General features: G+C 33.5%; 41 protein-coding genes, 1 tRNA gene and 4 pseudogenes (1 of these 46 cut by a window edge). 23 read left to right on the forward strand and 23 right to left on the reverse strand.

Features of this window, described 5'->3' with window-relative positions:
* Positions 1-230: 230 nt before the first annotated feature.
* The 3 genes and pseudogenes from CHB81_RS27125 to CHB81_RS26680 all read right to left on the reverse strand — a co-directional run.
* A pseudogene (locus CHB81_RS27125) lies at positions 231-966 on the reverse strand (beta-galactosidase).
* 139 nt (positions 967-1,105) lie between these two features.
* Complete coding sequence (locus CHB81_RS07935) at positions 1,106-3,973, reverse strand: TIM-barrel domain-containing protein (protein ID WP_089351355.1); 2,868 nt, start codon at positions 3,971-3,973, stop codon at positions 1,106-1,108.
* A 766-nt stretch (positions 3,974-4,739) separates the two neighbouring features.
* Positions 4,740-4,823, reverse strand: a pseudogene (locus tag CHB81_RS26680) (IS6 family transposase); the annotation flags it as partial.
* Positions 4,824-5,107: 284 nt separating this feature from the next.
* Between CHB81_RS26680 and CHB81_RS07940 the strand changes: the two are divergent.
* Positions 5,108-5,521, forward strand: a complete 414-nt coding sequence (locus CHB81_RS07940; RefSeq protein ID WP_089351356.1) for a response regulator — start codon at positions 5,108-5,110, stop codon at positions 5,519-5,521.
* Here CHB81_RS07940 and CHB81_RS07945 read toward each other — a convergent pair.
* A pseudogene (locus CHB81_RS07945) lies at positions 5,483-5,956 on the reverse strand (DUF3570 domain-containing protein); the annotation flags it as partial. The gene CHB81_RS07940 and the pseudogene CHB81_RS07945 overlap by 39 nt on opposite strands.
* A gap of 621 nt (positions 5,957-6,577) precedes the next feature.
* Positions 6,578-7,606: a LacI family DNA-binding transcriptional regulator gene (locus CHB81_RS07950; protein ID WP_089351357.1), complete on the reverse strand. Its 1,029-nt coding sequence runs from the start codon at positions 7,604-7,606 to the stop codon at positions 6,578-6,580.
* A 157-nt stretch (positions 7,607-7,763) separates the two neighbouring features.
* On the opposite strand from CHB81_RS07950, the gene CHB81_RS07955 reads away from it, so the two are divergent.
* The 7 genes from CHB81_RS07955 (at position 7,764) to CHB81_RS07985 (ending at position 16,646) form a co-directional block, all read left to right on the forward strand.
* On the forward strand, positions 7,764-10,184 hold the full coding sequence (locus CHB81_RS07955) for a TonB-dependent receptor (protein ID WP_089351358.1): 2,421 nt from the start codon (positions 7,764-7,766) through the stop codon (positions 10,182-10,184).
* 85 nt (positions 10,185-10,269) lie between these two features.
* Positions 10,270-11,577 (forward strand): MFS transporter, encoded by a 1,308-nt coding sequence (locus CHB81_RS07960; RefSeq protein WP_089351359.1) that lies wholly within the window; start codon positions 10,270-10,272, stop codon positions 11,575-11,577.
* On the forward strand, positions 11,574-12,752 hold the full coding sequence (locus tag CHB81_RS07965) for a glycoside hydrolase 100 family protein (protein WP_176427502.1): 1,179 nt from the start codon (positions 11,574-11,576) through the stop codon (positions 12,750-12,752). The genes CHB81_RS07960 and CHB81_RS07965 overlap by 4 nt, the downstream gene beginning before the upstream one ends.
* Before the next feature lies 1 nt (position 12,753).
* Entirely contained in the window at positions 12,754-13,683 is a 930-nt protein-coding gene (locus CHB81_RS07970) for a carbohydrate kinase family protein (protein WP_089351360.1), read from the forward strand.
* 358 nt (positions 13,684-14,041) lie between these two features.
* The gene (locus CHB81_RS07975; RefSeq protein WP_089351361.1) at positions 14,042-14,287 is read left to right on the forward strand and encodes a hypothetical protein; all 246 of its coding nucleotides are present in this window, start codon (positions 14,042-14,044) and stop codon (positions 14,285-14,287) included.
* Positions 14,288-14,840: 553 nt separating this feature from the next.
* Positions 14,841-15,314, forward strand: a complete 474-nt coding sequence (locus CHB81_RS07980; protein ID WP_089351362.1) for a hypothetical protein — start codon at positions 14,841-14,843, stop codon at positions 15,312-15,314.
* A 408-nt stretch (positions 15,315-15,722) separates the two neighbouring features.
* On the forward strand, positions 15,723-16,646 hold the full coding sequence (locus tag CHB81_RS07985) for a helix-turn-helix domain-containing GNAT family N-acetyltransferase (RefSeq protein ID WP_089351363.1): 924 nt from the start codon (positions 15,723-15,725) through the stop codon (positions 16,644-16,646).
* Positions 16,647-16,701: 55 nt separating this feature from the next.
* Here CHB81_RS07985 and CHB81_RS07990 read toward each other — a convergent pair whose 3' ends face one another.
* Entirely contained in the window at positions 16,702-17,937 is a 1,236-nt protein-coding gene (locus tag CHB81_RS07990; protein WP_089351364.1) for a cystathionine gamma-synthase family protein, read from the reverse strand.
* Positions 17,938-18,992: 1,055 nt separating this feature from the next.
* The gene (locus CHB81_RS07995) at positions 18,993-19,622 is read right to left on the reverse strand and encodes a nitroreductase family protein (RefSeq protein WP_089351365.1); all 630 of its coding nucleotides are present in this window, start codon (positions 19,620-19,622) and stop codon (positions 18,993-18,995) included.
* A gap of 267 nt (positions 19,623-19,889) precedes the next feature.
* On the opposite strand from CHB81_RS07995, the gene CHB81_RS08000 reads away from it, so the two are divergent.
* From CHB81_RS08000 to CHB81_RS08015, 4 genes are all read left to right on the forward strand, one after another.
* The gene (locus tag CHB81_RS08000; RefSeq protein WP_176427503.1) at positions 19,890-20,942 is read left to right on the forward strand and encodes a DUF1852 domain-containing protein; all 1,053 of its coding nucleotides are present in this window, start codon (positions 19,890-19,892) and stop codon (positions 20,940-20,942) included.
* Between the two features lie 30 nt (positions 20,943-20,972).
* Positions 20,973-22,004: a methionine synthase gene (locus CHB81_RS08005; protein ID WP_089351366.1), complete on the forward strand. Its 1,032-nt coding sequence runs from the start codon at positions 20,973-20,975 to the stop codon at positions 22,002-22,004.
* 58 nt (positions 22,005-22,062) lie between these two features.
* Positions 22,063-23,055, forward strand: coding sequence for a bile acid:sodium symporter family protein (locus tag CHB81_RS08010; protein WP_089351475.1), 993 nt, complete (start codon positions 22,063-22,065; stop codon positions 23,053-23,055).
* A gap of 226 nt (positions 23,056-23,281) precedes the next feature.
* Positions 23,282-23,734, forward strand: a complete 453-nt coding sequence (locus CHB81_RS08015) for an Lrp/AsnC family transcriptional regulator (RefSeq protein ID WP_035644147.1) — start codon at positions 23,282-23,284, stop codon at positions 23,732-23,734.
* 572 nt (positions 23,735-24,306) lie between these two features.
* Here the strand turns inward: CHB81_RS08015 and CHB81_RS08025 are convergent.
* Positions 24,307-25,728, reverse strand: coding sequence for a PLP-dependent aminotransferase family protein (locus CHB81_RS08025; protein WP_176427504.1), 1,422 nt, complete (start codon positions 25,726-25,728; stop codon positions 24,307-24,309).
* Between the two features lie 125 nt (positions 25,729-25,853).
* Between CHB81_RS08025 and CHB81_RS08035 the strand changes: the two genes are divergently transcribed.
* Entirely contained in the window at positions 25,854-26,885 is a 1,032-nt protein-coding gene (locus CHB81_RS08035; protein WP_199232464.1) for an NAD(P)-dependent alcohol dehydrogenase, read from the forward strand.
* Between the two features lie 307 nt (positions 26,886-27,192).
* Here CHB81_RS08035 and CHB81_RS08040 read toward each other — a convergent pair.
* Positions 27,193-27,266, reverse strand: a tRNA-Arg gene (locus CHB81_RS08040).
* 115 nt (positions 27,267-27,381) lie between these two features.
* Between CHB81_RS08040 and CHB81_RS08045 the strand changes: the two genes are divergently transcribed.
* Positions 27,382-27,894, forward strand: a complete 513-nt coding sequence (locus CHB81_RS08045; protein ID WP_089351368.1) for an adenine phosphoribosyltransferase — start codon at positions 27,382-27,384, stop codon at positions 27,892-27,894.
* 1 nt (position 27,895) lies between these two features.
* On the opposite strand, the gene CHB81_RS08050 is transcribed toward CHB81_RS08045, so the two are convergent.
* From CHB81_RS08050 to CHB81_RS08065, 3 genes are all read right to left on the reverse strand, one after another.
* The gene (locus CHB81_RS08050; protein ID WP_089351369.1) at positions 27,896-28,540 is read right to left on the reverse strand and encodes a response regulator transcription factor; all 645 of its coding nucleotides are present in this window, start codon (positions 28,538-28,540) and stop codon (positions 27,896-27,898) included.
* Complete coding sequence (locus CHB81_RS08055; RefSeq protein WP_089351370.1) at positions 28,530-29,315, reverse strand: sensor histidine kinase; 786 nt, start codon at positions 29,313-29,315, stop codon at positions 28,530-28,532. The genes CHB81_RS08050 and CHB81_RS08055 overlap by 11 nt, the downstream gene beginning before the upstream one ends.
* 627 nt (positions 29,316-29,942) lie before the next feature.
* Complete coding sequence (locus CHB81_RS08065; protein WP_089351372.1) at positions 29,943-30,386, reverse strand: hypothetical protein; 444 nt, start codon at positions 30,384-30,386, stop codon at positions 29,943-29,945.
* A 263-nt stretch (positions 30,387-30,649) separates the two neighbouring features.
* Between CHB81_RS08065 and CHB81_RS08070 the strand changes: the two genes are divergently transcribed.
* The 3 genes from CHB81_RS08070 (at position 30,650) to CHB81_RS08080 (ending at position 35,731) form a co-directional block, all read left to right on the forward strand.
* Complete coding sequence (locus tag CHB81_RS08070; protein WP_089351373.1) at positions 30,650-32,665, forward strand: hypothetical protein; 2,016 nt, start codon at positions 30,650-30,652, stop codon at positions 32,663-32,665.
* Positions 32,666-32,744: 79 nt separating this feature from the next.
* Complete coding sequence (locus tag CHB81_RS08075; RefSeq protein ID WP_089351374.1) at positions 32,745-34,910, forward strand: hypothetical protein; 2,166 nt, start codon at positions 32,745-32,747, stop codon at positions 34,908-34,910.
* Positions 34,907-35,731 carry an N-acetylmuramidase family protein gene (locus tag CHB81_RS08080; protein ID WP_089351375.1) on the forward strand — a complete coding sequence of 275 codons (825 nt, stop codon included), beginning with the start codon at positions 34,907-34,909 and terminating at the stop codon, positions 35,729-35,731. The genes CHB81_RS08075 and CHB81_RS08080 overlap by 4 nt, the downstream gene beginning before the upstream one ends.
* Positions 35,732-35,958: 227 nt before the next feature.
* Here the strand turns inward: CHB81_RS08080 and pheT are convergent, their stop codons facing one another.
* Positions 35,959-38,379 (reverse strand): phenylalanine--tRNA ligase subunit beta, encoded by a 2,421-nt coding sequence (gene pheT, locus CHB81_RS08085; RefSeq protein WP_089351376.1) that lies wholly within the window; start codon positions 38,377-38,379, stop codon positions 35,959-35,961.
* A gap of 131 nt (positions 38,380-38,510) precedes the next feature.
* Positions 38,511-39,506: a hypothetical protein gene (locus tag CHB81_RS08090; RefSeq protein ID WP_089351377.1), complete on the reverse strand. Its 996-nt coding sequence runs from the start codon at positions 39,504-39,506 to the stop codon at positions 38,511-38,513.
* Positions 39,507-39,873: 367 nt separating this feature from the next.
* On the opposite strand from CHB81_RS08090, the gene CHB81_RS08095 reads away from it, so the two are divergent.
* Together CHB81_RS08095 and CHB81_RS08100 are read left to right on the forward strand one after the other, a co-directional pair.
* Positions 39,874-41,379: an aldehyde dehydrogenase family protein gene (locus CHB81_RS08095; protein ID WP_089351378.1), complete on the forward strand. Its 1,506-nt coding sequence runs from the start codon at positions 39,874-39,876 to the stop codon at positions 41,377-41,379.
* Positions 41,380-41,468: 89 nt separating this feature from the next.
* Positions 41,469-41,843, forward strand: coding sequence for a DUF779 domain-containing protein (locus CHB81_RS08100; RefSeq protein ID WP_089351379.1), 375 nt, complete (start codon positions 41,469-41,471; stop codon positions 41,841-41,843).
* Positions 41,844-42,270: 427 nt separating this feature from the next.
* On the opposite strand, the gene CHB81_RS08105 is transcribed toward CHB81_RS08100, so the two are convergent.
* The 9 genes and pseudogenes from CHB81_RS08105 to CHB81_RS08145 form a co-directional block, all read right to left on the reverse strand.
* Positions 42,271-43,194 (reverse strand): helix-turn-helix domain-containing protein, encoded by a 924-nt coding sequence (locus tag CHB81_RS08105; RefSeq protein WP_089351380.1) that lies wholly within the window; start codon positions 43,192-43,194, stop codon positions 42,271-42,273.
* A 72-nt stretch (positions 43,195-43,266) separates the two neighbouring features.
* Positions 43,267-43,469 (reverse strand): annotated as a pseudogene (locus tag CHB81_RS27130) (bestrophin family ion channel); the annotation flags it as partial.
* Positions 43,470-43,495: 26 nt separating this feature from the next.
* A complete protein-coding gene (locus CHB81_RS08115; protein ID WP_089351381.1) occupies positions 43,496-44,425 on the reverse strand; it encodes a type IX secretion system membrane protein PorP/SprF in 930 nt (309 codons plus the stop codon).
* Entirely contained in the window at positions 44,418-46,604 is a 2,187-nt protein-coding gene (locus tag CHB81_RS08120; RefSeq protein ID WP_089351382.1) for a gliding motility-associated C-terminal domain-containing protein, read from the reverse strand. The genes CHB81_RS08115 and CHB81_RS08120 overlap by 8 nt, the downstream gene beginning before the upstream one ends.
* A gap of 61 nt (positions 46,605-46,665) precedes the next feature.
* The gene (locus tag CHB81_RS08125) at positions 46,666-47,529 is read right to left on the reverse strand and encodes a bestrophin family protein (RefSeq protein ID WP_089351383.1); all 864 of its coding nucleotides are present in this window, start codon (positions 47,527-47,529) and stop codon (positions 46,666-46,668) included.
* A 27-nt stretch (positions 47,530-47,556) separates the two neighbouring features.
* Positions 47,557-48,864, reverse strand: coding sequence for a TolC family protein (locus CHB81_RS08130; protein WP_089351384.1), 1,308 nt, complete (start codon positions 48,862-48,864; stop codon positions 47,557-47,559).
* Positions 48,865-48,923: 59 nt separating this feature from the next.
* Positions 48,924-52,019, reverse strand: coding sequence for an efflux RND transporter permease subunit (locus CHB81_RS08135; RefSeq protein ID WP_089351385.1), 3,096 nt, complete (start codon positions 52,017-52,019; stop codon positions 48,924-48,926).
* A 101-nt stretch (positions 52,020-52,120) separates the two neighbouring features.
* Positions 52,121-53,182, reverse strand: coding sequence for an efflux RND transporter periplasmic adaptor subunit (locus CHB81_RS08140; RefSeq protein ID WP_089351386.1), 1,062 nt, complete (start codon positions 53,180-53,182; stop codon positions 52,121-52,123).
* A gap of 339 nt (positions 53,183-53,521) precedes the next feature.
* Positions 53,522-54,952 carry an immunoglobulin domain-containing protein gene (locus CHB81_RS08145; RefSeq protein ID WP_141130378.1) on the reverse strand — a complete coding sequence of 477 codons (1,431 nt, stop codon included), beginning with the start codon at positions 54,950-54,952 and terminating at the stop codon, positions 53,522-53,524.
* A 541-nt stretch (positions 54,953-55,493) separates the two neighbouring features.
* On the opposite strand from CHB81_RS08145, the gene CHB81_RS08150 reads away from it, so the two are divergent.
* The 4 genes from CHB81_RS08150 to CHB81_RS08165 all read left to right on the forward strand — a co-directional run.
* Positions 55,494-56,090 carry a peroxiredoxin gene (locus tag CHB81_RS08150; RefSeq protein ID WP_089351388.1) on the forward strand — a complete coding sequence of 199 codons (597 nt, stop codon included), beginning with the start codon at positions 55,494-55,496 and terminating at the stop codon, positions 56,088-56,090.
* A gap of 29 nt (positions 56,091-56,119) precedes the next feature.
* Complete coding sequence (locus CHB81_RS08155) at positions 56,120-56,974, forward strand: hypothetical protein (protein WP_089351389.1); 855 nt, start codon at positions 56,120-56,122, stop codon at positions 56,972-56,974.
* 126 nt (positions 56,975-57,100) lie between these two features.
* A complete protein-coding gene (locus CHB81_RS08160) occupies positions 57,101-57,310 on the forward strand; it encodes a hypothetical protein (RefSeq protein ID WP_089351390.1) in 210 nt (69 codons plus the stop codon).
* Between the two features lie 136 nt (positions 57,311-57,446).
* Positions 57,447-57,671: the beginning of a PAS domain-containing protein gene (locus CHB81_RS08165; protein WP_089351391.1), read on the forward strand. 381 nt of this gene lie beyond the right edge of the window; 225 of the gene's 606 nt are visible here — the first part of the coding sequence; its start codon is at positions 57,447-57,449; its stop codon lies off the right edge, out of view.

Here is a 57,671-nt window from a genome sequence, read left to right on the forward strand (position 1 = left end):
GTATTTAATATTATTTTTTAGGAGCTTTTCCCATTATACGTTCCAATCTTTTGTGCCCAGCCCCGGCACAAAAGGATTTCTACTGCTATCGGGACTAATAGGGCTGCTGAAGGAGCCCGGTTCTTTAGACTAATAAAAATAAGAAGGTTATATAAAAAATGGCGTCAATTGTCTTCAATTGGCGCCATTTGGCTTGTTTGTGACCTCAGATGTACAAATTTCAAACCATTTTATGTAAGATTTAAAGAAATTGGTTTACTTTGAAGCGTGTTTGTAAGATAATTATGCTGTGTTTTGAATCTGTGAATCTTAATTTGACTGAAAGTGCTATAAGTTTGACTCCAAAATTGGGCTCCCCAAGCATTATTAAGTGCACTAATGGTTTTGTATTTATTTTCTAGCCACTTTCTAAAAGCTTCTTGAGAAGAAGGACTATAATCTTCCTTCGCTTCGGGTTCATTATCTAATTGCCAGCCTATTACATTAGGATTATTACCATAACGCTCACCTAATTTTGTAATTATTTTTTTAGAAAAATGGATTGCTTAATGATTGCTGTGCTCTGGTTCCATGTTCTGCACGCTGATAATCAGATCCCATGGCATAAATTTCCGGATATTTAATTCCCAACCAAACAGGCGAAATAGCAGTGGGAGTGCCTAAAATAACTTTTAATTTATACTTAGCTGCCAGGGTAATAACCTCATCTAGCCATTCGAATTTATAATCACTTTCTTGGGGTTCCATATCTATCCATGCAAATTCAGCGATGTGGATAAATTCAAAGCCAATCTTTGAAATATTGCTAATATCCCGTTCCCAGTCATTTTTATTCCAATGCTCTGGATAATAATAAATTCCCATGGACATTAGATTTTCCTTCGGAAAGAAACGATGAGAATCTTGAGCCTTAACAACTATAGTTAATAAGACAAACAAAAGCGATATATAAATTTTATTTTTCATGTGTTTTTTACTGATACTATGATTAAGAATTAATTACCCTGAAGGATTAATTTTTAATCATGGATGCTAATTTATTTTATATAAAAAGAATCTTAATTAGTTTATTTTCATTTCAATTATTTTGCTTAATGTTTTTTGTCTATTTTAATGTAATGGTTTGTAGGTGCCCATCATAATTGACAACTTGCCCTCTGGCATCATATGAAAAAGCTTTACGATTTTCTTTACTTATTGCTATAATAACAAATTTTCTATTCTTCAACATTCCTTTAAATTCTCCTTTACGTTCGCCAATAGTTAAGACACCATTTGTTTCATTATAACTGATTGGTATGCTGGAATGAAATCCTTTTTCATAATTATAATTTACACCTTCGTCTTCATATAAATTGAAACTTCCATTTTTGCCCTTATAAACATATAGAAGAATAGTATCTGCTGGTTTTTCATCGGTATATTGTATTTCAGGTCCAACAGGGATAATGGCTCCTTCAGGAATAAATAATGGAATGCGATCGTATGGCGCATCTACGGATAAAGTTTGTCCCCCCTTAATATAGTCGCCTGTATTAAAATCATACCAGTTAATTCCGGCAGGAAAATACACATCTCTTTTACGAATACCATAATTATAAACGGGGCAAACCATAAAATTTGGGCCAAACATAAATTGATCATTACTATTGACAACTTTTTTATCATTAGAAAAATCCATAATTAAAGGACGCATAATAGTATAATCGTCAAAATGAGTCATACCTGCCATGGTATAGATATAAGGCATTAATCTATAACGCAAATTGTCATAAAACAAAATAGATTCATACGCAGGATGACCTTTTGGGGCTATGTTCCAAGGTTCACGATAAGGAAATTGTCCGTGCGATCTGTATAATGGTGCAAATACACCAAATTGATGCCAACGTGTATTCAATTCTCTCCATTCTTTGTTGTCTGAATTTTCTATTCCATTTTTATCATATTCCTTTTGAGCATCTACATAACGATCTTCGACACAGAATCCACCAATGTCCATAGTCCAATATGGAATACCACTAATTGCAAAGTTTAAACCTGCTGAAATTTGTGCTTTCAAATCTTCCCAGCGTGTTGCAATATCACCACTCCATGTTGCTGTTGAATAACGTTGTAATCCAGCAAAACCTGATCTGGTTAATAGAAACACTCGCTTATTGGGTTCTACACTGCGTTGTCCATCATAAATAGCTTCAGCATTCATTAAAGCATAGGTGTTGAAATATTCTGTCGCCGGGCCTAGAGCTGTTGGCCCTTGCAATGCTTTGCGGTAATCCATATCTGTACAATCCAGTACATTTGGCTCACTGGCATCCATCCACCAGGCATCAACTCCCGTTGGATATAAATTTTCATAAATTTGTTTCCAAAATAGTTTTCTGGCACCGCTTGAATAAGCGTCATAAAAGGAACCTACATAGCCTGGACCAACCCAATCACGAACATTATCTTTTATGGCTTGTTGGTACATCCATCCTTTTTGGTCAAATTCTTTGAAATGTTCAGTAGTCTTATAAAATTTAGGCCATACCGAAATCATCATTTTACCATTCATCGCGTGGATAGAATCTACCATCGCTTTTGGATCAGGAAAACGTTTTGGGTCAAATTTATGGCTTCCCCAAGCATCTTCCTCCCAGTAATTCCAATCCAATACAATATTATCTATAGGAATCTTACGTTCTCTGAATTCTTTAAAATTACTTAAAATTTCGTCTTCGGTTTTATACCTCTCGCGACTTTGCCAATAACCCATTGCCCATTTTGGCATAATTTGAGCTTTTCCGGTCAAGTTACGGTATCCTTTAACTATTTGATCCATAGAATTGCCATGAACAAAATAATAATCTATTTTTTTATTCATTTCGCTCCACCAAACCTGATTACTTTTTTCTTCAACGAGTTGAGGGGTTCTTACTCGTAATCCGCAGTATGATGTACCTCCATTTGGTTTCCATTCTATTCGCAAAGGAACTCGTTTTCCGGCTTCTAAATTCATTGAAAATTTGTAGCTGTTAGGATTCCAGGCAGTTCTCCAACGCTCTGGAACTACTAATTGATTGTTCAAATACACTTTAACATAACCTGAATAATACAACGTAAATTTGTATTCTCCATTCTGAGGCGCTTCAATATCACCTTCATAAGTAACGTCAGCATTTTTTAAAGGAAAATTTGCTGGCAAATTTTTAAAACTTTTAACGTCTTCAAAGAAAATAGAGACTTCTTTGCGAACTAGTTCTATTTTCCCGTTATCAGGCGTAACATAGGTACCGGTTAAATTATTAGGTTCACCATTTTTATCGTATAATTTAAATACTGCATTTAATTGTTCATAAGGACGACTATCCCCAAAACGGCTTAAGGAATAACTATCCCATAAAAGACCATAGTTTTTATTGGAAATAATAAATGGTACAGAAACTTTAGTGTTGTACTGAAATAATTCTTCGCTTTTATCTTTGTAATTAAAGTCGTCTGATTGATGCTGCCCTAAGCCATAAAAAGCTTCATCTTTTGGTGATTCAAAAATTTGGCGAACTGCATATCCTTTAGTCCCTTCAACTTCCACTGGACTGAATGTTTTACCACCTCCAGCTCTTTCAGACAAAATAAGTTTTCCGGTTTTATCTTTAAACTTAATACCTCCATCTTTTGGGGAAATCATTACATTTAAAGTTTTAGTAACTAATTTAATAGAGTCTTTTTCATTAGAAACTTTAAAAGAAACATTGTCCTTATGAGGCACAATAATTAAACTGGAATCTTTTGAGAATTTATTTTCTGGTGTTGCAGACACGTGAATCAAATCGTTTCCTAAAACCTCTAAACGTACTTTGCCTAATTGGTGCTCTTTACCATGGCTTATGGTTACAATTATACCATTATCAGTCTTTTGGTAATGTTTAGTAGCACAAGATGCGAATACCAATCCAGTAATTAAGCTTAAACATATTTTATTTCCTTTCATAGGTGTTTTTTTTATTGTTCATATGTAATTCGATATCTTCTATTGGAATTTAGGACCAATTTGTTTTACGATTATTTCATATAATTATTCAGTTGATTTTTAAATTTATTTTGTGGCTTATAAGATTGTTTTTTTTATAAAATGGCTTCTGATAATTTTTATAAAGTTAGCTTTGTTTATTTTAATGTATTGAAAGTAAATAGTTTAGAATAGATATAATTGTCAATTTCGTAATTAAGGATAAAAACTAATTGTCCAATCTATAAAACTGTTGCAAAACTACTCTTAGAACTATTCTTTTTATAATTAATATTGAATGAAAGCCAATACTACTTATAGTTTTGCAAGATTAAAAAAGAGTATATCATTTTCATCAATATCAAAATTTGAGAATATACTGAAAAAGTAAAAAGAAGGGCATAACTCATAAATACAAATGCTTTGATTTTTTCACTAAAATAGTTTAAGATTAAAAATTGAGTTCTTTATTGATTAACAGCATAATTTCTATTTGTCATAATCTATTTCAATAAGAAAGAGAATACTGCGGTGTAAAAGTATCAATTAAGAAAAAATTAAAGTGGATGGAAATGTATTCTATATTGGATTTGAATGTGTTATTTTAGCGTAGATATGTAATATGGGGCTCAAATATTAGGAATCTGGCCATTGAACAAAAGTAGTATGTCTTAGTCAGAACTCAATGAATTTTATTGGCACTAAATTTGGTTCTTTCGCACCTGGGAATAACTTTTATATTTCGAATTTTAAACCCTAATCCATTTTGTATTCGCCACTTGATAAAACGATAATCCTGTTCAATAATATTATTGAGATATTTAAACTGTCTTGAGAAAGAATCAGATGATTGAACTTTAAATCATTTTGTAAATTGGCGGGTTAACTTTTAAATTACTTAAATTCTTATATTTGATTCTGACAGACAGAACCCCGCTACTTGTATTTATCAATTTAAATTATTGACTGTAAGTTATTACAAAGTTTTTCAGAGTTATTACAAATTAGCATTATTGCTCTTTGATATAGTTTTATTTTATTATAAAATTGCATTGAATTTAAAGACAATAACTACCTTAAATTAGAACTTTTTTCGCTAAAAAAATTAGTTTGGGAATGAAATACAAAAATATATTACTAGTCAACGATATAAATGATGATGCAGAGACTTTTGTATTAGTACTGAATGCAATTAATCATAAAATTATATCATCAGTAGAAGGTAGCCCACTTGAAGCTCTAAAAAAGCTTAAGGATTCAAAATTATCACCCGATATAATTTTCTTGGATTATAACATGCCACATCTTGATGGAACTGTATTCCTTAAATTACTTCGAGATATTAAAGGTCTAAAAAGAATTCCAGTTGTACTTTATTCTCGAAATTCAGGACATATGCTACGGGAAGCGATGACCAAATTCAAGAAAGTGCAGTTTTTGAAGAAGCGTGCGAACTTTAGAAAGCTTTTTAAGTCCCTACAAAAGATAATTCTACCTGAAAAATCTGAAAAAAAAAGTATAATGAGGTGAAACTACTGTTTCTAACTTCTTGTGTTGGCGGGCGTTCCCCTCGTGAGAAGTAAAGTTATTAAAATTGATTAGAAATAAAGAAAGTATTATCTTGTCATAAAAAATGACACAGCCATAAGATGAAGTCCAATATTCATCAGCTGGAGTATGTTCTCCATATGGTTTAAAATATTTTGTTCCTGTTTGGGTATAATACCTGTAAAATGGACTAAGTGAAAATGCTTGTGTCAACTTCACCGGAATTTCAAGATCGGAGGTATGTGCTTTTAAGCTCCAATCATCAGTATAATATCTGTAATAAGTTCTAATTATTACATTATCTCCGAAAAAATAACTGGCTCTGATTTCCAATGGAATTTTTAATCTGGTATCTGGCATTTTTTCCTGATGAACAGAACCGTCTGCAAAATAAACTCTGTGAAAAGGAAGGCTTAAATATCCGTTTTGGCTAACCTTAAATTATTTTGTTATAAAATATAATCTGATAATTTTTACTTCATTTACTTAAAGTAAAATGACTACTCCTAAATTTTTGTAACAAAAAAGTATGAACTTCAAACGTCATGTGCTAAAAATTGGTTGATTTACAAATTATCAAAATGCACGAACATTCTGTTCAACGGTTATTTGGTTACTAACCTTGATCTTTTCGTAAATTTCCAGTTCCCCCTGCAAAACCTTAATACTGATTGCGAATGAAAAATCTATCTCATTATCAAGATTTTTTTTCCGGGCCTTGTGCTCAATGACGGCAAAGGACAGTTGTTCTGGAAGTTGATTTGATTTTAAAATTGCCCAGTCTTTTTGTGTTGCACTATCCTGCCTTTTTAGTCCACGGATAGTTCTCCAAACAGGATTTGGCCAAATAGACCAAGTTATTGAATTGATATCTTGTGATATTTCAGTAGTTGGATTATTAATGTTTTTTAAAACGCGTGCCTTAAAAAAATCGTACGATTCTCTAAGTTTTGAAGAATCCCAGCTTAGCCATTTTATAACTATAAAACTAAATTCTAAAAGTTAATGATGGATTGAACATATCAGTTATTTACTTTTTTAATTCGTTTTTAAACTTGATTCTCTTTCTATAATTTTAGTTTTGAGTTCTATTGTTCTGGGCTCAAAAACTTTGTTTTCCTTTTTGCAAAGCATTTCTTCAAGTAACAATCTAAAAGCTAAAGTTCCCATTTCACAGCTTGGTTGATCAACGGTGCTCAATTTTGGGCTTATTACCTGAGACATAAACCAATTGCTAAAACCAATTACTGCTATTTGATTTGGAATTGGAATTCCTTTATCATTAAAATATGCCAAAATCCCTACAGCGACCAAATCCGTAATGGCAAAAATCCCGTCTACATCTGAATGCTCCTCGAGAATTTGTTTTGCAAATGTAATTCCCTCTTCAAAAGTGACATTCCTACAGGTGTATACTAGTTTAGAATCATACAAAATTCCGTTTTTTTCTAAAGCTTTTTTATACCCTAAAAAACGATCAATTGCATTTTGAGGGTTTTCAGGACCACGAACATGAGCAATTTTACGGCATCCTTTATCTATTAAATGCTGGACAGCTTCCATCGCAGCCTTTTGATCATTAATAATAACCTTTGAACTTGGAATCAATTTAGAGATTTTATCAAACTGTACAAAAGGAATTTTTTTTCGAATTATTTCCTTGATATGGTCATCATTATTAGACTCATTGGAAAGTGACATTAAAATACCGTCTACTCTTTTATTGATTAAAAGTGCTATTTGTTTTTTTTCTAATTCCAAGGATTCATTCGATTGAAGAATAATAACAAGATAACCATTTTTCTCGGCTTCGGCGAGGATACCCTTAATTACACTAGAAAAAAAATGATGAACTACTTCAGGAATAATTAAACCAATAGTCTTAGACTCTTTAGTCCTTAGATTTACAGCAAAACTATTGGGCCTGTAATTGAGTTTCTCTACCAATTCAAGGACTGATTTTCTAGTCTTTTCACTAACATCCGGATAGTTTTTTAATGCTTTTGAAACGGTAGTTATGGATATACCCAAAATTTTTGCAATTTCTTTTAAAGTAGTCTCTTTCATTTAACAAATATTATAAAAAAAATGTGAATAAAAAATCGAAAACGTTTTTGGTACTTCCGAAAACGTTTTCGTGTGAAATATATTTAAATATAATACTTTATAAAAATACATTTGATAAAAAATAACCAATACTTTACTAATTAAATAATTTTAAACCATGAAGAAAACCAACTTATTTTTGAAGAGACTAGGATTGATGATAGTCTTGTTACTATTCAATTTTTCATTTTCACAAAATGAAACTCCCACAGTAAGTGACACAATAAAAACAACAAAACTGGAGGATGTTGTTGTAACTGGAGTTGCAAATCCAAAAGCTAAAATCAAATCCAGTGTTTCGATTACAACTCTGAATGTTAAACAAATTGAACAATCAGCTCCAAGATCTACAGCTGAAATTTTTAGATCAATTCCTGGAATTCGTTCTGAATCATCTGGTGGAGAGGGAAACTCCAATATTTCAGTTCGCGGTGTACCTATTTCATCTGGAGGATCTAAATATTTACAAATTCAAGAAGACGGACTTCCTGTACTTTTATTTGGTGATATTGCATTTGCAACAGCCGATATTTTTACAAGATTTGATGGAAACGTTGCAAAAATTGAAGCTATTCGTGGAGGATCTGCTTCTACATTATCTTCTAACTCTCCAGGCGGAATCATTAACTTTATCAGTAAAACTGGAAAAACTGAAGGTGGAATGATTAGGACAAGCTTTGGCCTAGATTACAACAATTTCAGAACAGACGTTGATTATGGAGCAAAAATTGGAGAAGGGCTTTATTTTCACGTTGGTGGATTCTACAGAGCCGGAGAAGGTGTTAGAAAGACTGGTTTTACGTCTAATAATGGAGGGCAAGTAAAATTTAATATTACCAAAGAATTTGAGAATGGAAAAATAACTATTTATACTAAATTCCTGAACGACAGAACCGCAGCTTATATGCCAATGCCGGTTAAAGTTACAGGAACAAATAGCAACCCAAATTGGGGGAGCGTTGAGGGTTATAATGCTACAACAGGTGCTTTACAATCTATTTATTTAAACCATAATGTTGGGCTAGGTCCAGATGGAGAATTAAGAAGAGGAAATGTTGCAGATGGAATGAACCCTATTTCAAAATCCGTTGGAATTAGTGCTTCATTTGATTTAGAAGGTAATTGGAAAATAACCGAAAATGGTCGTTTTTCATCTAATAGTGGAGGTTTTATTGCTCCATTTCCAGCGGAAGTTAATTCAGCTGCCACAATTGCGGCTTCTTTTGGAGCAGGCTCCACACTAACTTTTGCCGATTCAGGAACATCGTTTAATAACCCAAATGGATTGGTATCCAAAATACACATGTTCGACGTGAAATTAAATAATTTAAATAATTTCATGAATGATCTACGAGTAACAAAAAAAATAGACAAGATAGGAATTACCTTAGGTTACTTCAAATCTATTCAAAACATTTCTATGTCATGGTTATGGAACTCTTATTTGCAAGAAGTTTCAGATAATAATCCTCGACTAATCAATGTATCAAATGCAACGGGAAATTTATTAACAGAAAATGGTCTGTATGCTTACGGAACTCCAGCATGGGGAAATTTAGCAAGAAATTATGATACGCAATACAATGTTTCAGCTCCTTATGTAAATGTATCATTTGATGCAACAGATAATTTATCTTTTGAAGGTGGTTTGCGTTATGACCTTGGTAAAGTTTCAGGATCTTTTGCTGGGGGAACATCAAGAACTTTTGACATTAACAACAACGGAACAATTTCAGTACCTGAACAAAACGTATTTGCCATAAACACAGCAAATGAAACTGCAGTTAACTATGATTATGATTATTTTTCTTATACTTTAGGTACCAATTATTTATTAACTTCAAGACAATCTTTATTTGTCAGATACAGCAAAGGTGCTGTAGCAAAAGCAGATCGTATATTGTTTTCAGAATTAGATTATTTAGATGGAAATAAGATTAATTCCTTAGATTTTTTGACACAAGCAGAATTAGGGTACAAATTAAAATTTCAAAAAGGGTATGCTTATGCAACGGCTTTTCATTCTAAAACTGATGAGCAAGGCGGATATGAAGCAACTTCAAACAGCATTATCAAAAATAATTATAAATCCTATGGATTAGAACTAGAATCGTCTTACAATGTTTATGATAATCTTAATCTAAGAGGAGCCTTAACGTACACAAAAGCGAAAATCACATCGGGTGACAACAATGGAAATGAACCCAGAAGACAACCAAAATTAATGTACAATTTGATGCCAACTTACAACTTTTCAGGAAATAAAAATACTTTGGGATTAAGTTTTATTGGTCAAACAAAAGCATTTTCTCAAGATTCAAATCAACTGTTAATGAATGGGTTTGTAATGGTAAACGGTTTTGTAGAAGTTGAAGTTACAAAAGGTTTGTTATTAAATATTTCAGGAAACAACTTATTCGACACCTTGGCAATTACTGAAGCTGAAGAAGGAAATATTACAGATAACACGGTGAATTATGTTAGAGCAAGACCAATGCCTGGAAGATCTGTATCTCTGGCATTGTCTTACAAATTTTAATAATTAGCTTCATAATGTTAGTTGGTTACCAATTCCTATACTTTTATAGTGTAGGAATTGTTTTCAACATTTAAAAATCACAAATATGACATTCTCTAAACCTAAACTTAGTTTTTGGCAAATTATCAATATGAATGTCGGATTTTTTGGCATCCAATATAGTTTTGGCTTGCAACAAAGTGCCGTAAACCCAATCTATGATTTTCTACATGCAAGTCCAGATCAAATTCCAATATTAAATTTAGCAGGACCACTAACAGGATTATTAATTCAACCTATAATTGGAGCAATGAGTGATAAAACCTGGCATCCAAAATGGGGACGAAGAAAACCTTATTTTTTCATTGGTGCTATAATTTGTAGTATTGCGCTTTTTCTTTTCCCATTCAGCAGTTCGTTATGGATGGCTGCAGGTTTACTTTGGATATTAGATGTTGGTAATAATACTGCTATGGAACCTTATCGTGCTTTTATTGCAGATAAACTTAGTGAAGAGCAACAACCAATAGGTTTTCAGTCACAAAGTTTTTTTACTGGCTTTGGTCAATTCTTGTCCTATATTTCATTATTTCTATTTCCAATAATATTTGTAGGTTACACAGGCCAACTACCAAATTGGATTTATGCTTCATTTTTTCTAGGAGCAGTACTTTCTATTTCATCCATTTGGTGGAGTATGAAAAAAACATCTGAAATTCCACCAACAGAGGAGGAGATTCTAAAAATGAAAACACAACCCTTGAACATTTTTTCACCATTTGCGGATACCTACAAAGCTGTTTTAGAAATGCCCAATGTAATGTGGAAACTCTTTTTAGTCTATTTATTTCAATGGTATGCTTTAATGTGCTTTTGGCAAAATAATTCAAAAAGCATTGCCTTATCCGTTTGGAACCTTACCCCTAAGGATAAAATTGGTTACGAAAAAGCAGTAGAATGGAATGGTTTAATAGGTGCTTTTGGATTTATTGTTACCTTTTCGGTTGCTTTTTACTTAGCTAAGTTAGCCAAGCGATACAGCCCTAAAATGGTTCATTTTGTTTGCCTTTTATTGGGAGCAATTTCTTTTTTCTTTTTCCCAATCATACAAAATCAATATTGGTTCTTTGTAGTAATTATTGGTTACGGAATAGCCTGGGCAAGCATGATGGGGATTCCTTATCTTATGGTTGTTTCTAATATCCCTAAAGAACGCTATGGAGTTTATATGGGCATTATCAATATGATGATTGTAATTCCAATGATTATTCAAAATCTATCGTTCGGATTTATATTAAAATATTTTTTAAATAATGATCCTTCTTTAGCGATAACTTTTGCAGGAGTATTATTACTGCTGGGCTCAATGAGTACATTATTAATTAAAGAAAAAAACACTAAAAGAGCATTATGATTTCTGACATCAATTACTTAAAAGCAATCGAATTACTCCAAAATTGTTCTTCTACCGAAGGTTTTTTGGCAAGTGCACAAAATATTTCCAATTACAAAAGGGTTTGGGCTCGTGATGGCGTGATTTGCGGATTAGCAGCTTTGGCTTCTGGCGATACTAATTTGATTGCCACTTTCGAAAAAACATTGGAAACATTAGCTGAAAACCAATATTTTAACGGAACAATTCCTTCCAACGTAATGATCAATAATGATAGTAAAGAGGTCAGTTACGGTGGTTTGGCGGGAAGAGTCGATGCTGTAACCTGGTTTATTATAGGAATTTGTCAATATTCTTTTTATAAAAAAGATGACACTTTAATAAAAAAATTCGACAGAAATATTCAAAAATGTTTATTACTTCTGGAAGCTTGGGAATTCAACAACAAACATTTGTTGTATGTGCCTCTTTCTGGAAACTGGGCTGATGAATATATTACGGACGGCTATGTTTTATATGATCAATTATTGCGGATTTGGGCATTAAGAAGCTATAATTATTTTGTAAAAAGCGATTTAATTAGTTCTAAAATCGAAAAAATAACAGAGCAAATCGAAATTAATTTTACTCCAAATTCTATTGGAGAAAAATACCATGAACGAGCTTATAAAGAAGTAAATATCCAAGATTTTATGCCTTGTTCTTTTTCACCAGCAGGTTACAAAATACAATTTGACGCTTTTGCCAATTCTCTTGCTTTGATTTTAAATATTGGAGATCCAAATTTTCAAAACAGCATTTTGAAACACGCCACAAAACTCTCGTCTGAGAGACCTTTAAAATTAATTCCTGCTTTTTGGCCTCCAATTCTAGAGAAAGATTTAGATTGGAATCTGCTAAAAAACAATTGCAAATATGAGTTCAGGAATTATCCAAATGAGTTCCATAACGGAGGAAGCTGGTCAATGGTTAATGGTTTCTTCGGTTTAGCACTGTTAGCAAAAAACAAAAAAGAAGAAGCTACTTTGATACTAAATGCTATAAATAAAGCAAATGCTATAGGAAATTTTAGTTTCTATGAAAATTTCAACAGTGAAACAAAAACGCCAAATGGAGTCCCTTTTTGCGCATGGAGTGCCGCCGCAACAGTTACCCTACATCAAAGTATTCATACTAATTTTATTTTTTTAGTTTAAAATGAAAAAGACTATAGATATTATATGCGTCGGCGAAGTGCTAATCGACTTTATTGGTCACGAGACAAACACTTTGATAGAAAACACAAAAGATTACCACCGCTACTTAGGAGGTTCTCCAACAAATGTAGCCGTTAATGCTGCTAGATTAGGGCTAAAATCTACACTAGTGGCCACATGCGGGCAAGATGGTTTAGGAGAATATATTATTCAAAAATTAAAAAAATACAATGTAAATACTTTTCACGTTAGAAAATCCCAGACTAAACCTACTTCGGTAATTTTTGTTTCAAAATCAACAGGAACACCTGATTTTATTCCTTATAGACAATCAGATTACCGGATAAATCTCAATCAAATACCTGATACATTACTCGAGAAAGCTAAAATATTTCACACTACTTGTTTTGCTTTAAGCAAAAATCCAGCTCGGACTACAATTTTAGAAGGCGCTAAAAAAGCAAAAAAACTAGGATTGCAAACAAGTATAGATATCAATTTCTCAGAGATAATATGGCCGGATCGTAAAGAAGCTATTCAAGTTTTAAATGAATATTTATTGAATGATCCGCTAGTAAAAGTAAGTGAAGACGACTGTTATCGATTATTTGGAGAATCAAAATCAGAAAAATTTATTTTTGACTATTTTCATGCTTTAGGTGTATCAACTATTTGTCTAACCAAAGGGAAAGATGGCGTTCAACTGTCGGATACTAATTATGGAGTATTCTTTCAAGATGCTATTCCAATAAAAGAAATTAAAGATACAACTGGTGCTGGTGATGCGTTTTGGACTGGCTTTTTGTATGCCAAGCTTAATAATAAAAAAATCGATGAATGTATTAGTATTGCTCAAAAGTTAGCAAGTATAAAACTTCAAAACATTGGGAAATTACCGGATAATATTGATTTAAACAGTAGTTTGAAATAAGCAAAAGATTACCTGGATGTGCTAACTTGGCGAGGAGTTTTAGTTAAGGACAAAATCTTAACTTTATAGCATGATGCAAATTTAGGTAAAAAATGCAGACTCGTCAAGGGATTATAGGCCTTAAGGGTAGTGTTTTTACTTGTTTTCTCTACTGTTTTTAACCTATAATAGTCCATTAAACTAAAACTACAAAGGTAACTTAAGAGTATCTCTAAAGCCCAAATAGATAATTGTTTTATAATCAAAAAAATCAGTGTAAATATTAATGTTAAAACTATTTTTCTAAAGGAAAACCTATTTATCAAATAAGTATATTTGATAGCGAATACTCATCTGCTAATCTTTTTAATCTTTTGCCATGGAAAAAACAATACAATTAAAGGTGAGAAAAGATTTGGATCCTCGCCGCCAGCACACTATAATTAAATTAAAGGGCAGTCTGATCTCCAAAGGATATACCCAGATTATTCATATCCTTGACCAGGATGATGAATTTCATATCAATACTTTTGAAACTCCGGCAGAGCACCAAGAGGAAGCACAGCAGTATATAGCGGCATTTATCGATGAGGAAAACCTCGCCGATACGATCTATGTCAAATAATCCAAAGCTAAAAGGCATAATTTTAAGAGTCCGCACGTTTATAAGAGGCAGGTTTGTAATTTATATAGAAACCCATAAGGCATTGATTACTTCTTTATTGCACTTTTTTTCACTAATGCTGCTTTTGATTTTATAGCCTTTTCAGAAAGTAACTAAATATGTTTGTTCCTTTTTTGAGTGTTCAGCATTGTCAATTGTATTTAATATTATTTTTTAGTTTTAATATTGTTTTTTAGGAGCTTTTCCCGCTATACGTTGCACCCGAGCACCAGCGAACTGGCGAAGCAATCTTTTGTACCGAACCCTGGCACAAAAGGATTTCACTGCTATTGGGGCTAAGAGTTGAATCCATTTTTTATGTTTTGACTTTTAGTTTTTCAATAATAATTTCATAAACCCTATAATGTCTTTTTGATCATTTATAATAAAAAAAAGATATATTTGAAATAAATAACGTGTAATAATTATCACATATATCTATCTTAATTTGGGTGGCTTTGTGTGGTTTTATCACACATATAAATAAGTTAGCCGTAATTTTAAACATCAAAATTTGAAAAATCCATTTATTACTATACTTAGCGCTCTTTTACTGGTTTTGATTTCTTGTCACAAATCTAAATCTGATGAGTGGACAAAAGCCAACATGACTCATTTAATACAAGGAAAAACGGATTTAAAATTACCAAAAAACTTTAAAGTTTTATTGGATTCAGTTGAACAGACTGAAGGTGCTTTAGATTCTGATTACTCTTATGCCTTGACTATTGAATACAATCAATTAATGGAAAAAGAAATAGTTAAGCAAATAACAAATTCAATACTTTTTGATACTATCAAAACAAGTAATTATGCTGATCCAATTTGGGATGAAATAAATTCAAAAACCGAAAAAGGAATATGGGCAAGTAAAAAAAATGGATTTGAATTTTTTCATTGTGATAATGACAAGAACAGAGCTGAACCATTTTATTTAACAGTAGATACATTAACAAATAGAATTAAACTTAATTTATCACATTTGTAAATAAAAAAACTACTGCTAACAGCTACAACGGATTTGGGCAATTGGCTTAATGAAAAAATGGTTTTGTATTTGGGATGATTTACCTTGTCTATTAGCTATCGATCGGGTTGCAAATCCGAATAATGGGATTAATTTAGTCCCCAAACCCGCTGTAGTCCCAGAACGTTGTTAGTAATGTTGAAAAAGAAGAAACTTATGGGTAAGCTCAAAACTACAGTTAATATTCTACCCTATAATTAGCCAATAACAGTAATAGTTTCGTTGTTTAGTTAAAAAAAGCTATCAGGTAAATATTTATGTCTTGGCAGTCGGATCTAAATTTTTTGAGAGCATAATTTTTCTTGAATCAATATAGTTGACTAAAGCAACTAATTTGTATATTTGCATGATATTACAAATTTGTACAACATGGAAAACATAACATCGGAAATTAGAGCTTTTAACAGGTTTTACACATCACACTTAGACATCTTAAACCAACGTTATCTTGATAGCAGTTATACATTAACGGAAGTCCGTATTATGTATGAAATCAGTAGCGCACAGGATATAACAGCTCAGGAAATCTGTGAAACTTTAACTCTTGATAAGGGCTACTTAAGCAGAATATTAAAACGGTTACTAAAAGAGGGGATAATTGAAAAGGTATCATCTAGCAAAGATAAGCGTGCTTTTAATATTGTACTTACCGCTTTGGGAATCGAACTAATAAAAACTTTAAATGATATTTCTGATCAGCAAACAGCATTAAGAATCGAAAAGCTGAACCACTCCGAAAAAGAGCAACTGGTTGATTCCATGTATACTGTAAAGAAGTTGCTAGATGGTGAGGCAAATAGACTAACAGCAAAAGATATTAGTTATCGTTATGCTGTTAAACCTGGAGATATTGGTTATATAATTTATCTTCATGGTCTAATTTATGGTAATGAATCTATCTTTTCAAATGAATTTGAAGCGTATGTGATAAAGACTTTTTATCAATTTCTCGAACATTGCTCAATAGACAAAGATCGCCTTTGGATGGCTGAATATAATAACCGTATCATCGGCTGTATTGCCATTGTACATCAAACAGAGGAAGAAGCGCAGCTGAGATGGTTTTTATTGGATCCCGCTTTCAGAGGATTAGGAATTGGAAAAAAACTTTTAAACGATGCTTTAAATTTCTGTATTGATAAACAATTCAAAAGTGTATTTCTGCTTACCACAAGCATGCAGGAGCGCGCCCTTGAGATGTATAAAGGAGCTGGATTTAAGTTATCAAAGTCAACAGAAGTAAAGCAGTGGGGAGCCACTTTCCGTGACGAACGTTACGACCTTAAATTTTAATTGCTATTTTGACTACTTTTTGATTTCAAGATGCGTTCCAAAAAGCAATTGATTTTTAATACAGTGCTTGAGTAAAGTCTTCTAATAAGTCCTCGATATCTTCAATTCCTACTGATAGTCGAATTAAGGAATCGTCAATACCCATTTCTTTTCTTTGTTCAGCTCCTAGTTCGTGAAAAATGGTCTTTGCTACCGGAATAGCAAGACTTCGAGTATCGCCTAAATTACTAGATTTAATTACTACTTTAAGACGGTTTAGAAAAGTTAAGCAATCAATTTTATCACTTAATTCAAAGCTCATCAATCCGCCATATCCACGAAATAAATCTGAAGCAATTTTATGTTGAGGATGAGAAGCTAAACCAGGATAATTAACCTTTTTTACCAATGTATGTTCCTTCAGAAAATGGGCTAATATTAAAGCGTTGCTGCAAGTTCTTTCTAATCTTAAAGCTAAGGTTTCAGATCCAACTGAAATGCTATGTGCTGCTTCAGGCGATAAGGTTCCACCACCATCACGTAATCCTCTTTTTCTAATTTGAGAAATGCCAAGTAAAGCAGGGGGAATCTGGCTTCGTAAAACTGGTGCGATGTTTGGAAAATTTTCCCAATCATATAAACCGGTATCTGTAATACTGCCACCTAGCGCATTTCCATGGCCACCTATATATTTTGTCAGAGAATTAATAATCAGACTTGCTTTTACGTTTATTGGTTTAAAAATATAAGGTGAAGTCATCGTGTTATCCACAACATAAATAAGCTTATGTTCAGAGCAATAATTACCAATTTCTTCCAGATCAGCTACCTGAGTGCCTGGATTAGCGATAGTCTCTACAAAGACCATTCGAGTGTCAGGTTTATAAGCCTTTTTTATATTTTCAATATCCGTACCATCGACAAAAGATATTTGAATACCAATTTCAATGAACGTTTGCATAATGCTTCTTGAATTACCAAAGAGGTATGAACTTGCAATTATATGATCGTCCTTTTTTAAAAGCGATAAAATTGAAGAAGTTATCGCGGCCATACCAGTAGAGAAAGCAACAGTGGAGAGTCCTTCTTCCATTTGAGTTACCTTTTGCTCTAAAGCAGCCACTGTTGGGTTACCTTGTCTTGAATAAGCGTAACCTCTTGTTTTATTTTGAAATACATCGACAAGTCCATTTACATCTTCATATCCCCAGGTTACTGCAGTATGAATAGGTTGATGTAATGCGCCAAACTCAGGTTGTAAAAGGCGGTCCGAATGTAATATGGTAGTAGTAAATCCTTTTTTATTATTCATTTCTCTTTTGATGCATAAACTTTGTAACTAAGTTAATATCAATTAATCTGTCTTTAGTTAATCGGTGTCAAATTTGCGGATAAACTGCTTAATGGTTATGATAAAATAGCTTTTAGGTTCTATTTTATCAGGTTTTAAGTCATCAGCTAGTTTTAAATAACGAATATAAGACTAATTTTAGGGTTCCGTTGCATCTGGGAATAACTTTATCTTTAAAATTTTAAACCCATTAAAAAATGAACAGTAAAGGTCATTGTTATCCAAAACACATAATTCTTCAGGCAGTATATTTCAAATTAAGATTTACACTTACTTAACGTGATGTTGAGGAAATAATGAAAATTAGAGGAGTGTTTGTGGATCATGCCACGATCCAGCGCTGGGTTTATAAGTTTACACCATTGATTGCGTCAGAGATGAAGAAGAGAAAAGGCAGAGTGGGTGCGGGTTGGAGATTGGATGAGATGTATATCAAAGTAAAAGGTATTTAATATTAGTTTTTTAGGTTTGATATTGTTTTTTGGAGCTCTTCCCGCTATTCGTTACAATCTTTTGTACCGAACTCTGGCACAAAAGGATTTCACTGCTATCGGGGCTAATAGGGTAAGGCATCACTGTTGTTATACTGTAATCCAAAGTATAAAAGCTTGTCATTTTATATTTTAATTCAATTAAGATAATAATTAAGTGCTAGAGTTTTAGCTTTCTGTTGTGCGTTCGGTTTTATTAAATCCAAACCGCTCGAATCAATGAAGTAGTCAATTGTATCTATTTGGTAGACAATATATTAATGGTAAAAAAAAACGGGACAAAAGATGATGTTTTTCTTTTGTCCCGAGTAGTGACGGTTACTAAACAATTTACAAACCATTTTATGAATGATTTAAAGGAATTGGCTTATTTTGAAGTGAATTTGTAAGATAATTGTTTTGAATTTTGATTAAGAGGAGGTTTGTATGTCTTGTTAAGGTTAAATGTTAAAACATATGAATTTTGTAAATTTATTAAGTTGTAATAGCATTTGATAAATTTCTCGATAATAAATTTAGTAGCTATTAGTAAACTTTCGTTATCATTTCATCTATAGGCAAACGAACTTTTTTCGTAGCTGCCATATAGTCTTTTTCCAAATCACGGTATCCTAAAGCAAGGATAACTGTAGAATGCAACCCTTTTTCTTTCAAACCCAAAACCTCATCAATAGTGGCGGTATTAAATCCTTCGATAGGAGTGGCATCCACTTTCAATTCTGCTGCAGCAATAAGTGCTGTTCCTAGTGCAATATAAGCCTGTTTGGCCGCCCAAAGGGCTTTTTGCTCTGCGTTAATAGTGCTGAAATAGGAATGCAATCCATTTCTAAATACTGATAAGGCACCAGCATCAAGACCTCTTTGCTTTTCTGTCATTGCCATATAATTGTCAATATAACTCGAAGACATGTCAGTGAATGCAGCAAAAACCAACAAATGAGAGCAAGAGCTAATCTGTCCATTATACGAATCAGCACCTAATTTCTTTTGGATTTCCAGGTTGCTTACAACAAAAACACGGTAAGATTGCAGACCACAAGAAGATGCTGAAAGATTTATAGCCTGTAAGATCTGATCGATCTTTTCTTCTGTTACTTTAATATTATTGTAAGCTTTTGTGGCGTAGCGCCATTTTAAATTTTCTATCAAATTCATTGCTATTTCTATCTTAATTTTTGGCAAATATAAATGATATTGTTTTCTTTTTCGAGTTTTTGAAGTGTTCTGGGAAACTCCAAATCAATCATCTTAGGTTACTAAAGAATATTTATCTGTTTTCATTCATTACTATATTTGTTTATAGATTAATAATCTTTAAAAATACATGTTAAAAGAATAATTAACTGAATTTATGTGTAAATAAAAATATTTAATCTTTTATATTCAAATTTGCAGGGTAAAAAAACTAAACATTATCATCAGATGAAAGCAAACATACAACAAGATAGGGGAATAAACGAAAAGCAGAATAATGAAAACACCCAGAATACAATCCAGAATGATTTTGCATTCACACTAAAGAGCACTTGTTTAGATGAAAACTATCACCCCTCAAGTGAAACGCGTTTGACAACCAATTTTGCAAATCTGGCCAGAGGAGGTAATCGCCAACAAAACTTACGTAATGCATTAAATATGATTAACAATCGATTCAATGCATTGGCTCATTTTGATAATCCAAAAGCTGATCGTTACCTTGTAGGACTTGAAATCATCACAGTAACGATGAGTATTGATGATAAGAATGGTATTAACAATCTGCCGTTGATTGAAGTTTTAAAAACGAATATTTTTGACCACAAGACTAGCCAGCGTATCGAAGGTATTGCCGGAAATAATTTTTCGTCTTATGTTCGTGATTATGATTTCAGTATTTTATTGATCGAGCACAATAAAAATAAAGCTAATTTTTGTATTCCTGAAAATTTTGGTGATTTGCACGGAAAACTTTATAAGTGTTTTGTCAATTCAGCCACTTATAAAGAGCACTTTAAGATGTCACCGATCATTTGTCTAAGTGTATCGAGCAACAAAACTTATACTCGTACTGAGTATCAGCATCCGGTTCTGGGTTTTGAGTATCTGCAGGATCATTATTCTATCACTGATGAATATTTCTCTAAAATGGGCTTAAAAGTTCGTTTTTTCATGCCTTCGAATAGTGTGGCACCGATGGCCTTTTATCATTCCGGAGATCTGCTTGCTGATTATACTGATCTTGGACTAATCAGCTCAATCAGCACAATGGAGACTTTCCAGAAGATTTATCGCCCTGAAATTTACAATGCAAATTCAGTGGCTGGGAAAATCTATCAACCTAATCTTAAACAGGAAGATTATTCACTGACTCGCGTAGTTTATGACCGTGAAGAGCGCAGTCGATTGGCCGTTGAACAGGGTAAATATGCAGAAAAGCATTTCATTAAGCCTTACAAAAGTCTCCTGGAACAATGGTCTGCTAATTTTACCCTTTAATTGATTACAACGCATTAAAATTATACTATTATGAAGAAATTATTATTACCCACCTCTATTGTTGGAAGTTTACCCAAACCTGCCTGGCTTGCACCACCCGAAAAACTTTGGTCACCATGGAAATTAGAAGGCGATCAGCTACTTGAAGGGAAACAAGACGCTTTACGTATTTCTTTGCAGGAACAGCAATTGGCAGATCTAGATATTATTTGTGACGGCGAGCAGACACGTCAGCATTTTGTAACGACTTTTATCGAGCATTTAAGCGGTGTAGATTTTGAAAATCGTAAAACAGTAAAAATCCGTAACCGTTATGATGCGAGTGTTCCAGTGGTTGTAGGTGAGGTTGCACGTCAAAAAGCAGTTTTTGTTGAAGATGCTAAATTTTTACGTAAACAGACTAATAAGCCTATAAAATGGGCATTGCCAGGCCCGTTGACAATGGTAGATACCTTGTACGACGACCATTATAAAAGCCGGGAAAAATTGGCGTGGGAATTTGCGAAAGCACTCAATGAAGAAGCAAGAGAACTTCAAGACGCAGGGGTAGATATTATCCAGTTTGATGAACCTGCATTTAATGTGTTCTTTGATGAAGTAAACGATTGGGGAATGGCAGCATTAGAAAGAGCCATTGAAGGTTTACACTGTCAAACTGCGATTCATATTTGCTATGGTTATGGAATACAGGCAAATACTGATTGGAAAAAGACATTAGGTTCAGAGTGGCGACAATATGAAGAAATTTTTCCGAAAATTCAAAAATCTAAAATTGATGTGGTGTCTTTAGAATGTCACAACTCCAATGTGCCTTTAAATTTAATGGAACTTGTTCGCGGTAAAAAAGTAATGGTAGGTGCTATTGATGTGGCAACCAACACTATCGAAACGCCAGAAGAAGTAGCTGCTACCCTGCGTAAAGCGCTTGAGTTTGTTGATGCCGAAAATCTTTACCCTTCTACAAACTGCGGTATGGCCCCGCTATCTCGAAACATAGCCAGAGGCAAGTTAAGCGCTTTAAGCGCAGGAGCAGAAATTATACGTAAAGAACTTGGGATTTAGTCTCAATATATTAATAATGAGTCCGTGCCTCAACGGAGGAATAATATTTAAAAACACATTGAAGAAATTATTAGAAGTATTAAAAAAAGCAGGTTTCGACGGTTTCCTGTTAATGATTGCCACCATGATTCTGATGGCTTATTTTTTGCCAAAGCCAGGTATGTTCAAAGAACCTGTTTCGCTGGAGGAGATTGCCAATGCTGGTGTTTCGTTGATTTTCTTGTTTTATGGCATGCGACTGAGTGTTGAGAAACTAAAAGCCGGACTTTCCAACTGGAAAATGCACATTGTCGTCCAGTTGACAACCTTTTTATTTTTTCCGCTTATTGTTTTGGCATTTCGCCCGTTGTTTGTCAATAACGGCTTCGAGCTGCTTTGGCTGGGTGTATTTTTTCTGGCAGCATTGCCGTCCACAGTTTCCTCTTCTGTGGTCATGGTTTCCATCGCCAAGGGAAACATTCCCGCAGCCATTTTCAATGCAAGCATTTCCAGTTTGATTGGAGTAGTCGTTACGCCTCTCTGGGTTGGGCTGTTTATTGCTTCTGCGACAGGCGATTTTGATGTCACTCATATCGTCATAAAATTGATTCTTCAAGTCTTGCTGCCTGTCATCATTGGCATAAGCCTCAATTCCCGTTTAGGTGCCATTGCCGAAAAATACAAGAAACAACTCAAATATTTCGATCAGGCAGTTATTCTAACGATTATTTACACGTCGTTTTGCAAGTCATTTTCCGAACATCTTTTTGAAGGCTTTACCGCTCTTGAACTTGCCGGACTCGCTGCAGGGATGATGGCGTTGTTTTTTGCCGTATTCTTTTGTGTCGGACTTCTCAGCCGCCTGCTTGGTTTTTCAGATGAAGATCGTATTACTGTCTTATTCTGTGGGTCTAAAAAGTCATTGGTACACGGCACTGTTATGTCAAAAGTACTTTTTCAGCACAGTACTATCACCGGCATCGTATTGCTGCCGCTTATGCTTTACCATGCCTTGCAATTGATTGCCGCTAGTATCATAGCTCAGGGCATGGCTCGACGAAAAGAAGTATAGTTTTATTAATGACGTGGCCCTTTATCTTTTTTCGATAAAGGGCACCAAGGATAACGCTCTCTGCTATAAAATAATGCCTTTTAGATTTTTATACTGTGAAGATATACGCTGCAGTATGTTATGTTTTTAACTTGTGTAAAATAAGATTTTTGTATTGTTTTGGGTTATATTTGAAGAATTTTATTCTGATTTAAAAATAAATTAAACTTATTTAAAGTAATATTCTATGGAACAAATAGACGATATTGATCTTCAGTTATTAAATATACTACACGATAATTCTAAATATACTGTAAAAGAACTTGCTAAGATGGTAAATCTTTCGGCATCGCCTGTTTTTGAGCGTATTAAAAGATTAGAAAACAATGGTTATATAAAAAAATATATTGCCCTGCTTGATGCAGAAAAATTAAACAGAGGGTTTATTGTTTTCTGCAATATCAAACTTAAACAGCACGATCGCAATATTGGCAATCAATTTGTTAGTGATATTATGAAAATAGAAGAAGTTGTAGAATGTTATAATATCTCTGGTGATTACGATTTTTTAATGAAAGTTTCTGCCAAAGACATGAAGCATTATCAGGATTTTGTGTTTAATAAATTGGGATCAGTTGAAAGTATAGGGAGTACCCAAAGTACCTTTGTTATGTCGGAGATAAAAAATCTCTACGGATAGTTCCGCGATGGTTTATTTATTTGAAATTCGCCTTAGCTTTTGTGACAGAAAATGTATTAAGTCCATTTTGGAATTATTTTATATTTAACATCAAACAACTGCGATAAACCAAAAGAGAAAAAAAATCTATATCCTAAACGGGACTTCGAATCATCGTTTAGCTTCGATTAAATCTTTAATGAAGTCACTTTTAGATTGTTTATTTCAAATAGTCTAAGGATTTCTTTTGAAAAATTCGAACCATGAAAAGTTAGTTTTCGTGTTGATCCTAAAACTGGACTAAATAGTATGAAAAAAGCATAAAAAAAACGCTAAATCAAAAGATTTAGCGTTTTTTGTAGTGACCTCGACTGGACAAATTTCTATAAATTTTATGAAAGATTTGAAGAGATTGGCGTATTATATCTAGTGTCTGTCTTTAATTGGCTTTATGAATTTGGTTTGGATGTCCTGTTGGGGATTGGTGGAAAATCTATTGATTTCTCAAATGATTTTCGAGAAAGCATTAAGGTATAATTTATTAAAAGAAAAAAAGCCAACCTTAAATTCTTGTGGTGGAAAAGGTATCAACTCTAAAGATTTGATGCAGCTATATCTCCAAGGTTTTTAATTGCATTTTCAATTTTATTGTTCCATAGAGGGCAATAATTTAATCTAATAAAGTTTTCATAATATTCCAATGAAGAAAAGATATGACCAGGACAAATGCCTATTCCTTGACTCAGTGCCTTCTTCTGAAATTCGAATGCATTAAGACCGGTCGGGAGTTCGATCCAGATACTTAGACCTCCTTTGGGGACAGCAAGCTTTGTTCCATGGGGAAAATATTGATTAATCGCCCCAATATATTTTATCATTTGTCCCTGTAGATCATTGCGCATTTTTCTGATATGCTTATTATACAAACCGCTTTCTAAATATTTACCAATAGCATCCTGCAAAATTCCGTTGGTAGATATATTAGAACCAAATTTTAATTTTTCAATACTTAGATGATGTTTTCCCGCTGATACCCAGCCTATCCGGAAGCCTGGTGCCAGTGTTTTTGAGAAAGAGCTACAATACAGAACATTGTCATAATTATCATATGCTTTTGCAGGATAGCTCTTGGTAATTCCAAAGGACAATTCTCCAAGGCAGTCATCTTCTATCATCGGAATATTTTGTCTGCCTAATAATTCAACAAGTCGAATCTTATTTTCTTCAGACATACTACTTCCAGTAGGATTATGGCAGCGAGGCATAAAAATACATGCCGCTACCTTATTATTAGCTAAAGCCAATTCCAGATCATCAATACATAAACCGTTTTGTGGATCTACTTTGATTTCAAGCGCCTTTAAGCCACGGCGTTCCAAACTTTGAAGAATTCCGTGATACGTAGGCGATTCAACTGCTATAATATCTCCCTTACTCGTAATGGAATCAAGACAAAGATTGATAGCTTCCATGCCACCATTTGTAATTAATATTTTATTGGGCGATAGCGGTTTTTTCCATTCAAGGGAAAGTACTGATATTTGCTTGAGAAGGTTAGGGTGGCCATCTACAAGAGGATACTGAAAGTTGTCATTACCTGCCTCGCTAAGGGATGCCTTTACTGCTTTGTTAAGACTTGTTATGGGAATAAATTCATTTACGGGTGCAAGGATCGAGAAATTTACTATACCATTTTCTTTGGCATTTTTCATCATGGCAACCGCCATCGCCGTAATCTCAACATTTGCCGGCAGCATCGGTCGTGATTTTGTTTCAGGTATTTTTAAAGAAGAACTCAGTGAATTTATTATATATCCGGAACGAGGACGGGAAATGATTAAACCTTTTGCTTCCAGCAAGGAGTACGCTTGAAATACTGTATTCAAACTTACTTTCAAATCTCTTCTGACCTGACGTACAGACGGAGCTTTATCTCCGGTTCTTAGCTGCAGAATATTTATATTCTCTTCTATTTTTTGGGCAACCTGTTCATATCGAAAGCTTTTAACTGACATAATTTCTCTCGTTTTAAAAATTGATGAGGCTAAGATATAAAATCTGATCTCATTTTTTTTATAAAATCTGATTCTGTTCTTGTGTTGATAATAGTTGGATATTTGCATCATAAAATGTTTAAGATATGACACCACAAAAAAACACAATGAAAGCCTGGCAATTAAAAGGGTTTGGTTTAGATAATTTGAAATTAGAAGATATTGCATTACCAACTCCAGGGGCAAATGAAGTTTTAATAAAAGTCGGAGCAGTTTCGCTAAATTTTAGAGACAAAGCGATTGTTGACGGAATTTATGAACCGGATATGGTACCCAATCCTTTAACACCGGTATCTGATGCTGCCGGAACAATTGTAGAGATTGGAGCTGATGTAACACGATTTAAAGTAGGCGATAGGGTAACTTCTCATTTATATTCAAAATGGATCGAAGGTGCGCCCGCTCCTAATGAGCCGGATTTTTGTTTCGGTTCACCGCTGCCCGGAGGTTTGGCAGAATATATGATTATTCACGAACAGTCAGCAGTTTTGGCACCATCTACTTTGACTGATGAAGAAGCATCTACTTTGCCAATCGCAGCACTTACTGCCTGGTATTCTCTGGTTACCTATGGTAACTTGCAAAAGGGAGATTCGGTATTAATACAAGGAACCGGAGGAGTTTCAATATTCGGTATCCAGCTTGCAAATGCTTTGGGAGCAAAAGTAATTGTTACAACAAGCAGTAATGAAAAAGGGGAATGGGCCCGCAAACTGGGTGCTCAGGAAGTAATTAATTATGTCCAAACTCCAGACTGGGCTTCTGAAGTAGTTAGATTAACAGATGGAAAAGGTGTTGATCAGCTATTGGAAGTAGTTGGAGGAGATGGATTAAATGATTCTGTTAAAGCGACAAAGGTTACCGGGCAAATTTCAGTTATAGGATTCTTAGCGGGGCAGACCACCGATCTTAACTTAATGCAGGTGATTTTCAGACAAACCAAAATTCAGGGTATTGCAGTTGGAAACCGATCTGCATTCGAGGAAATGAATAAAGCTTTTGACCAGTATAATATTAAGCCTGTTATCGATAAAGTATACCGATTCGAAGAGGCTATTGAAGCGTATCAGCACTTGGCAAAAGGAGCATTTGGAAAGATTGTAATTAAAATTAGTTAATCAGCAGACATCAAAATAAATAAAAATCACTAAACTACTGACTTCGAGTATGTTTATTAGGTATACAAGTATAACCTCTGAGGAATTAATTTTCTCCCTTTAAATTTTTTATTATTAACATCCCAGTAAAATTCAGTGGGAAGTTTGGGAAGCTTTGATTTTTTTTATGGATCACTTTTACCTTCCAATAAAATTTATTGGGAAGTTTCTGGGATCTTTTAAGAATTTTATAAAATTATAAAGGTCAAATAGCAAGAAAAAAGACATAAAAAAATCCCATTTCGTAAGAAATGGGATTTTAGTTTTGTGACCTCGACTGGATTCAAACCAGTAACCTCTTGAGCCGTAATCAAGTGCGCTATTCAGTTGCGCCACGAGGCCTTTTTGTTTTCAATTTAGCTATTTTTTTGTAGCTTTGTTGAGTGCTTATTGCGGGTGCAAAGATAGACATAAATGTGAGATATACAAGAGAAAAATAACATAAAAATAAAAAAAAATGCAAGTAGAAAATTATATACGTGATATTCAGGGATTTCCAAAAGAAGGAATTTTGTTTAAAGACATAACTCCGCTACTAATTGACCCGATTGCAAGAAAAAAATGCCTTTCAATTTTAGTAGAATCTTTAAAAGGGCAACAAATTGATAAGGTAGTAGGAGCAGAAAGTCGTGGTTTTTTCTTCGGAATGTTATTGGCACAGGAGTTAAATGCTGGTTTTATTCCCGTAAGGAAACCTAAGAAACTGCCTTACGATACAATTTCTGCTTCATATGAGCTGGAGTATGGCACAGATAGCTTAGAAATGCATACCGATGCCATTAAAAAAGGAGACCGTATTTTGATTCACGATGATGTTCTTGCTACCGGCGGAACTGCAAAGGCTGTTTGCGAACTGGTAGAGAAATTAGGTGGAGAAATTGTACAATGCAATTTTCTTATGGAGCTGACTTTCCTGAACGGAAGAGAGAAAATCAAAGATTATCCCATATTTGCCGCAATAGCCTATTGATTTACACCATAACAATTTTGTGCTTTATGGCATAAAGTACCAAACCTATTCGGGTTTTAATTTCTAGCTTGTCGAACAAACATTCACGGTAACCATCAATTGTCTTGGGGCTTAAACACATTTCTGAGGCAATTTCCTTGTATGTTTTTTCGGTGCAGGCGTGTTTTATAAAAATGATTTCTTTATCCTTCAAATTGATTTTGGTCGAATCATTATTTGCTTTTTTGACCAGCATTCCGGATACTAGTTCCGTAAAATAGAATCCTTTTTCAATAACAGATGTAATTCCGTCCCTAAAGATTTCAGGTGAAGTATCTTTTAGTAGATACCCTTTTGCGCCGTTAGTTAGCATCTTTATAATGACTTCTTCATCATCATTTACAGACAGGGCAATTACTTTAAGTGAAGGTCTGTTCTCTTTAATCCATTTCATGGCACTTAAACCATCCAATACAGGCATATTTACATCTAGTAGAATTAAATCGACATCCAGATCGATGTTTTCCTGTAAAAACGTAATGAATACTTTTCCATTTTCAAAGCGATTAATTACTTCAAAATCTTTAAAACTATTAATCAAAAGCTCCAGCGATTGCGAGAATAACAAATGATCATCTACAATAATAATTTTGTTTTTAGGTTTCATCGTTTTTAGTTAAAGGATATTCTAAAGTTACAGCAGTTCCTGAGGTATCTGATTTCATGATTAATGTTGCTCCAATTAATTTGGCTCTCAATTTCATATTATTTAATCCTATTCCGGAATTTGTCTTGAGCGGATCGTAACCAATTCCAAAATCTTTGATATTTAAGCAAAACAAATCATCGGTTGTGGTAATGTTTACTTCAAACAAATCACTATGAGAATGTTTTAAGCTATTGTGTAGTGCTTCCTGAAAAATTCGGTAAATAAACAAATCGTGTTCCTCATTAATTTCAGGTATTTCTCCCGAAAGGGTATATTTGTATTGAATTTTTTTAAGCTTTTTTATTCGCTCTAAATCTTGTTTTATGGCTTCGATAAAATTGCTTTGCAGTAAATTGTCTTTGTTTATAATTCTGGATAAAATCCTGATTTCATCCAGAGATTTGGCTAAAATTTCTTTAAGATCACGTAATTCATTTGGCTGAATAACTTTCTCACTATTGATATGCATATTAAGTTGCATAATACCAACAGATATTATTTGCCCAATGTTGTCATGCAGCTCTTTGCTGATTTCAGAAAGCGTCTGATCCTTGATCTCAATCCGGGTTTTTATTAACTCAGATTGAAAGTAAAGTTCAGCCTCCATCTTCTCGACCAGATAGTTGTTTTTTTTCTTTAAAAAATAAAAGAATATAACAAGCAAAGTCACTAGTAAAGTTAAGAAAACTATACCTAATGAAATTACTAATAATTGTATTTCTTTTCGCTCCATAAAAATCCAATTATAAAACAACTATGTGCTAGCAGATTTAAGATAAACAAGACTAAACTAAAAATAGATTCGTCTTGTTTAATTAAAAACCAGTTTATGGCAAGCATGAAAGGTAAAAAAGGCACGTGAAATACCAGAATTCCTAAGATGTACCAAAAAAAAACAGATTTTTTAAATTTTAATATTTTGTCTGAATTAAAAATTTCTACCAAATATAGGCAGGATATTATCATAACTGACAGTACACCGGTAGCAAAGCTATAAATAAACGAGTGATTGACGTCTTTTTTGAAGTATAAAATGTTAAGAAAAAAGGAAACGATAAATAGTATTAAAAAAAGTGTACCGGCTAATCTATGGGTATATTTTAATAAAAGGCTTCTGATAAGCAATATATAGGCTGAAATACTCACGAACATATAAAAATTATAAACATAATAATTTAATAAACCTGTCCATTGTGTAAAATAGTAGCCAACTAATTCGATAAGTACCGAAAACCAAATTAAAATAACTAAAGATTTAGCTTTTATACCAGGCAGTTTGTTTAAAGAAAACAAACCGATAATGCCTGATAATAAAGCTAAATAGATGATATATGATCTTAAGAATTCAAACATAATTTTTTTAGTATGTTAAGCTAGGCGGCCTTCCAATGTTGCCATAATTCATTGGAGAAAGGCTTTCGACATCGCTTGAGGTTTGTTCTTGAACCAAAGCAAAACTTTGAACTTTTGCAGTGGAAGTTACTGTTTTTTTTCCGGTTGGGACTAAGAATAAAGTGGTTAATCCGGCTTTTTCTCCATGTTTTTCATCTTCAGGATAAACTCCAAAATAAAAACGGATTCCATCAACTGTATAGCCATCTTCCAGTCCTTGGGTTTTAATGTAATGAATGTAGTTCTCAAGTTCTTCTAAGGAATACCAAATAGCATTTGCATCTTCTTTTGGTTTAGCAGACTTAGCAGATTTAGCAGTTAAGTCGGCTTTCTTTTTATTGTAATTCAAATTCAGCACTTTGGCGAATTCCTTAGTAATTAACTGACTCGGTTTTGCGGGTGGATTTTTCATGATTTTTTGTTTTTATTGGTTGGTTAAAAAATTAGTTGTTGATATTTTGAAAATATCTGGATCAAAATTATTTGAATCGTTTCAAATCGACAAGGGTGAAAACCCCCTTTTTTGTCCCGTAAATTTATTTTAAAAAATGGGTTAAATAGCTGTTTTGTAGTTGGTTATAAAAAATGAATTTTACATCGTTCATTTTGTGCACTACCAACACGGTCAAAAATGAATAAAACCTTTTATAAAATAACAACTAAAATTTTTAAATTATGTCACAACCAACCCCTCTGGGCTATCCTCATGCAGGAGCCGGAACAGTAGAAATTCTTTTAGAAAAAGAAGATGGAGCAGATTTTGCAGTCCTTTTTTCACCAGATCCTAATAATATGTTATTAAGAGATGCTGGATTACCAATGCAATTTTACTATTATCCAAAGTATCCAAGACTTTCAAAACATCCTGACGGAAGATTTAAATTCTCGATGCAGGTTTTTAAAGGTGAAGCAGATTCATCGACCGTAATTGGTGCCGAAGGACTTGAAGAAGAAGCTGGAGCTTATACTACATTAACCAGTACAATTGATTTACCTGAAGGATTGCTGAAAGTAGCAATCGACAAACTAAAAGCAAAACTCCACACCGAGTATAACAATCAAAGACAGTCAAAACTATTTGGATTGTTTTCATACTTAAAAGGAGTAGACAAAGATTTTAACGAAACCAATGTAAGGCCAATTCAGTTAACTGAAAACAAAATCGCCATGCATGTTGTGGGAGAAAAATCACCTAATAATCCTTTTGGTGGAGCAAATCCGTGGACTTTTAATATTCAGGGTGAAGGTGCAGGAACTACTTTTGGACTTGGTGACAATGCTTTCTCTATCTTAATGGGGCGTAATAGTGCTTCATTGGTGAAAAACGCATTAGAAACCGGAACAAACAATTTGGTGGTCGAAAACAACATCAAATACAAAGGCTATATGCCAACCACAACTATTAAAACAACTGTTGATGTAAAAAAAGTACACACTTATTTTTCGGCAAAAGTAAATGCAAGCTGGTCTTTTGTCGATGTAAACTGGGAACACGAATATGAAAAAATCCTAACTCAGGGCGGAATCGTAAGTGAGATTATTACTGATAATCAATTCTCAAATGATGAGCGCAAAAAAGTTGAAGAAGCACTTTTGACCAAACAAAGAGATTTTGCTTTTCAGATGGTTCAAAAACAAATATTTGATGCGCCGGAAAAACAATTTACACCAGCTTCAACACCTGAAAAGCCGGGTGGTTTTTTCAGAATTCTTTTCGGAATTGGAAGCGTGGGAGTGAGTCTTAAATCAGGAACTCAAATTAGAGAAGTTCAATTTACAGATGAAATAAAATTCTCTGCAATAGAAGTTTTAGATTCAAAAATCAGTGGAAATCTTACTCCATTGACTCTAAAATCCGGCGATGCTGCAAAAGAAGATTTGAAAAAATACATCACTATTGTTCCTTTAGATGAAGATTTTTCAAAAGTTCAGGTAATTGCCTCTTTAAACGGAGGTTTAATTAAACTAGACAAAGAGAATGAAATTGTAAATGACAGCCCTGTAAGTCAGGTTTCTATCGAGGTTGGATATCCGGATTCCAAAGGTAAAATAGTTTGGAAAAGCTCCGGTAGAATGATCGCTCCCGAAGGAACTCCGTATGTAAAAAATACAAGTAAAGCAGGTAAAGAAATCGACGCCATTTTCCCGGCAACCTGGAGTGATAAATCAAGAGAGAAAAATGCTTTCGTTTTTGATTTTGTAAAATACAACGGCTCGACAAAAATCAAAGTTCGTCAGGAAGTTATGTACGAAAAAGACAAACGTATTAAACTAAAAGACACAACAAGAGAATTTGATTTTGAAGGAACCAAAGTATTTATTCCGCTTCCGGTTATGAATATGATTAATTATACTTTATCAACAGAGCAGCTTTATGAGTGTGATACACTTGAAGTTACTTTAAAAGTGGATAAAATGTCTTCTAAAAAATTCAAGTTCACAGCGGACAATTTTGAAGATGCGATTCCGTACAGATCTTGGTATGAGTTGGATTACACTATTAAACCAACAGAATATAAAGTGAAATATACTTGTAACGGAAAGATTGGGAAAAAAGCTAAAAAAGTTTCTATTTCAACTGATTATCAAAAAATTGATTACACAGAAGGTGATGTTTTATTTGAAATTCCAACAGGAACTGCAGCGCAAAATGCTGACATCGAAAAAATCAGAGCTCCATTTATGGAATAGTTTTTTTGATACTAAAAACAAAGGGACATTTTTTGTCCCTTTGTTTTCTAATGATAACTAATCATAAAAACAAAACACCATGCCAGATTTAAATACCTTTAAGCTCGATGGAACTAAGTTAGTTCCTGTAAACAGATTTAATCTTGAGCCGGCAAAACCAAGCACTTCATTTACTGCCGCTGCTGCAATTAAAAAGGATGATGATTTTAGGGTTATAGAACATCCAATAATTCATTCAATAGAAATAAAACCGACTCCTATTATAATTGGTTTTCCAATATTTGAAAGTTATTATCCTCTTATTGATGGAGGTAATGCGATTACAGAAAATGATTCCTTTAAAGATTATTTTAAAAACGAAATCACATTATTCTTTCCTCAAATTGAGGTAGAGCCCAATAACAATACTATTTTTTATTATGAGAGTGTACCTGATAAACTCGCAAATAAAAGCGGTTTAATGGGGAAAGTAACACTTAAATACAGTGTTAAAAACAAGCCTTTGCAAGCCAACGAAAAGAGCATTTTGCTAAATCTAAGAGAAGCCATTTTAAATTTAAAAGTAAATCATGACGTTATAAAAATTAACGGAACGGTGAATACAGTGACGCAGGAAATTCAGTTTGATTTGATTGATGAAGCTGTGAAAATCGCATTTATAAACCTGATTTCAAATATACCGGTGATGAAATGTGACATTGATCTATTTTTTGATTTCAAAGGATATACAAAATTGAAGCAAAATTTTTTGTATGCCAGAGATTTTTCCATCTTAAGAAGCCAAAATATTATAAAAAAAGATTTAGTAACTCCAAAAACAACACTACAGCCCAGATCCATGCTTATAAGCAGTCCGTTAATGGTTAAATCGGCATCTGTAAATCCGGTTTCTCCAAAAATGATGATTTCAGAAATTCAGAAAGACAACAGCATAAAAGCAGACGTTCAGGAAGAATACGTTAAAAGTACTTTTCTTTTAAAAGTCAATAAAACTTTAAGTTATCCGCTTTCTAACAATGTTGCAACAAGTTTATATCGCGATGTAAACGGCCCGTTTATAATTAATCCTTTCAATTTGAATGAAGATTTTTCGCAGTTCAAGCAAATATTTGTTTCGGGATATGATTTCAGTAAACTTTCGATTTACAAATCTATGGTACAGCCCAATACATTTTTGCTGATTTCAAAAATTTATAGTCTTTCTAAGGATTTAAATACAATGAAACCTTGTATTTCGACTATTTTTCATGCTTATGAAGAAGGAACTTCAACCTCTGAAGATATTTCTAAAATTAGTTTTCGATTTGCCATCGGTCCAAATCTTTCTGATTTTGATCTCGCCAAATTAAAAATAGCACTTTTGAATAATAATTTTATTGATGGCGATAAGACGGATTATTTTGATAAAGTTCAGTTTCTTTTTCCAAATGATATCGAGACTGAATATGAAGTTTCCGGAAATTACTTTTTACAGAAATCAGATATTGCCACAGATGGCAAACATTTTTTGTTTGATCTGTCTACCGAAAATTTATCAGAGGCAAGTATTATGATCAATGCTTTGAACAATACAATTACGCAGTACGCAAACATTAATTTTAAGCACAAAGAAATAAAAGATACAAGTGTTATTGAATTGAATATTGAAAACACAATTGGCGAAATTCTGGAAGCCTTGATTGATAATACCACAAAAAAAATACAAATCAGTAATCAGTCTATTTCAAACTGCAAACTCAATTCTATTTTATTGGTTTACAATCAGAACGCAACGTATCAAAACACTATTTTTTTTAAAAACTATCCGGAACTTATCAGCAATGACAGTAAATCTTTAGATCTGACAGTAATTAACCCAACGGGTACAGATACTCTGAAAAGTGTATTCTTTGATTTTGAAAACATAGAGAATATTAGTTCAGAGTTTAATCAGGTTGTTTCGCAATCTACAAGTTACAATAGATATATTCAGGTAGAAATAAAAAGTCAGGCCGCCACAACAAGCAAAATAACGATCGAATTGATTGTTCAGGAAACGGGAAGTAAATTTATTATCGAACGTTTGAAATCTGAATTTTCAACACCAATTCTGTTCAACTTTATTATCAAGAACAGTCTTAATAGTAATACTTTGATATCATATAAAGTCAATTATTTTGACAAAAATGACAATCTGGTAAGTTCCAGAAATGATGTTTTTAATTTTTCGGCATCATCAAAAATAACTATAAACAAAAAGTCATGAGAACGATAAAATTAGGTGTAAAATCAAGTGAGGTATATTACTTAAATGAACTTCTCTTAAAATTGAAGTACACCGTTGTTGTTGCGGATTCTTTTAGCGCTGCTACAGATAAAGCAGTACGGGATTTTCAATTAAAAAACAACTTGGTCGTAGACGGAATCGTTGGTTTAAAAACATGGTCTACTTTGCTTGAAAAAAGTAAAGGCGGTTTTTCGTCAAATACTAAGCTGCTTTCAGAACAAGATCTGATTGATTTCGCAAATGCCTACAATCTTGAATTGGCGGTTGTAAAAGCGGTTAATGAAGTCGAAAGCGGGGGGAAGGGCTTTCTGGTCGACGGACGTCCAAAGATTTTGTTCGAAGGGCATGTTTTCTGGAGACAACTCGAAGCGCGAAACATCAATCCCAATGCATATGTAAATGCCAATACCCAGGATATTTTATTTAAAAACTATACCAGAAAGTATTATTTGGGAGGAACAGCAGAATATACGCGTTTGGAAAAAGCAATTAATTTAAATCCTGATAAGAAATTTAGTGATGCTGCAAAATGCTCAGCTTCGTGGGGTTTGTATCAAATTATGGGTTTTAATGCGCTTACTATCGGATATAGCACTATCGATGACTATGTTGAAAAGATGTATTTGAACGAAGGCGAACACTTAAAAGCTTTTGGATTGTTTTTGAAAGCAAATAATCTAATTGGACTTTTAAGAGATAAAAAATGGGCGGATTTTGCATTGAGATACAACGGAGCAGGATATAAAGCCAACAAATACGACGAGAAATTAATGAAAGCGTATTTGAAGTTTAAGGCATAAAAGTTTGTTCCAGGTTTTCTTTGTTTCATGTTTCTATACTTTGAACATAATTTTACCGTAAAGTTTGCAAAGATTTACGCAAAGAATGCAACACAAAACTTTGGATAAATCTTTGCGAAATTTGCGGTTAACTAACACATCCCAACAAACTTGAAACTTGAAACAAAAAAACAAACCCGACAAATTCTAGGAATCTGTCGGGTTTGAATTTATAAGGAATTATGTTTTTATCTTAAAACAGCTCCAATTTCAGTCTCAAAAGTTTGTTGCAATTTCGACATGATTTTATCAATTTGAGCATCTGTAAGCGTTTTAGTATTGTCCTGAATAGTAAAACTTAACGCATACGACTTTTTACCTTCCGGAAGTTTATCACCTTCGTAAACATCAAACAGGTTAACGTCTTTTAGAAGCGTTTTCTCTGTTTGTTTCGCCAAATTATAAATACGTTCATAAGTTGTATTATGATCGATTAGTAACGCTAAATCTCTACGAACTTCTGGATATTTAGGTATTTCAGTATATTTAATTTTTCCTGTAATAATTTTCAGAACTAAATCCCAGTTGAAATCAGCATAGTAAACATCTTGTTTGATTCCGAAATGTTTCAATATTGATTTTTTAACAACTCCCATTTCAACCAATGTATCATTGTTGTAGCAAATTGCTGTTCCTTCTGAGAAAATATCAGATTGTACAGGAGCATTTGTAATTTTCTCAATTCCTAAACGAGTAAGGATTCCTTTTACATAACCTTTCAATAAAAAGAAATCAGTTACTTTTTGAGGATTTGTCCAGCTTTCTTTGTTTCTGTTACCGGAAATCAACAAAGTAAGGTGTTTATGCTCTTCGTAACCGTTAAGGTATTTATGATATGACTTTCCAAATTCGAACAATTTCAAATCAGAATTTCTCCTGTTGATATTATAAGAAATAGCTTCTAAACCGGAGAATAACAATGATTGACGCATTGTTGCCAAATCACTGCTCAAAGGATTCAACATCGTAACATTGTGCTCTTCTTTTAAAACAGTCGACAATTTCGCGTAAGCGGCAGTTGTCAAAGAGTTCGCCATCATTTCATGAAAACCTTGCGAATTCAATTGTCCTGCAATTACGTTTTGAACTTTATAATCTTCTGTTCTTGGAGAATTAGCAACCGTTGCATTGAATTTTTTAGAGAATTCGATGTTGTTATATCCATAAACTCTCAAGATTTCTTCGATTACATCAATTTCACGCTGAACATCAACACGGTAGGCCGGAATTGTTAAGCCTAAACCAGAATCAGAAACACTATTTACTTTAATATCTAAAGAAACTAATATTTTTTTGATCGTATCTTTTGGGATTTCCTGTCCGATAATTTTCGAAACGTGGCTGAAATTCAATAAAACAGAAAAATCTTCTACTTTTTTAGGATAAACTTCCACAACATCAGAAGTTAATTTTCCACCTGCAACTTCCTGGATTAAAAGCGCCGCACGTTTTAAAGCGTATTCCGTAATTGTTGGGTCAATTCCTCTTTCAAATCTAAAAGAAGCGTCTGTGTTCAATTGGTGTCTTTTAGCTGTTTTACGAATACTCACAGCGTCAAAATAAGCACTTTCTAAGAATATAGAAGTTGTTCCTTCAGTAATACCAGATTTTTTTCCACCAAAAACACCTGCAATACAAAGCGGACCTTTTTCGTCGCAAATCATCAAATCTTCTTTATGTAATGTTCTTTCAACATCGTCTAAAGTGGTGAATTTTGTTCCTTCGGGAAGTGTTTTTACGATAATTTTTCCGTTGATTTTTGCAGCATCAAAAGCGTGCAAAGGCTGACCTAATTCATGTAAAACATAATTAGTAACGTCAACAATATTATTTTTTGGAGTTAATCCAATAGCTTTTAAACGATCTTGTAACCAGCTTGGAGATTCATGTACAGAAATACCAGAAATGGTAACACCGCAATATCTAGGCGCCAACAAAGGCTCCTCAACATTTACATCAATTTTTAAAGTTCGCATTTCGACTCTAAAATTACTTACAGATGGTGTGATCAATTCAATATTTACACCACGTTGCAACATTCCCGCTCTTAAATCACGAGCAGTACCAAAATGGCTCATTGCATCAGCACGGTTAGGTGTCAATCCAATTTCGAAAACTTCATCATTAACAATCTGAAAAACTTCTGAAGCAGCAGTTCCCGGAACCAGTGCATCATTAAGAACCATGATTCCGTCGTGGCTTGTACCAAGACCTAATTCATCTTCGGCACAAATCATTCCGTGACTTTCCTGTCCGCGAATCTTTCCTTTTTTGATGGTAAATTCAACGCCATCCTTATCGTACAAAATGGTTCCAATAGTTGCAACAGGCACTTTTTGTCCAGCAGCAACATTTGCCGCACCGCAAACAATTTGTATTGGAGCTTCTAAGCCAATATTTACTGTAGTAACGTTTAATCTGTCAGCATCAGGGTGTTTTTCGCAAGTAAGTACGTGTCCTACAACAACACCTTCTAAACCGCCTTTAATCGATTGGTATTTTTCGACAACTTCAACTTCCAGCCCTAAATCTGTCAGTAATTCTGAAGTTTGCTCAGATGTCCAGTCTGTTTTAATAAATTGTTTTAACCAGTTGTAAGATATTTTCATTTTAATGTTATTCTTGAATATGGGTGTAAATATAAGGATTGATCGTGGGAGTTGGAAATATTTTTTTTGTTTTTTAAAGATTGGATTTAAAAAGAAAGAGAGAACTTATGTTCTCTCTTTTTGGTTTAAAATTATTTGGTAGTGCATACTCCAGCGTGTACAATTAACCAAAAAGTGCCATCACCACTATAAGTTAAACTGTAATTGTCTAGTGTTGTATTGTTTAATGTATGTTGATTTCCAAATTGACCTGGTGCCGCAGTTGTAGGAGGACTGTCAGATAAGTAAACATGTGTTTCTGTAAATACAGTTCCCGGGTTTGTTGCATTTATTTCGACACTTACATTAGTACCCTGAATTGTAACATTAACAATTCCTGCCAAATATCCTTTACTAATATCGTTTTGCCCTGCTCCGGCATATAAATTATAAGTATAAGTACCATTTTGAGTGTTATCATAAAAAGTAGCCCAACCCCATTTTTCAGAAATTCCTAAGCTATTGAACGTGTAATTTCCGTACATATAGGCTGTATCACAAGTAGTTGTTACCACAGGAGGAGGTGCTGTACAAGTTCTTAAACAATAACTAAAATAGGTTGCCCAGTTTTTACCGGGAAATTTAATATCTCCGGCCCAGCCGGTTTCAGTGCGTATTACAGTTCCGTTTACAATATTTTTCATGCTTGAATGTGCAGCAATGTAAAAACACTTGTTTGCATCAAGAATTATACTGGAAATAGGAATAGTAAAAGTGTAGGTTTGAACCAGGGGATTGAAAGTTTTTTTGTACGGAAACTGTCCCGGAATCGGGTTTCCGTTTTGGCTTGGCACGTTAGCAAATGTTCCAACATATAAATGGACTTCACTAAAATACCAATTATCAAGTGCTTTGTAGGTTACATAAAGATTTGTAGCGTCATTTTCAACTAAGATTGTTCCCGAGTTTGTAAATTGCCCAGCCATAATATTAATTGAAACGGGATCACAGTTTGAATACGTTCCTTTAGAAGTTAAAGTAGAACTATTCGATTGTTTAGCTTCGGTTTGCACGTTAGTACTTACAGGCTCGTTAGTACAATTGACAAAGATCGAAGTTAAAACCAGCATTAAAATAATTTTTTTCATTTTAATAAGGAATTAATTAGTAAAAAGCACTTAAATACAGGTCTCAATTAAAAATATCTAAAACTGTATTCAAGATTTATGTATCACAAATTTTATTGCTTATTATTTACATTTCAAAATATAATCGTTTAATGCATTATTTCAGCGATTAAGGACTTGTTTAGTACCAAATGAATCTTCAATTTATTTGTGAAACGTCTTGTGAATTGAGTATTTTTCATTTTTAGTACTAATATTTTATTAATTAAATATTAAAAATGACTTATAAAAATGAATTTGTAGTTTTTGTGCTATTGGATGACTGAAAAGTGCTATTCTGTTTCAGATTATGAAGGTAATTTTGAAATGAATCAAAAAAAATAATTTTATGAGCACAACCGCAAAAAGACCCGAATTTAAGGCAAAATACGATAATTACATTAACGGAAAATTTACTGCACCCATCAAAGGTGAATATTTTGATGTACTTTCTCCAATCGATGGAAAGGTATTTACAAAAGCGGCACATTCCGGTAAAGAAGATTTAGAATTAGCTGTAGATGCAGCTTACGAAGCGTTTAAAAGCTGGGGAGGAACATCTGTTACAGAAAGAAGTATTTTACTAAATAAGATAGCACAAAAAATAGAAGATAATCTTGAATATATTGCAACCGTAGAAACGATTGATAACGGAAAACCAATTCGAGAAACGCTTGCTGCTGATATCCCGTTGGCGATCGATCACTTTAGATATTTTGCAGGAGTAATTCGTGCCGAAGAAAGTTCGATTGCAGAGCTTGATTCTCAAACAGTTTCAATTGCTTTAAGCGAACCTCTGGGCGTTGTTGCGCAAATTATTCCGTGGAATTTTCCAATTTTAATGGCAGTCTGGAAAATAGCTCCGGCACTTGCAGCAGGAAATACAATCGTACTGAAACCAGCTGAAAGCACACCAATTTCTATTTTGGTTTTAATGGAATTAATTGGTGATATTCTTCCTCCGGGAGTTCTGAATATTGTAAATGGTTTTGGTGCCGAACTTGGACGTCCGTTAGTAACAAACAAAAAAGTTTCTAAAGCTGCATTTACGGGTTCTACAACTACGGGACGTTTAGTGATGCAATACGCTACGGAAAATATTATTCCGGTTACACTTGAACTTGGCGGAAAATCTCCAAATATCTTCTTTCCGTCCGTAGCAGATCACGACGATGATTTCTTTGATAAAGCAATTGAAGGGGCTGTTTTATTTGCTTTAAATCAGGGAGAAATATGTACTTGTCCGTCGAGATTATTAATTCATGAAGATATTTATGAAAAATTCATCGCGAAAGTAATCGAAAGAACCGAAGCTATTATTGCAGGAAATCCGTTGGATAAATCGACTATGATTGGCGCGCAGACTTCATTAGTTCAGAAGGAGAAAATCATGTCGTATATTAAACTAGGTAAAGAAGAAGGCGCAGAATTATTGACCGGAGGTGATGAGAATCATTTGGGCGGAGATCTTGAAGGCGGTTATTATATTAAGCCAACTTTGTTTAAAGGACATAACAAAATGAGGATATTTCAGGAAGAAATTTTCGGACCTGTTTTGGCTGTTACAACTTTTAAAACTACCCAAGAAGCGATCGAAATTGCAAATGATACTATGTATGGTTTAGGAGCAGGAGTATGGACGCGTGATGCACACGAAATTTATCAGGTTCCAAGAGCTATAAAATCCGGTCGTGTCTGGATTAATCAATACCATTCTTATCCTGCAGGAGCGCCTTTTGGAGGTTATAAACAATCCGGAATAGGACGTGAAAATCATAAAATGATGCTGGGGCAATATCGCCAAACTAAAAATATGCTTATTTCTTATGATAAAAAGAAATTAGGCTTCTTTTAATTGGTTATTGGTTGGTTCGAAAAGGTAAGTTTCTGACTTACCTTTTTTTGTAATTTTAATTTAAAGAAAAATATTTAAAGCAAAATGTCATGATAAAAAGAATTGACGCCACAGATAAAGCCATTGAACTAATCAGAATTTTAAAGGAAAAACATGGCGATTTAATGTTTTATCAAGCCGGTGGATGCTGCGAAGGAACACAGCCACAATGTTTTGAAAAAGGCGGTTACTATCAGCGAACAGGCGACGTTTGTATTGGTATTATTGAAGAAACAGAATTCTGGGTCGACAAAGATTTATTTGAATACTGGAAACATGCTCATTTTACACTTACGGTAATTGATGCTTTTGGCGTTGGTGGTTTTTCATTAGAAACTCCGCTGAAAAAGACCTTTCAAATTGAATATCGAATTTTTACCGAAGAAGAGGAAAAGGATTTGGAACCGGTTAGGTTTATAGAGTAAGGTTTATAGAGTAAGGTTTAAAGGTTATGAGGTGCAAAGGGACAAAGGGACAAAGGTTTTTAATGTGCAAAGATTGATCGTAGAGGCGCACAGCAGTGCGTCTTTTTTATATTCACATTGTTGGTGTTCAAGGGTTTTAATGCGCAAAGATTGATCGTAGAGATGCACAGCAGTGCGTCTTTTTTTTACCGACAATATTGTTGTTCAAAGGTTTTAATGTAGATGTGTAGCGGTCCGTCTAACATGTGGTTATAGAAAATTGGCATGGATAATTGGAACGTAGACGCACTGCTGTGCGCCTCTACGATAAACGTTGCGAAATAAACGTTGCGAAAAAAAATGTAGAATAAATGTTATAAGATAAACGTTGTAAAAACACATGCTAAAAAAAAAACTTTGTCCCTTTGCACCTCATAACCTTTGCACCTCAATTAACATATAACAACTGATATTGTTTAGGTGTAATTCCTTCATGCTTTTTGAATAATCTTATAAAGTAATTTGCATCTTCAAAACCCGACAAATAGCAAACTTCGTTGATTTGAATCGCGGGATTTCTTAGGAGTTTTTTAGCATGTCTTATTTTTTCGTTCAGGATATACTCAATCGGACTCATTCCTAATTCTCTTTTAAAAAAGCGATAGAAAGAAGCCGTACTCATACAGGCTTTATCACTTAGGGCTTTCAGATTTATGTTTTCTCTAAGGTTGAGTTTTATGTATTCTGTAACTTCAAAGATGGGGCTGTTTGCATGAATTGCATTTCCTTCGTCTATGGATTTTATGGTTTGAGTCTGGATAATTCTGATCAATAATTCTTGCAAAGTCAAGTCGGCCAGCGCATCTTTGGTGATCGACGTACTCATACATTCCTTGATAAGTTTATTGATTGTAGCAGCAAGATCAACATTATTGTAAAAGAAATAATTTTGATGATTTAATTGCCAGAATACGTCGTTTCCTTCTTTTGGATATCGTTCGTTTAGGAAATTTAGAGTATCTGTTATTTTGGTATTATCGATTGCTAATGCCAAACATTGTGTTGGATTTTCTCTGGACGCTTCTGGGAAATCAATTTTCATTTCGATATTCGAAGGAATCACCACAGTTTCACCAGGTAAATAATCAAATCCGGGTTCGTCAAAAAGATGCATTATTTTTTTGCCCCTCAACATGCTGGTTACCACAAAATCATTGAATTTTAAAGGCACCAGTTTGGATGATTCGTAGGTTTCAAAAATGTTTAATTCACAATGATTCAGCGTGTATGCACTTCTGTTTTCTACAAGAGTCTTTAGTGATTTTTCTTTAGATAAATGCGGAGGATCAATTAAAACACGATGATTATTCATTAGAATTAAATTTTTAGTGATGACTCTAAATTTAATAAAAATAATGATAAGAACCTTAGATTTAACGTTTAATTAAATCAGTTCTTCAACGTGTTTTTTAATGTTCTCCGAGATTTTCTTTATAGACAAATCATTCTCATCATTTCCAAACGGATCTTCAATTTCTTTGGCAATAAGCTCTAAATTGCCAATACATAAAAGATAAATACTACGGCAGGTGCTGCCAAATATCCTAAACTAAGAGAACACACAAATAGTAGTGTCATAGTGTAAAAGCTGTTATTAAGTCTTTTTAAGGAAGTCAATAAATTTTGCAGCTGCATTTTTCACTATTTTCATTTAATAAAGTATAGGTTAGCAAAAAAGTATGTGTACCGTTATTGTAACGGCTGAATTTGATTATGGATTGATCATAAGCATAACCAATTTTGAAATTATCAAACAAACGAACTCCAAAAAGAAGTCCGACACTGGAATTGTAGTCAAAATTTAAACTGGCAATATATTTTTCGTACCAATTGAGATTAAGAGAAGTTAGAACACTAATTGGTGCACCTTCTGTAACTCTGATCAAAGCTGCAGGCGTTAAAGTAATATCTCGTTGCAGTTCAAATTTGTAACCGGTATTGAGGTAATAATAGCTTTTATGTTTCGAAAGAGCAGTAGAATTATTGGCATTGTAATATTTTGAAACCAATAGATTAGGAGTTGAAAGTCCAATAAAAAATTTATCAGAATATAAGTTCATTCCCAGTCCTAATATAAGTGATAAATTGTTTTCAAAATTTGAATTAAAAACAGCTTCGCCTGGTTGGTAAACATCTAGCTGATTGATGTCAACTTTATAAGAATGTAATCCGCTTTTTAGTCCTAGCGCCAGTTTGTATTTGTTGTTTACATCAATATAATAGGCAAAATTTCCTTCAATATTATATTCTCTTGCCGGACCAATAACGTCATGATGCAAACTTAATCCAAGTCCAATTTTATTATAAGGTAATTTTGTATCTACAGATAAGTATTGTGTTTTTGGAGCGCCATCAAATCCATACCATTGACTAGAATAAATTCCTGCTACATTTAATCCATCAGCTGCACCTGCAAAAGCTGGATTATAAATCAAAGGATTATAATTAAATATGGATAATTTAGAATCATTTTGTGATCTTACTATTAATGATAAAAGGAAGACTGCAACAAAAACTAGTGCTTTTTTTGATGTGCTATTCATTGTTGCTGATATAAAGAAAACCTTTTTGCAAATTATTTCCTGATGAATTGTTTTTTTTGAAATTTATTACATAAAAATAAGAACCAGTTGGTAATTTTTTACTTTTTTGAAATACTTCTCCGGCGTTTGCTTCCCCATAAAAATAATTCTCATTTATGCCATATTTAGCGGTGTGATAAACCAACTGGCCAAAACGATTATAAATCTCAACAGTATTCTCAGGAAAGAATTCTATATTTTTTATAACAAAGTGATCATTTAAATCATTTCCGTCAATTGTAATTGAATTATAGATAACTAATTGACATGGAATTATGGAAACCAAAACAGCAGATCTTTTTGTACTTTCACAATTGGTTTTAGAATCAAATATAGAAGCATAATAGGTAGAACCATTGGTAACAGGAGTATTTTCTGAAAGAGGAATGACAGCATTTTCTGAATCATAAAAAATCATTGTGGTATTATTATCTCTCAAAGCCCGTATAAGTAATTCGTCATCTAAGCATAATTCTTTCTTATAACTTGCTGGTAAAATATTCGCTGGATCTTCTAAAACGACATTAACTGTCAGACGATCTTTACTTTCGCATCCCGTTTGTAAATCAGTTTGTGCTGCGTAATAAGTAGTATTGGTTAATGCTGTTGACGTAATTAAAGCATTCGTATCTGTTAGGTTTTTAAACCATTTTATCCCATTGCCTTTTACGTCTATATCACTAATTGTTGGTTTGTTAATTGTACAGAAATACTGCATTGCATTGCCGATTGGAGCCGGAAGATTTGATACCGAAGCAGTAAAACCGATTCGTTTACCTGAACAACCATTATCGTATACAGCAGCATAATATGTCGTTTTGTCGACCAAAACGGTTGAGACTGTTAATTCTTCTGTTGATGTTAAAGAACTATACCATTTTAGATTTTGAGCACCAACATTTATAGTTCCAATTGTTGCATTTTGATTGCAGAAATTTTGGTCTGGATCTAAAATAGGTTCTAAAATAGGATTATTATTGATTAAAATGGTTTTACTCAAATTAAAGGTACATCCGCTTTCACTCGTGGCTGTTAGATTTACATTATATTGTCCGGAATTTGTATAAATGTGTTTTGGGGTCTTTTCAATTGAAGTTGATCCATCACCAAAATCCCAATTCCATTTTACATTAGGTTCATTTGTAACAGTTTGATTTTCAAAAATTAGTGGATTTAACTCAATTTGAGCTATATTACAAGACGTTTTTGCTTCAAATAAAGGTGTAATTTTTGTTGGTTTTGTTAGTATGATCTCAATTTTTGATTCACAAAGATTGGAATTACTAAAAGCGGTCATCGTACATTCAAAAATTGCGCCCTCAGGATAATCTGCCAAGGCTAAAGATGTTGTTGATGAATTCGTACCAACTGGTTGTCCCAAATAAGTCCAAAGATATTTGCTGAATCCATATGGAGCGATTAAATCAAAACTTAGGTCATTTGCACATGCTTTTAAATTGGCTTTTAATTTAGTGCACTTCGCTGAAATATAAGCATAGCCAAAGTGCTCATGCAAAGCACAATCTTTTGTAGTGAATTCGATTTTTACGGTCGTTCCAATATAAGCGGATAAATTCAGACCAACTGTTTTCCAATTAGTCCATTTTACGATCCTTACATTGTGTGTTTTTGGATCTATATATTCACAAGTATTAAAATTTTGCTCAGGCTGACCAGCATAAACTTTATAATCTCCGCATAAAGGATCAATAATTTTGCCATCAACATCTGTAATTGCAACACTAAATTGAGGTTGTTCCTTAGGGAGATGATCAGGGTCCTCAACGACGATTGCATATTTGTATAAAAAAATGCTATTCTCTGGTGTGACATTCATTGAATAAACTAGGACTTCTGCCTCAGAACGCACGGACTCATTTCCTAGTTTTGCCGAAAAAGTTTCCCCAGGCGGTATTGTAACAAGCATATCACAAGTCCTTGGATCTAATGTGGGTTCAGTTATAATTGTATGTCTGAATTGTTTAAAACCTTTGTCTCTTTTGGGGCGAGAGTACGTACCACTATAACCTTCCCAACCAGAAAAAGTTCCTTCTGAAAAATCTGAATTATAGCATTCAGACTGACTGAATCCTAAATTTACAAATAGTATAAAAAGTAAAAAGAAGTTTTTGTTTAGCATATATCTTACTAATTTATGAAAAATAGAAAGATATATTAAGATAAGTAAGAATTATTTTAAATTAAATCAGTTCTTCAACATGTTTCTTAATGTTTTCCGAGATTTTCTTTGTAGGCAAATCATTCTCATCATTTCCAAACGGATCTTCAATTTCTTCGGCAATAAGTTCTAAACTTGCTAGTACATAAAAAATGAATACCACTACAGGCGCCACCAAATATCCTAAACTAACAGAATAACCAAAAGGTAATGTCATAGTATAAAAGAAAATAAATTTTTTTATAAAAGCACTGTAAGAGTAGGGAATAGGCGTGTTTTTTATTCGCTCACAAGCACCACAAATATCTGTAAAAGCTTGTAGTTCGTCGTTTAAAATGATGAGCTGCTCTCCGGTAATTTTTTTGGCATCATACAAATCATTGATTTTATGAAACATCATTCGTTTTACCTGATTTGGCTTGTGTTTATGATGGTCAATTTCTAGATCTACATCTTCAAAAAGCTGTTTACTGGTGTCATCGTCATGAAGATGTTTGTGCAGAACTGAAGCATAAGCGGGAATGAATTTTCTGAAGAATTTTCGATCATTTTCATCCTTTAACATTGCCGAGAGTTTAATTGCAAGATTGCGGCTATTGTTTACAAGACCACCCCATAATTTGCGCCCTTCCCACCAACGATCATAAGCTGTATTGGTTCTAAAAACAAGTAATAATGAAATCACAAAACCTAACATTCCGTGCATTATAGGAATATTATGGATATAATCATTTTTTCCAACTTTGAAATAGGAAACTTCAATATAACCAATAAGCGAAGAATAAATCCCGATAGCAATCATTATCGGAAACAACTTTCTAACTGTGTCTGATTTATGAAAATGAAAAATAAAAGTAAACCAATCTTTGGTATTATATGAGATCATTTATATTTGTTTTGAAACAAATTTACTTTAAAAATTAATATTTCCAGCTAATTCTTTTAGTGCAATTTCAGATAATTTTGCTTCATATTGTGCATTGCTGTAACGTACTTTTGCATTAACATAATTCAACTGGGCCGTTCTAAAATCAAGTGTTGTAATGGTTCCAATTCTAAATTTGTCTAAAGTAATGTCTAGATTTTGTTTTGCAATCGCCTCGTTATCTTCTTCTAAACCAATTAATTCAAGATTGGTTAAATACGTCTGAAAAGCAGTACTCAATTGTGTGTTTAAAATCATGTTTTGCTGTTCGATTGCAATTTGAGAATTCTCGATTTGCAGTTTAGCAACCTTTTCATTTCGATGCTGATTAAAACCATCAAAGATGTTTAAACTTGCATTAAAACCATAATTAAAACCTTTTGAAGATGCTGAACTTGTAAAACCTAAACTAGACTGGCTTTCTACAAAATTATAACCCGAAGTCAGATTTACAACAGGATATCGATCTGCTTTTATTTGTTTAAGCTGTAATTCGGCAATTCGTTTGTTGATGATTTGCGATTCTAAAGCCGGATTTTGTTTCTGTGCTAAATCCATTAAATCTGCCAAAACTAATTTATCATCTACTTTAACCAAATCAGTTACGGTAAAATCTATTTTAGCATCACGCGCTAAATATTGATTCAATAAAATTTTAGCATTAGCGTAAGATTCTTTTTGTCTTAAAAAAGCAACCTGATCAGAGTTTAAATCTACCTGAGCATTTAAAACCTCTAATTTTGAAGCTTTCCCGATGCTGAAACGATTTTGTGCCAATGTTAATCTTTGTTTAGAAATTACAATTGTAGTATCTAAAGCTGATAATTGATGCTGTTGCTGCACTAAGTCATAATAAGCTGAATTTACCTGACCAATTTTCACCAAAATGGTTCTTTTTAATTCAGAATCTCCTAATCTTTGAAGTTCTTTTAACTGGTCTAATTTTGCGAACATTTTCATACCATCAAAAACCGTCCAGCCTAAACTTACGCCATAATTTAAGTTATTATTTTTGGCATTGTTTAATTGTGTTGAAGTTCCGTCCTGACGAGTTTGAGACGAGTTTGTAACACTGTTATTGTCTGTGATAGATGCAGTAGCGGTTGGCAACATCCCAGCGTTTCCAACGGTTACATTGGTTTCGCTTATTTTGGTGTTATTCTTGGCAATCTTAATTTCAAAATTATTCTCCAAAGCTATTTTCATAGCATCTTCAATAGTCAGAACTTCTTGTGCATTTGTCTTTGCAAAACACAGGAATAAAACTAAACTGCTAAATAAAATTTTAATATTCATATTGTTTTTCTTTTACTGCAAATTCAAAGGCTAACCTGTAAATTTGCAGTTAATAATTTTTATTTACTTTCTCTTTCGTATTCGTCAATATGATCAAACTCCGGATAGTGTTTTCTGGCTTTAGACCACATAAAATAAATAGCCGGAATTACAAATAGGGTCAATGCCAATGAGAAAATAGTTCCTCCAACAATTACAACTCCCATTCCAATTCTACTGGTAGATGCAGCTCCAAGTGACATTGCAATTGGTAAAGCTCCTAATGCAATTGCTAAACTCGTCATCAGGATAGGACGTAAACGTGCTTCTGATGCTTCGAGAATTGCTTCTAATTTTGGTTTTCCCTGTTCTCGTAACTGGTTCGCAAATTCGACGATCAAAATACCATTTTTGGTTACCAGACCAATAAGCATTACGGTACCAATCTGACTGAAAATATTCCAGGTTTGATTGAATAACCATAACGAAAATAAAGCTCCCGCAACAGCCATTGGTACTGTTAAGATGATAATAAACGGATCAATAAAGCTCTCAAACTGTGCTGCCAGAATCAAAAAGATTAATAACAATGCCAATCCAAAGGCGAAAGAAGTATTGGAACTACTTTCGACAAAATCTCTCGATTCGCCACTTAAATCCGTAGTGAAGCTTTCATTTAAGACTTTAGCTTTGATTCTGTCCATTTCCTGAATACCATCGCTGATACTTTTACCCGGCGCTAAACCAGCAGAAACAGTCGCAGACATATAACGGTTGTTGTGATACAATTGTGGTGGATTACTTTGTTCTTCTACTTTTACAACGTTGTCCATTTGAATTAATTCACCCTTTCTGTTTTTTACAAACATCGAAGTTAAATCCAAAGGTTTAGATCTGTCTTTTTGGTCAAATTGCCCAATAACCTGATATTGTTTTCCGTTTTTAATGAAATACCCAAAACGTTGTCCGCTCAAAGAAAGCTGCAAAGTCTGAGCGATATCGATGATAGAAATCCCTAAACTTTCGGCTTTTTCACGGTCGATACTTACATTGATTTCCGGTTTATTGAATTTTAAATTAACATCGGTAATCGAGAAAACATCACTTTTACCAACTTCATCCATAAATACAGGGATTTTTTCTCTTAATTTCTCAAAATTCGGAGCCTGAATGATATATTGAATCGGTAGACCACCACGTCTGTTTACGGCAATTGTAGGCTGCTGAATAACAGATGTTTTAGCATCCGGATATTTTTTTGTCATTTTTGTTAACTGATCGGCAATGTCTTTTTGAGATCGCTTTCTTTCATCAGGTTCTTTTAGCGAAAGCCTGATAAAACCTGTATTGGTTGCCGAAGCTCCAAAACCTGGCGCAGTAATTACCAAACTCACTTTTTTCTCGGGAATAGAATCGTCTACCAATCTTGCAATTTCCTGCATGAAACGATCTGTATATTCATATGATGAACCTTCAGGCATAGTCATACGCATGGTTACGGAACTACGATCGTCATAAGGAGCAGTTTCTTTTGGAAGAATAGTAAAAAACAAATAAATTAATCCAAAACAAGCTATTAAAATAGGGAAACTGATCCATTTTTTCTCCATGAAACGCCCTAAAGCTTCGGCGTAGCCGCTATTTAATTTTTCGAAAAATGGCTCGGTTCTAACATAGAATTTTGATTTTTTCTGTTCGCCGCCTTTCATTAAATAAGCATTCAACATTGGCGTTAAAGTAAGGGATACAAAGGCTGAAATTAATACCGCGGCACCAATTACAACTCCAAATTCCCTAAAGAGTCGACCAACGAATCCTTCTAAGAAAATTACCGGTAAAAATACTGCTGCAAGTGTAACAGAAATCGAAATTACAGCATAGAAAATTTCATTAGATCCTTTGATTGCCGCTTCAATTGGCGACATTCCTTCTTCGACTTTCTTAAAGATATTTTCGGTTACAACAATACCATCATCAACCACCAGACCTGTTGCCAAAACAATAGCCAATAAGGTTAATACGTTGATCGAAAACCCGAAAAGCCACATAATAAAAAATGTCGCAATTAACGAAACCGGAATATCAATTAAAGGTCTGAACGCAATTGCCCAGTCTCTAAAAAACAAGTAAATAATGATAATTACCAGAATAATAGAAATTCCTAAAGTCTCAGCAACTTCCAGTACTGATTTCTTTACGAAAATAGTATTATCAAGTGCAATATTCAGTTTTATATCTTTTGGAAGATCTTTCTTTAAGGCTTCGTATTTTTTATAGAATTCAGCCGAAATATCTAAGTAATTGGCTCCGGGCATTGGAACAATTGCCAAACCAATCATTGGTAATCCGGATTGACTTAGTTTTGTTTCGATGTTTTCAGGACCTAATTCTGCACCACCAACATCACTTAAACGAACAATTTTATCTCCATCAGTACGAATAATAATATTGTTGAATTCTTCTGGTTTAGAAAGGTTTCCAACTGTTTTTACGGTAAGTTCTGTATTGTTTCCCGTTAGTTTTCCAGATGGTAATTCGACATTTTGAGCATTAAGCGCATCGCGAACATCAGACACCGTACAGCCGTAGGCCGTTAGTTTTACAGGATCAATCCATAAACGCATGGCATAACGTTTTTGTCCCCAAATTTGAACACCACTAACACCCGGAATTGTTTCTAATCGCTGCGAAATAACATTCTCTGCATAATCACTCAATTCAAGCGCGCTACGGCTGTCACTTTGAACTGTCATAGAGATAATTGCATCACTATCAGCATCCGCTTTTGATACAACAGGCGGAGCATCTATGTCTTGTGGTAAACTTCTAATAGCTTGCGATACCTTGTCACGAACATCATTTGCCGCTTCTTCAAGGTCTTTGTCTAAGTTAAATTCGATCGTAATATTACTGCTTCCCTGATTACTTGACGACGTTATATTTCTAATTCCGTCAATTGCATTTACTGCTTTTTCAAGAGGTTCCGTAATTTGTGATTCAATAATATCGGCATTTGCTCCCGTGTAGTTTGTTCGAATTGAAACCTGTGCCGGATCAATCGAAGGGAATTCTCGAACACCCAAAAAGGTATAACCAATGAAACCGAATAAAATAATCAAAAGATTCAGTACAATGGTTAAAACAGGTCTTCTTATACTTGTGGTTGATAAACTCATTATGATTTGGGATTTTAGATTTTAGAGTTCAGATATTAGATTTTAGAATAAAGAAAATAGATTTTCTAAACTCATAATTCAAAAATCATTACTCAAAAGCTTTACTTTTTTACTATAACTTTTATAGGGGCATCATTTTTTAATGACATAACACCGCTAGTAATTAGTGTGTCTCCGGCTTTTAATCCTGACAAAATCAAAATAGAAGCATCTGTTCTTGTAGTTGCGTCAACCTTAACTTCTTTGGCTTTGCCCATATTGGCGATATAAACTTTTTTACCATCTTGTATTGGCACAATAGCTTCTGACGGAACAACGATTGCGTCTTTGATAATATTTAACGGCAGTTTTACATCTGCAAAAGTCCCTGGAAAAAGTTTTCCATCTATATTATCTGCTATGGCACGAACTTGTAAAGTACGTGTTGCTACTGCAACTTCCGGCTCTATAGCATAAATTTTTGCAGAATAAACCTTATCAGATCCTGAAACCGAAAAATCAATTGTAGCCCCTGATTTTACTTGTGAAGCATATTTTTCAGGGATTGAAAACGTAATTTTCAATTTTCCTGTATTGACTAATTTTGCTACTAAGATAGTGGGCGTAATATAAGTTCCCGGTGAGATAGAACGCAAACCAATTTTTCCTGAAAATGGTGCTTTAACAGATGTTTTGGCAATTTGAGCTCTAATTAACTGAGTTTGGGCTTTCATTGAAGCATAATCAGCATTTGCAACGTCAAATTCTTCCTGACTAATCGCTTCTTTTTGAAGTAATAATTTGGCTCTTCTTTCATTTTCTCCCGCCAAACCTTCTTTGGTTACAGCTTGTCTCAATTGTGCTTTTAATTCAATATCATTTACTTTAAATAGCACCTGACCTTTATTTACAAAACTTCCTTCTGTAAAGTAAATACCTTCAACAATTCCTGAAACTTCACTTCGGATTTCAATTTGTTCATTTGCTTCGACAGATCCGGATAAAGAAAGATTATTATCAAATGTAGAAGTGTTTACTACAATTCCGGTTACAGTTGTAGGAGCATCTTTATCGCCAAATTTTTTAGATTCGTCGTTTTTATTTTTGTTTGATACCACTCGATAGGCAATAAATCCTCCCAGAACTATGATTAGAAGGGCGTAGATTAGGTTTTTTACTTTCATAAAATAAAGGTGAATGTGTTTTTGGGTCTGTTTTTAGTAAGCTTACAAATTTAACTTTTTGAAGCGAAAACAAAAGAGCTTAGCTTTTATTTAACACTTGTATGTACAAGTTTTTTGATTAATCAATGACTTAGACTGTTTTGCTTAACAATGGTTTAATGTCGATGTGATTTTTTTTTTAAATAAATCATATTTAAAAAAAAGGTACAGTTAATTTCTTTCATAAAAAACAGTGAAAGTAGTGTAGTGATTGCAAATGATAAATGCTATAAGTTTTCTTATGCAGAACTTCTGTAATAATGCTTTTTGTTGTAAAATCTTTGCTTTACAACGGTTGATTTATTCAGAAATACACTTAGCTGTTACGCTCATCAATTCATAATTAAGCGTTCCTGCTTTGTCTGTTGGAGCCTTGATTGTTGCTGTATGTTTGTCGTTTTCGGTACTTACGGTTTTTAGAATTCCGTTTTCTTTATAAGTAAAAACATAGGGCGGCGTTCCTCCTGATCCTGTAAATATAATTTCGGGGAAGGCTTCGTCTTTACATACTTCTCTTGATCCCATAATTGTGGCTGTAGGTAATGGTTTAAGAGCTATTACAGCTTTTTGATCTGTTATTTGTGTTTGGCAATTAGTAACCGGATCTTTTGCATTTACGATTTCATATATAGTTTCATCAGTAAGTATTCCGGTATATAAATTATAGTGTCCGTCAGAATTTAAAGTAATTGCGTTTGGAATTCCTGCGTTTACCGTATACTTGACTTCGGCATTTGGTGTTCCGGTAAAAACTATGTTTGTGCCATTTCCTGAACATATTGTGATTCCGTCCGAAATATTTGCCACAAGCTGCGGATTAACCGTTACGGTATTCACTCCTGATGCAGATCTGCATTTAATGTTTTCTATATTTCCAATTTCTGATACAAGCATTCTGTATTGGGTGGTTTCTGTGACATTATTAGCGATGTAGTTTTTGTTTGTTGCTCCAATAATATTCTCCCATACAGATGTAACTGTATTCTTTTTTTGCCATTGATATACCGCCGCATTCGAATAAAAATTGGCTTCAACAAGGCATTCCATTGAAACATTTTCTCCTGCGCAAACAACAGGATCTAAGTTTGAAATTTTAATATTAGGTTTAAGCGCTTCAAAAAGAATATCATCATAAGCGTTATGATTCACATAGTCCATACCACTCACAATCTCAAAAGTTAAAGAGTTGACAGAAGAGTCAGGAATTGTAAAAATAATGGAAACTTTATCCCATGTTAGAACACGAGAAACGGGGATCAAGTTTGAAGTTTCACTAGCAATTAAGGCATTATTCTGGCTGTTACGGATGTTAAATGTTGCTCTTGAAGCAAAGCTTCCTGCATTAGCTAAATTAGCAATCCAGACTGAAAACTCATATTTTGTATTGGTGCATAATCCCTCTACATTCTTTTTATATATCAAAAGTCCTTTACTATGTACATCCAGGATCATCATATAGCCATTTATGTCTCCGGGTGTATGGTCTTCTCCTGAATGGTAACCACCACCGCCAAAAGAATAAGGATTTGGCAGTAAAGTATAAGTTCCGCCACTTGTAGTGCCAATTGGAGCGTATTTTAACGTCGTAGTCCCATCGGCAGGATTTAAAGGGCTTCTTGAACTTTCTGTTGCACCTGTGCCAAATGAGATAGAAAAGATTGATTCCTGAGCCAGGCAGCTAAAAGTTGATCCACAAAATAGAGCAAAAACATATATAAAATTTTTTGACATTTTTGTAATTATCATAGAAAATACAGATTAAAATATGCAGTAAAATCTTTGTTTAAATAGATAAATACCGTTAAATAGCTTCAAACTAACAACTTTAAAATTCTCTAAACTTCAGCAAAAAGGCATAATTGTAATACTATAGGGTTTAATGTTGGTATGAGTTTTTTTTTAAATTGATTTTCTAAGATGGACTTAAAATTGTTAAAAAAGATATCGAATTTTGTGTTTTTTATGACAATTTGTAAGTATTGACTTTCTTTTAAAGTAGAAATACTTGTTTGAAAAGAAAGAAAAAGCTTTCAAATATGTTTTTTGAAGCATTTTATCTGTTTTATGTTGCACTTTATCGATTTTATTTGTAACATTGATAAGGTTAAACAAAATATATTTTTTGATACAGAAAAACCTATATTTTTAATTCCTAAATTGTTAAAATATGAGAATTGGCGCTGTTTTTCGACTTTAGTACTTCAATTAGTAAATGATTGTGTTAACAAGTGTTTATCTTTTTTTATTCCCTCACTAAGAAAATAATCAGTTTATGAAGAAAAAAATACTTTTAGTCCTATGGTTTTCATTATTACTTGTTGCAATTTGTGCTTTGTTTTGGCAAAATGAGTTTAAATATAGTTTACCAACTCCAATCCCTAAAGGTTATCAGGAGATAGCCATGGGAAGTAAAATCGATTTAAAGTGCTGTCTTGCTGATCACAGACCGGTTTTTATTCATTTTTTTAATCCTGATTGTCCGTGTTCCCGCTTTAATATACCTCATGTAAGCGAATTAATTAAGAAATATGGTGACAGGATTAATTTCAAAATTGTGGTTCTAAACAAGCAGAAGAGCTTTACAATCGAAGAAATCCAGAAAAAATTCGACGCCAATATTCCAGTATATTTCGATGAAGGAATGGCAAAAAACTGTGGTGTTTTTTCGACTCCGCAAGCAGTTCTTCTTGACGATTCTCAAAATTTATATTACCGCGGAAACTACAATAAAACCAGATACTGTACCAATGCTGACAGTAACTATGCCCAGCAGGCAATTGAATCTCTGCTGAAACAAAATCATGCCCCCTCATTTGATGCTTTAGCTCTGAGAGCTTACGGATGTTCGTTACCAAAATGCACTAAATAAATCTATCCCTAACCTAATTAACTAAATTTATGAAAACAAAAGCCAGTTTGAATGAACAAGACTATCTGTACAATTTTATGTCTACAATGACACAAAAATCAGATACAATTATCAATTATGTTCTTGCCGCTTATTTCCTCTTTGGAATTGCCCTTGCCTTTAAATACGATACTTTTGAAATAGGAGTAGGCGTTGGTACCTTAAACTTATTGCTATATTATTCGGCAAAGTTTTTTGTCAAGAATTCGACATTGTATCAATATGTATTGTCGATAGTTTTAGCAATATTCATGGCACAATATATTTATCAGATGCACGGTTTGTTTGAGATGCATTTTACGGTTTTCATTGCAAGCACCATTTTAATTATCTACCAAAACTGGAAACTGCAAATTCCGCTGACCTTATTGGTTGTATTGCATCACGGGCTTTTAGCATACATGCAAAACTTTGTTTTTAGCGATCCAAAAGGTTTACAGCTGTATTTTTCACAGGTTAATTTTGATCTTGAAACGTTTGTAATACATGTTGTTTTGGCGGCAGTTGTATTTTTTATGAACGGATACTGGGCATATTATTTTAAGAAACACAGTCAGAATCATATTTCTAAAATTTCTGATGAATACGAATTAGAGAATATCAAATTGGCATCTGCAAAATACAGTTCACTAAGTGCTACAAAAGATTATAATGACTTTATTCACAGAACAACTCTGGATCTTAAATTGCCAGTAAACTCAGTTTTAAAACTTATTGATGTTTCAAAAGGACATACAGACAATGATAAATTGCTGAGTTACTTAGAAATGATGAGAGAAAGCGCTAAAAAGATTGACGATTTAGTGAATGATATCCATGTTAAGTCCACAAATAGTAGAAGATAATTTTTAATAGAAATCAATTTTCAAATCGATTATTAATTATTAAATCTATACTTATTTTATGTTCAAGTATGATTTTGAATCAGTCAGTCCGATGCGGATTGCCTTGAAAAAATCATTTGATGTTTTTTGAAAGATAATGTGACTTTCAATTCATTCGAAAAAATTGGAGCCCAAACCGAATTAGGTCAAGAAGTTGCCAGAATTAAAAATGAATATGGTAAAAATCTAAACGTTCAGAATTTAGATTTTCAGTATAAAAAACTAATTCAGGATTACAAGCGATATTCATCATTTGAAATTGATACAGGATACCTTGCCTCAGTGGCTGGAAATTGAACTGGAGAGTGTCTTTCAGAAAATAAAAAACATATTAATAACTCTGGAATTAGAACTTAATTAGAGTACTATTTTAAGAGAATTCAACTTTATACGCAGAAATGTAACTGTATATTAATTTTAAAGATAAAAAATTATGGATGCCAGAATTAACCGTCCAACGCCATCTGATAGAGAAGTAGATTGGAATAAGAATAAAGTATTGCTCAGTAAAACAGATACAAAGGGGACAATTCTATACGCCAATGAAGATTTTATAGATGTATCCGGATACGATGAGTTTGAGCTGATTGGACAGCCTCATAACATTATACGTCATCCTGATATGCCAAAAGTAATTTTTAAATTCTTGTGGGATAGT

The sequence above is a fragment of the Flavobacterium sp. ov086 genome (assembly GCF_900187965.1).
Lineage (GTDB): Bacteria > Bacteroidota > Bacteroidia > Flavobacteriales > Flavobacteriaceae > Flavobacterium.

What these genes read in the sequence shown, in the direction of transcription:
- CHB81_RS08025 (WP_176427504.1), bottom strand. Translation starts at nt 25,728, where the DNA reads ATGTCAGTTAAAAGCTTTCGATATGAACAGGTTGCCCAAAAAATAGAA.
- CHB81_RS08075 (WP_089351374.1), top strand. Translation starts at nt 32,745, where the DNA reads ATGCCAGATTTAAATACCTTTAAGCTCGATGGAACTAAGTTAGTTCCT.
- CHB81_RS07975 (WP_089351361.1), top strand. Translation starts at nt 14,042, where the DNA reads ATGGAAAAAACAATACAATTAAAGGTGAGAAAAGATTTGGATCCTCGC.
- CHB81_RS08140 (WP_089351386.1), bottom strand. Translation starts at nt 53,182, where the DNA reads ATGAAAGTAAAAAACCTAATCTACGCCCTTCTAATCATAGTTCTGGGA.
- CHB81_RS08090 (WP_089351377.1), bottom strand. Translation starts at nt 39,506, where the DNA reads ATGAAAAAAATTATTTTAATGCTGGTTTTAACTTCGATCTTTGTCAAT.
- CHB81_RS07955 (WP_089351358.1), top strand. Translation starts at nt 7,764, where the DNA reads ATGAAGAAAACCAACTTATTTTTGAAGAGACTAGGATTGATGATAGTC.
- CHB81_RS07990 (WP_089351364.1), bottom strand. Translation starts at nt 17,937, where the DNA reads ATGAATAATAAAAAAGGATTTACTACTACCATATTACATTCGGACCGC.
- CHB81_RS08135 (WP_089351385.1), bottom strand. Translation starts at nt 52,019, where the DNA reads ATGAGTTTATCAACCACAAGTATAAGAAGACCTGTTTTAACCATTGTA.
- CHB81_RS07985 (WP_089351363.1), top strand. Translation starts at nt 15,723, where the DNA reads ATGGAAAACATAACATCGGAAATTAGAGCTTTTAACAGGTTTTACACA.
- CHB81_RS07970 (WP_089351360.1), top strand. Translation starts at nt 12,754, where the DNA reads ATGAAAAAGACTATAGATATTATATGCGTCGGCGAAGTGCTAATCGAC.
- CHB81_RS08145 (WP_141130378.1), bottom strand. Translation starts at nt 54,952, where the DNA reads ATGTCAAAAAATTTTATATATGTTTTTGCTCTATTTTGTGGATCAACT.
- CHB81_RS07940 (WP_089351356.1), top strand. Translation starts at nt 5,108, where the DNA reads ATGAAATACAAAAATATATTACTAGTCAACGATATAAATGATGATGCA.
- CHB81_RS08070 (WP_089351373.1), top strand. Translation starts at nt 30,650, where the DNA reads ATGTCACAACCAACCCCTCTGGGCTATCCTCATGCAGGAGCCGGAACA.
- CHB81_RS08045 (WP_089351368.1), top strand. Translation starts at nt 27,382, where the DNA reads ATGCAAGTAGAAAATTATATACGTGATATTCAGGGATTTCCAAAAGAA.
- CHB81_RS08130 (WP_089351384.1), bottom strand. Translation starts at nt 48,864, where the DNA reads ATGAATATTAAAATTTTATTTAGCAGTTTAGTTTTATTCCTGTGTTTT.
- CHB81_RS07950 (WP_089351357.1), bottom strand. Translation starts at nt 7,606, where the DNA reads ATGAAAGAGACTACTTTAAAAGAAATTGCAAAAATTTTGGGTATATCC.
- CHB81_RS08105 (WP_089351380.1), bottom strand. Translation starts at nt 43,194, where the DNA reads ATGAATAATCATCGTGTTTTAATTGATCCTCCGCATTTATCTAAAGAA.
- CHB81_RS07935 (WP_089351355.1), bottom strand. Translation starts at nt 3,973, where the DNA reads ATGAAAGGAAATAAAATATGTTTAAGCTTAATTACTGGATTGGTATTC.
- CHB81_RS08035 (WP_199232464.1), top strand. Translation starts at nt 25,854, where the DNA reads ATGACACCACAAAAAAACACAATGAAAGCCTGGCAATTAAAAGGGTTT.
- CHB81_RS08015 (WP_035644147.1), top strand. Translation starts at nt 23,282, where the DNA reads ATGGAACAAATAGACGATATTGATCTTCAGTTATTAAATATACTACAC.
- CHB81_RS08065 (WP_089351372.1), bottom strand. Translation starts at nt 30,386, where the DNA reads ATGAAAAATCCACCCGCAAAACCGAGTCAGTTAATTACTAAGGAATTC.
- CHB81_RS08150 (WP_089351388.1), top strand. Translation starts at nt 55,494, where the DNA reads ATGAAGAAAAAAATACTTTTAGTCCTATGGTTTTCATTATTACTTGTT.
- CHB81_RS07995 (WP_089351365.1), bottom strand. Translation starts at nt 19,622, where the DNA reads ATGAATTTGATAGAAAATTTAAAATGGCGCTACGCCACAAAAGCTTAC.
- CHB81_RS08050 (WP_089351369.1), bottom strand. Translation starts at nt 28,540, where the DNA reads ATGAAACCTAAAAACAAAATTATTATTGTAGATGATCATTTGTTATTC.
- CHB81_RS08125 (WP_089351383.1), bottom strand. Translation starts at nt 47,529, where the DNA reads ATGATCTCATATAATACCAAAGATTGGTTTACTTTTATTTTTCATTTT.
- CHB81_RS08155 (WP_089351389.1), top strand. Translation starts at nt 56,120, where the DNA reads ATGAAAACAAAAGCCAGTTTGAATGAACAAGACTATCTGTACAATTTT.
- CHB81_RS08120 (WP_089351382.1), bottom strand. Translation starts at nt 46,604, where the DNA reads ATGCTAAACAAAAACTTCTTTTTACTTTTTATACTATTTGTAAATTTA.
- CHB81_RS08095 (WP_089351378.1), top strand. Translation starts at nt 39,874, where the DNA reads ATGAGCACAACCGCAAAAAGACCCGAATTTAAGGCAAAATACGATAAT.
- CHB81_RS07965 (WP_176427502.1), top strand. Translation starts at nt 11,574, where the DNA reads ATGATTTCTGACATCAATTACTTAAAAGCAATCGAATTACTCCAAAAT.
- pheT (WP_089351376.1), bottom strand. Translation starts at nt 38,379, where the DNA reads ATGAAAATATCTTACAACTGGTTAAAACAATTTATTAAAACAGACTGG.
- CHB81_RS08000 (WP_176427503.1), top strand. Translation starts at nt 19,890, where the DNA reads ATGAAAGCAAACATACAACAAGATAGGGGAATAAACGAAAAGCAGAAT.
- CHB81_RS07960 (WP_089351359.1), top strand. Translation starts at nt 10,270, where the DNA reads ATGACATTCTCTAAACCTAAACTTAGTTTTTGGCAAATTATCAATATG.
- CHB81_RS08055 (WP_089351370.1), bottom strand. Translation starts at nt 29,315, where the DNA reads ATGGAGCGAAAAGAAATACAATTATTAGTAATTTCATTAGGTATAGTT.
- CHB81_RS08100 (WP_089351379.1), top strand. Translation starts at nt 41,469, where the DNA reads ATGATAAAAAGAATTGACGCCACAGATAAAGCCATTGAACTAATCAGA.
- CHB81_RS08005 (WP_089351366.1), top strand. Translation starts at nt 20,973, where the DNA reads ATGAAGAAATTATTATTACCCACCTCTATTGTTGGAAGTTTACCCAAA.
- CHB81_RS08115 (WP_089351381.1), bottom strand. Translation starts at nt 44,425, where the DNA reads ATGAATAGCACATCAAAAAAAGCACTAGTTTTTGTTGCAGTCTTCCTT.
- CHB81_RS08080 (WP_089351375.1), top strand. Translation starts at nt 34,907, where the DNA reads ATGAGAACGATAAAATTAGGTGTAAAATCAAGTGAGGTATATTACTTA.